Origin of the sequence: Tropicimonas sp. IMCC34043 (assembly GCF_003390845.1) — a bacterium.
GTDB lineage: Bacteria > Pseudomonadota > Alphaproteobacteria > Rhodobacterales > Rhodobacteraceae > Tropicimonas.
The window spans coordinates 57672-114930 of sequence record NZ_QMEK01000007.1 but is presented as its reverse complement, the minus strand read 5'-3'; the positions used below and the strand labels follow the sequence as shown (position 1 = coordinate 114930).

General features: G+C 66.1%; 49 protein-coding genes (2 of these 49 only partly in view). 25 read left to right on the top strand and 24 right to left on the bottom strand.

Annotated elements, in window-relative coordinates:
- The 5 genes from DQG17_RS19295 to DQG17_RS19275 form a co-directional block, all read left to right on the top strand.
- Nucleotides 1-1166, top strand: the 3' portion of a protein-coding gene (locus tag DQG17_RS19295) for an ABC transporter substrate-binding protein (RefSeq protein WP_116134505.1). 88 nt of this gene lie to the left of the window's left edge; the window shows 1166 of its 1254 coding nt (coding positions 89-1254); its start codon lies off the left edge, out of view; its stop codon occupies nucleotides 1164-1166.
- A 63-nt stretch (nucleotides 1167-1229) separates the two neighbouring features.
- A complete protein-coding gene (locus DQG17_RS19290; RefSeq protein ID WP_116134504.1) occupies nucleotides 1230-2303 on the top strand; it encodes a carbohydrate ABC transporter permease in 1074 nt (357 codons plus the stop codon).
- Nucleotides 2303-3184: a carbohydrate ABC transporter permease gene (locus tag DQG17_RS19285; protein WP_116134503.1), complete on the top strand. Its 882-nt coding sequence runs from the start codon at nucleotides 2303-2305 to the stop codon at nucleotides 3182-3184. The genes DQG17_RS19290 and DQG17_RS19285 overlap by 1 nt, the downstream gene beginning before the upstream one ends.
- A 10-nt stretch (nucleotides 3185-3194) precedes the next feature.
- Nucleotides 3195-4190 carry a levansucrase gene (locus tag DQG17_RS19280; protein ID WP_116134502.1) on the top strand — a complete coding sequence of 332 codons (996 nt, stop codon included), beginning with the start codon at nucleotides 3195-3197 and terminating at the stop codon, nucleotides 4188-4190.
- Nucleotides 4191-4194: 4 nt separating this feature from the next.
- Nucleotides 4195-5268, top strand: a complete 1074-nt coding sequence (locus DQG17_RS19275; RefSeq protein WP_116134501.1) for an ABC transporter ATP-binding protein — start codon at nucleotides 4195-4197, stop codon at nucleotides 5266-5268.
- A gap of 40 nt (nucleotides 5269-5308) precedes the next feature.
- On the opposite strand, the gene DQG17_RS19270 is transcribed toward DQG17_RS19275, so the two are convergent.
- The 7 genes from DQG17_RS19270 to DQG17_RS19240 form a co-directional block, all read right to left on the bottom strand.
- On the bottom strand, nucleotides 5309-6238 hold the full coding sequence (locus DQG17_RS19270; protein WP_116134500.1) for an NAD(P)-dependent oxidoreductase: 930 nt from the start codon (nucleotides 6236-6238) through the stop codon (nucleotides 5309-5311).
- Nucleotides 6231-6926: a GntR family transcriptional regulator gene (locus DQG17_RS19265; RefSeq protein ID WP_116134499.1), complete on the bottom strand. Its 696-nt coding sequence runs from the start codon at nucleotides 6924-6926 to the stop codon at nucleotides 6231-6233. Before DQG17_RS19265 ends, DQG17_RS19270 begins: the two co-directional genes overlap by 8 nt.
- Before the next feature lie 8 nt (nucleotides 6927-6934).
- A complete protein-coding gene (locus DQG17_RS19260) occupies nucleotides 6935-7711 on the bottom strand; it encodes an ABC transporter permease (RefSeq protein ID WP_198666210.1) in 777 nt (258 codons plus the stop codon).
- A gap of 4 nt (nucleotides 7712-7715) precedes the next feature.
- Nucleotides 7716-8555: an ABC transporter permease gene (locus DQG17_RS19255; protein ID WP_116134498.1), complete on the bottom strand. Its 840-nt coding sequence runs from the start codon at nucleotides 8553-8555 to the stop codon at nucleotides 7716-7718.
- Nucleotides 8552-9619, bottom strand: a complete 1068-nt coding sequence (locus tag DQG17_RS19250; protein ID WP_116134497.1) for an ABC transporter ATP-binding protein — start codon at nucleotides 9617-9619, stop codon at nucleotides 8552-8554. Before DQG17_RS19250 ends, DQG17_RS19255 begins: the two co-directional genes overlap by 4 nt.
- Before the next feature lie 75 nt (nucleotides 9620-9694).
- A complete protein-coding gene (locus tag DQG17_RS19245) occupies nucleotides 9695-10741 on the bottom strand; it encodes a PotD/PotF family extracellular solute-binding protein (protein WP_116134496.1) in 1047 nt (348 codons plus the stop codon).
- A gap of 54 nt (nucleotides 10742-10795) precedes the next feature.
- A complete protein-coding gene (locus DQG17_RS19240; protein ID WP_116134495.1) occupies nucleotides 10796-11773 on the bottom strand; it encodes an isopenicillin N synthase family oxygenase in 978 nt (325 codons plus the stop codon).
- Nucleotides 11774-11939: 166 nt separating this feature from the next.
- On the opposite strand from DQG17_RS19240, the gene DQG17_RS19235 reads away from it, so the two are divergent.
- Entirely contained in the window at nucleotides 11940-12917 is a 978-nt protein-coding gene (locus tag DQG17_RS19235) for a nucleoside hydrolase (RefSeq protein ID WP_116134494.1), read from the top strand.
- A gap of 179 nt (nucleotides 12918-13096) precedes the next feature.
- Here DQG17_RS19235 and repC read toward each other — a convergent pair whose 3' ends face one another.
- From repC to repA, 3 genes are all read right to left on the bottom strand, one after another.
- A complete protein-coding gene (gene repC / locus DQG17_RS19230; RefSeq protein ID WP_116134493.1) occupies nucleotides 13097-14302 on the bottom strand; it encodes a plasmid replication protein RepC in 1206 nt (401 codons plus the stop codon).
- Nucleotides 14303-14496: 194 nt separating this feature from the next.
- Nucleotides 14497-15480 (bottom strand): plasmid partitioning protein RepB, encoded by a 984-nt coding sequence (repB, locus tag DQG17_RS19225; RefSeq protein ID WP_116134492.1) that lies wholly within the window; start codon nucleotides 15478-15480, stop codon nucleotides 14497-14499.
- A 1-nt stretch (nucleotide 15481) separates the two neighbouring features.
- Nucleotides 15482-16693: a plasmid partitioning protein RepA gene (repA, locus tag DQG17_RS19220; RefSeq protein WP_232829511.1), complete on the bottom strand. Its 1212-nt coding sequence runs from the start codon at nucleotides 16691-16693 to the stop codon at nucleotides 15482-15484.
- A 375-nt stretch (nucleotides 16694-17068) separates the two neighbouring features.
- Between repA and ilvD the strand changes: the two genes are divergently transcribed.
- Together ilvD and DQG17_RS19210 are read left to right on the top strand one after the other, a co-directional pair.
- Nucleotides 17069-18916 carry a dihydroxy-acid dehydratase gene (ilvD, locus tag DQG17_RS19215; RefSeq protein ID WP_116134491.1) on the top strand — a complete coding sequence of 616 codons (1848 nt, stop codon included), beginning with the start codon at nucleotides 17069-17071 and terminating at the stop codon, nucleotides 18914-18916.
- Between the two features lie 770 nt (nucleotides 18917-19686).
- Nucleotides 19687-21462, top strand: coding sequence for an SLC13 family permease (locus DQG17_RS19210; RefSeq protein ID WP_116134490.1), 1776 nt, complete (start codon nucleotides 19687-19689; stop codon nucleotides 21460-21462).
- A gap of 16 nt (nucleotides 21463-21478) precedes the next feature.
- Here DQG17_RS19210 and DQG17_RS19205 read toward each other — a convergent pair whose 3' ends face one another.
- The gene (locus DQG17_RS19205) at nucleotides 21479-21946 is read right to left on the bottom strand and encodes an Rrf2 family transcriptional regulator (RefSeq protein ID WP_116134489.1); all 468 of its coding nucleotides are present in this window, start codon (nucleotides 21944-21946) and stop codon (nucleotides 21479-21481) included.
- A gap of 276 nt (nucleotides 21947-22222) precedes the next feature.
- Here DQG17_RS19205 and DQG17_RS19200 point away from each other — a divergent pair, with 276 nt between their 5' ends.
- Together DQG17_RS19200 and DQG17_RS19195 are read left to right on the top strand one after the other, a co-directional pair.
- Nucleotides 22223-22396 (top strand): CsbD family protein, encoded by a 174-nt coding sequence (locus DQG17_RS19200; RefSeq protein ID WP_116134488.1) that lies wholly within the window; start codon nucleotides 22223-22225, stop codon nucleotides 22394-22396.
- Between the two features lie 140 nt (nucleotides 22397-22536).
- Complete coding sequence (locus DQG17_RS19195; protein WP_116134487.1) at nucleotides 22537-22701, top strand: DUF3309 family protein; 165 nt, start codon at nucleotides 22537-22539, stop codon at nucleotides 22699-22701.
- A gap of 179 nt (nucleotides 22702-22880) precedes the next feature.
- Here the strand turns inward: DQG17_RS19195 and DQG17_RS19190 are convergent, their stop codons facing one another.
- Together DQG17_RS19190 and DQG17_RS19185 are read right to left on the bottom strand one after the other, a co-directional pair.
- On the bottom strand, nucleotides 22881-23228 hold the full coding sequence (locus DQG17_RS19190; RefSeq protein ID WP_116134486.1) for a hypothetical protein: 348 nt from the start codon (nucleotides 23226-23228) through the stop codon (nucleotides 22881-22883).
- Nucleotides 23229-23383: 155 nt separating this feature from the next.
- Nucleotides 23384-23707 (bottom strand): hypothetical protein, encoded by a 324-nt coding sequence (locus tag DQG17_RS19185; RefSeq protein WP_116134485.1) that lies wholly within the window; start codon nucleotides 23705-23707, stop codon nucleotides 23384-23386.
- 917 nt (nucleotides 23708-24624) lie between these two features.
- Between DQG17_RS19185 and DQG17_RS19180 the strand changes: the two genes are divergently transcribed.
- The 8 genes from DQG17_RS19180 (at nucleotide 24625) to DQG17_RS19145 (ending at nucleotide 33257) form a co-directional block, all read left to right on the top strand.
- Entirely contained in the window at nucleotides 24625-24807 is a 183-nt protein-coding gene (locus DQG17_RS19180) for a hypothetical protein (protein ID WP_116134484.1), read from the top strand.
- 4 nt (nucleotides 24808-24811) lie between these two features.
- On the top strand, nucleotides 24812-25507 hold the full coding sequence (locus tag DQG17_RS19175; RefSeq protein ID WP_116134483.1) for a VIT family protein: 696 nt from the start codon (nucleotides 24812-24814) through the stop codon (nucleotides 25505-25507).
- Nucleotides 25508-25982: 475 nt separating this feature from the next.
- Nucleotides 25983-26921 (top strand): serine hydrolase, encoded by a 939-nt coding sequence (locus tag DQG17_RS19170; RefSeq protein ID WP_116134482.1) that lies wholly within the window; start codon nucleotides 25983-25985, stop codon nucleotides 26919-26921.
- A complete protein-coding gene (gene pip, locus DQG17_RS19165; RefSeq protein WP_116134481.1) occupies nucleotides 26918-27970 on the top strand; it encodes a prolyl aminopeptidase in 1053 nt (350 codons plus the stop codon). The genes DQG17_RS19170 and pip overlap by 4 nt, the downstream gene beginning before the upstream one ends.
- Nucleotides 27967-29556 carry a peptide ABC transporter substrate-binding protein gene (locus tag DQG17_RS19160; protein ID WP_116134480.1) on the top strand — a complete coding sequence of 530 codons (1590 nt, stop codon included), beginning with the start codon at nucleotides 27967-27969 and terminating at the stop codon, nucleotides 29554-29556. The genes pip and DQG17_RS19160 overlap by 4 nt, the downstream gene beginning before the upstream one ends.
- Nucleotides 29557-29613: 57 nt before the next feature.
- Nucleotides 29614-30537, top strand: coding sequence for an ABC transporter permease (locus DQG17_RS19155; protein ID WP_116134479.1), 924 nt, complete (start codon nucleotides 29614-29616; stop codon nucleotides 30535-30537).
- Nucleotides 30530-31666 carry an ABC transporter permease gene (locus tag DQG17_RS19150; RefSeq protein ID WP_116134478.1) on the top strand — a complete coding sequence of 379 codons (1137 nt, stop codon included), beginning with the start codon at nucleotides 30530-30532 and terminating at the stop codon, nucleotides 31664-31666. Before DQG17_RS19155 ends, DQG17_RS19150 begins: the two co-directional genes overlap by 8 nt.
- 1 nt (nucleotide 31667) lies before the next feature.
- Nucleotides 31668-33257, top strand: coding sequence for an ABC transporter ATP-binding protein (locus DQG17_RS19145; protein ID WP_116134477.1), 1590 nt, complete (start codon nucleotides 31668-31670; stop codon nucleotides 33255-33257).
- A 19-nt stretch (nucleotides 33258-33276) separates the two neighbouring features.
- Here the strand turns inward: DQG17_RS19145 and phnE (DQG17_RS19140) are convergent, their stop codons facing one another.
- The 4 genes from phnE (DQG17_RS19140) to phnD form a co-directional block, all read right to left on the bottom strand.
- On the bottom strand, nucleotides 33277-34098 hold the full coding sequence (gene phnE, locus DQG17_RS19140) for a phosphonate ABC transporter, permease protein PhnE (RefSeq protein WP_116134476.1): 822 nt from the start codon (nucleotides 34096-34098) through the stop codon (nucleotides 33277-33279).
- Nucleotides 34095-34886, bottom strand: coding sequence for a phosphonate ABC transporter, permease protein PhnE (gene phnE, locus DQG17_RS19135; protein WP_116134475.1), 792 nt, complete (start codon nucleotides 34884-34886; stop codon nucleotides 34095-34097). The genes phnE (DQG17_RS19140) and phnE (DQG17_RS19135) overlap by 4 nt, the downstream gene beginning before the upstream one ends.
- Nucleotides 34883-35668 (bottom strand): phosphonate ABC transporter ATP-binding protein, encoded by a 786-nt coding sequence (gene phnC / locus DQG17_RS19130; protein ID WP_369908086.1) that lies wholly within the window; start codon nucleotides 35666-35668, stop codon nucleotides 34883-34885. Before phnC ends, phnE (DQG17_RS19135) begins: the two co-directional genes overlap by 4 nt.
- A gap of 106 nt (nucleotides 35669-35774) precedes the next feature.
- Nucleotides 35775-36767, bottom strand: a complete 993-nt coding sequence (gene phnD, locus DQG17_RS19125) for a phosphate/phosphite/phosphonate ABC transporter substrate-binding protein (protein WP_116134474.1) — start codon at nucleotides 36765-36767, stop codon at nucleotides 35775-35777.
- A gap of 214 nt (nucleotides 36768-36981) precedes the next feature.
- On the opposite strand from phnD, the gene DQG17_RS19120 reads away from it, so the two are divergent.
- From DQG17_RS19120 to DQG17_RS19110, 3 genes are all read left to right on the top strand, one after another.
- A complete protein-coding gene (locus DQG17_RS19120; protein ID WP_116134473.1) occupies nucleotides 36982-37641 on the top strand; it encodes a response regulator transcription factor in 660 nt (219 codons plus the stop codon).
- A 91-nt stretch (nucleotides 37642-37732) separates the two neighbouring features.
- Entirely contained in the window at nucleotides 37733-40066 is a 2334-nt protein-coding gene (locus DQG17_RS19115; RefSeq protein WP_198666209.1) for a sensor histidine kinase, read from the top strand.
- Nucleotides 40067-40149: 83 nt separating this feature from the next.
- Complete coding sequence (locus tag DQG17_RS19110) at nucleotides 40150-41112, top strand: HAD-IIA family hydrolase (protein ID WP_232829510.1); 963 nt, start codon at nucleotides 40150-40152, stop codon at nucleotides 41110-41112.
- A 3-nt stretch (nucleotides 41113-41115) separates the two neighbouring features.
- Here the strand turns inward: DQG17_RS19110 and DQG17_RS19105 are convergent, their stop codons facing one another.
- Both DQG17_RS19105 and DQG17_RS19100 read right to left on the bottom strand, forming a co-directional pair.
- A complete protein-coding gene (locus tag DQG17_RS19105) occupies nucleotides 41116-41808 on the bottom strand; it encodes a response regulator transcription factor (RefSeq protein WP_116134471.1) in 693 nt (230 codons plus the stop codon).
- Nucleotides 41805-44120, bottom strand: coding sequence for an ATP-binding protein (locus DQG17_RS19100; RefSeq protein ID WP_232829509.1), 2316 nt, complete (start codon nucleotides 44118-44120; stop codon nucleotides 41805-41807). The genes DQG17_RS19105 and DQG17_RS19100 overlap by 4 nt, the downstream gene beginning before the upstream one ends.
- 233 nt (nucleotides 44121-44353) lie before the next feature.
- On the opposite strand from DQG17_RS19100, the gene DQG17_RS19095 reads away from it, so the two are divergent.
- The 4 genes from DQG17_RS19095 to DQG17_RS19080 all read left to right on the top strand — a co-directional run bounded on the left by DQG17_RS19095 (nucleotide 44354) and on the right by DQG17_RS19080 (nucleotide 50613).
- The gene (locus DQG17_RS19095; RefSeq protein WP_116134470.1) at nucleotides 44354-45982 is read left to right on the top strand and encodes a c-type cytochrome; all 1629 of its coding nucleotides are present in this window, start codon (nucleotides 44354-44356) and stop codon (nucleotides 45980-45982) included.
- The gene (locus DQG17_RS19090) at nucleotides 45979-46653 is read left to right on the top strand and encodes a molecular chaperone (protein WP_116134469.1); all 675 of its coding nucleotides are present in this window, start codon (nucleotides 45979-45981) and stop codon (nucleotides 46651-46653) included. Before DQG17_RS19095 ends, DQG17_RS19090 begins: the two co-directional genes overlap by 4 nt.
- A complete protein-coding gene (gene torA / locus DQG17_RS19085) occupies nucleotides 46650-49124 on the top strand; it encodes a trimethylamine-N-oxide reductase TorA (protein WP_116134468.1) in 2475 nt (824 codons plus the stop codon). The genes DQG17_RS19090 and torA overlap by 4 nt, the downstream gene beginning before the upstream one ends.
- Before the next feature lie 514 nt (nucleotides 49125-49638).
- Entirely contained in the window at nucleotides 49639-50613 is a 975-nt protein-coding gene (locus tag DQG17_RS19080; RefSeq protein ID WP_116134467.1) for a sugar-binding transcriptional regulator, read from the top strand.
- Between the two features lie 17 nt (nucleotides 50614-50630).
- Here DQG17_RS19080 and dhaL read toward each other — a convergent pair whose 3' ends face one another.
- The 5 genes from dhaL to DQG17_RS19055 all read right to left on the bottom strand — a co-directional run.
- Entirely contained in the window at nucleotides 50631-52418 is a 1788-nt protein-coding gene (dhaL, locus tag DQG17_RS19075) for a dihydroxyacetone kinase subunit DhaL (protein ID WP_116134466.1), read from the bottom strand.
- A 3-nt stretch (nucleotides 52419-52421) separates the two neighbouring features.
- Nucleotides 52422-53420, bottom strand: coding sequence for an ABC transporter permease (locus DQG17_RS19070; protein WP_116134465.1), 999 nt, complete (start codon nucleotides 53418-53420; stop codon nucleotides 52422-52424).
- Nucleotides 53413-54909, bottom strand: coding sequence for a sugar ABC transporter ATP-binding protein (locus DQG17_RS19065; protein WP_116134464.1), 1497 nt, complete (start codon nucleotides 54907-54909; stop codon nucleotides 53413-53415). Before DQG17_RS19065 ends, DQG17_RS19070 begins: the two co-directional genes overlap by 8 nt.
- A gap of 64 nt (nucleotides 54910-54973) precedes the next feature.
- On the bottom strand, nucleotides 54974-55921 hold the full coding sequence (locus DQG17_RS19060) for a substrate-binding domain-containing protein (protein ID WP_198666208.1): 948 nt from the start codon (nucleotides 55919-55921) through the stop codon (nucleotides 54974-54976).
- 482 nt (nucleotides 55922-56403) lie between these two features.
- Nucleotides 56404-57259, bottom strand: partial view of a D-ribose ABC transporter substrate-binding protein gene (locus DQG17_RS19055; RefSeq protein ID WP_116134462.1) — the 3' portion only. The gene runs 92 nt beyond the window's last position; the window shows 856 of its 948 coding nt (coding positions 93-948); its start codon lies off the right edge, out of view — the gene reads right to left on this strand; the stop codon is at nucleotides 56404-56406.

Here is a 57259-nt window from a genome sequence, read left to right as displayed (position 1 = left end):
GCGCCGGCAACGAGGAAGAGGCGGCGATCCTGAAAGGCGCCATCGAGGATTTCAACGCCAGTCAAAGCGACTGGACCGTGGTCATGCAGTCGTTTCCGCAGATCGCCTATAACGACTCGGTCGTTGCCGGTGCGCTGGGGGGCAGCCTGCCCGACATCCTCGACGTCGATGGCCCGGTGATGCCGAACTGGGCCTGGTCGGGCTATCTGCAGCCGCTCGGGCTCGACGAGGCGCAGGTTGCCGCGTTCCTGCCCTCGACCGTCGGCCGCTGGGACGGCCAGATCTATTCCGTCGGTCTCTGGGACGCCGCGGTCGCGATGATGACGCGCAAGTCGACGCTGGAGAAATACGGCATCCGCATCCCGACGCTCGACCAGCCCTGGACCGGCGACGAGTTCGACGAGGTCCTTGCCACACTGAAGGCCTCGGGCGATTTCGACTATCCGCTCGACGTCGGCATGGCCTGGACCGGGGAATGGTATCCCTATGCCTTCAGCCCGTTCCTGCAGAGCTTTGGCGGCGATATCGTCGATCGCGACGGCTATCAATCTGCCGATGGCGTGCTGAACGGCGACGCCGGGATCGCCTTTGGCGAATGGTGGCAGGCGCTGTTTGCCAATGACATGACACCGGGCACAGGCCAGGATCCGGCCTCGCGCGATACCGGCTTCCTCGACGGCAAATATGCGATCACCTGGAACGGAAACTGGACGGCCGCAACCGTGCTCGACGCCTTCGGCGACGACGTGCTGTTCCTGCCCGCGCCCGATTTCGGCCATGGCCCGAAGATCGGCGCAGGCTCCTGGCAGTTCGGCATCGCGGCCACCTCCGAGCATCCCGACGGCGCGCGCGCCTTCATCGAACACCTGATGCAAGACCGCTATATCACCGCCTTCTCGGATACGCTGGGGCTGGTCCCCGCGACCGCGACGGCCGCCGCCGCCAGCAAGCATTATGGCCCCGATGGCGACATGGCGGTGTTCTATGACCTGTCCGAACAGCAGGCACTGATCCGCCCGGTCTCGCCCGGCTATGTCGTGATGGCGAAGGTCTTCGAAAAGGCGGTCGCAGACATCGCCAACGGTGCCGACGTGATCGACAGCCTCGATGCCGCCGCCGACGAGATCGACGCCGACATCCAGAAGAACGACGGCTACGGCCACTGATCCCTTGCCACACCGGGTCCCGCGCATCGCGGGGCCCGCCGCAATCCAATCGGGGGGCCGGCCATGGCGTCGAAGCTCACACGATCGAACCGTGCCGGATGGGCCTTTGCGCTGCCCGGCTTCGGTCTGATCGCACTCTTCATCATCGTCCCGTTCTTCTTTGCCTTCGGGCTGTCGCTGACCAACCAGCGCCTGATCTCGCCCAATCCGACAGCCTTCGTGGGGCTGGCGAATTACCGCGACCTGCTGGGCCTTGGCGTGATCACGCTCGAACCCGAACGCGACGCGGGCGGCCAGATCCTGCGCGGGGCGGACGGCACGCCGGACTATCCCCGCGTGCGCAACTTCACCCGCAACAACCCCGATCATCCCCGGCTTGACGGGATGCGGGAATGGTTCCGCTGGCAGTCGGGCGACACCCAAAAGGTCGTCGTGGCCAAGGACGTCGTGTTCATGAAGGCGCTGGTCAACACCTTCACCTTCGTGCTGATCGTCGCCCCGTTGCAGGCGGGCCTTGCCCTGCTGCTGGCACTGCTGATCAACCAGCGGCTGCGCGGCATCAACGTCTTCCGAACGATCTATTTCATGCCGGTCGTGGTCTCGATCGTCGTCGTCTCGCTGCTCTGGCGGTTCATCTATTCGGGCGACAACGGGCTTTTGAACAACATCCTCTCGGTGCTCAGCTTCGGCCTGTTCAGGCCGGTCGACTGGCTGGGAAACCCCTCGACCGCCCTTGGCGCCATCATCGCAATGTCGATCTGGCAGGCGGTCGGGTTTCACATGGTGATCTGGCTGTCGGGGCTGCAAACGATCAGCCCGACGCTCTACGAGGCCGCCCGGATCGAGGGGTCGAGCCCCTGGCAGACCTTCCGCCATGTCACCTGGCCGGGACTGCGCAACACCGCGGTGCTGATCCTGATCGTCATCACCATGCAGGCCTTCGCGATCTTCGCACAGGTCGACGTGATGACGAACGGCGGCCCGCGCGACGCCACCCAGACACTGGTCTTCCAGGCGGTCCAGCGCGGCTATGGCAAGCAGGACATTTCCGGCGGATCGGCGATTTCGGTGATCCTGTTCCTGATCGTGCTGTCGATCTCGCTGGTCCAGCGCTGGCTAACCCGGGAGAAGAACTGATGGCTGCGATCAATCCTGCCAACCATGGCCTCAGACGCCTCAGCCGCTATCTGGTGTTGAGCGTCGTGGCGGTCGTCTTCCTGTTTCCGATCGTGTTCATGATCGTCTCGTCGCTGAAACCCGATCATCAGCTTCTGGCCGATACCGGCAGCCTGCGGGCCTTCCTGCCGGTGGGCGACATCAGCCTCGACAATTACCGGGCCGCGTTCCAGCGCGCCCCGATCGGCCGGTTCGTGTTCAATTCGGTGCTGGTGACGGTGATCACGGTATCGCTGTCGCTTCTGCTGTGTTCGCTCGCGGCCTTCGCCTTCACCTATCTGCACTGGTTCGGGCGCGGGCTGCTGTTTTCCGTCGTGCTCGCGACGCTGATCATTCCGTTCGAGACGATTGCCATCCCGCTGCTGCTGATCGTCTCGAAACTGCCCTGGATCGGGGTCGAGGGCGTCACCTATGGCTGGCTCGACAGCTACCGGGTGCAGATCATCCCCTGGATCGCCGACGCGCTGACCGTGTTCCTGTTCGTGCAGTATTTCAAGGATCTGCCGCGCGAGCTGATCGAGGCGGCGCGGGTCGAGGGCGCCACCTGGTGGCAGGTCTACACCCGCGTGGTCATGCCGCTGTCGGGGCCGGTGATCGCCACCGCCGCGATCCTGAAGACCCTGAAGATGTACAACGAGCAATACATCTGGCCGCTGATCACGGTGCAATCGGAATCCTATCGCCCGGTGATGGTGGGGCTGCAGTACTTCTTCCAGCTTCAGATCGCCTGGGGCGAGGTCATGGCCTATCTGACCCTGATCACGGTTCCGGTGCTTGCCTTCTATCTTGCCCTGCAACGGGCCTTCATTGCCTCGATCGCCTCGACCGGCGTCAAGGGCTGAGGACAAAGACATGACACTCTCGCTTCACGACAAATGGATCTGGGACAGCTGGTATGCCCGCGACGGCGACACCTGGCATGGCTATTTCCTGCAGGCCGACAAATCGCTCGGCGACCCGAACCTGCGCCATTTCAACGTCAGCCAGGGCCACGCGGTCAGCCGGGACCTTACCAACTGGACCCACCTTGGCACCTGTTTCGGCCCCGCCGACGGCCCGGCCTGGGACGACTACACCACCTGGACCGGCTCGGTGGTGCAGGACGACGCCGGGCTGTGGCACCTGTTCTATACCGGCACCACCCGCGCCGAGGACGGGCTCTACCAGCGCATCGGCCACGCGACATCGCGCGACCTGCACAGCTGGGTGCGGGTGGGCGACGGGCTCTGCCTCGATCTGGTCGGGGATACGGCCCGTGACTACGAGGTGCCGCATATGGTGGGGTTCTGGCACGACCGGGCGATGCGCGATCCCTGGGTGATGCGCGACCCCGCAGGCGACGGCTGGCTGATGTTTTTCACCGCCCGCCTGCCCGATCTGGCCGAGCCGAACGCAGGCGGCACCATCGGCCTTGCCACCTCGCCCGACCTGACGACCTGGACGCTGCAGCCGCCGGTCTTTGCCGGTGGCGCCTTCGGCCAGATGGAGGTGCCGCAGGTGTTTCAGGCCGGCGGGCGCTGGTTCTGCCTGTTCTGCACCGGGGCAGACCACTGGTCGAGGGCCGAGATCGCCCGCAACGGCCCGCCGCTGTCGGGCAATCACTATCTGGTCGGCGACAGCCCGCGCGGCCCGTTCCGCCTGCCCGAGGCCCCGTTCCTCGACGGCGCAGTGCCGAACCGCCGCTATGCCGCGCGCATCCTGCAGACCGACGCCGGGCTGCGGATCATCGGCTTCATGGACGGCGGCAAGGGCCACTTTGGCGGCTATGTCATGGATCCCGAGCCGGTCTGGCTCGACCCCGACGGCAATCTGACCCTGCAGGCGCCGCAAGGGCGCGCGGAGGACTGACATCATGGCAACCCTGTCCCTCAAGAACCTGAAGAAAAGCTATGGCGAGGCCCATGTCATCAAGGGCGTCGACATCGAGGTCGAGGATGGCGAATTCGTCGTCTTCGTCGGCCCCTCGGGCTGTGGCAAGTCCACCTTGCTGCGCATGATCGCGGGGCTCGAGGATATCTCGGGCGGCGATCTGGAAATCGGCGGCCGCCGGGTCAACGATGTCGCGCCAAAGGAACGCGGCATCGCCATGGTGTTCCAGTCCTATGCGATCTTCCCGCACATGACGGTGCGCGAGAACATCGGCTTCGGGCTGACCATCGCCCGGGTGAAGAAGGACGAATGGAACGAGCGGGTCAACGAGGCGGCGCGCATCCTGCAGATGGAACACCTGCTCGACCGCCGCCCCAGCCAGTTGTCGGGCGGCCAGCGCCAGCGCGTTGCCATCGGCCGCGCCATCGTGCGCAAGCCGCAGGTCTTCCTGTTCGACGAACCGCTCTCGAACCTCGATGCCGCGCTGCGCATGGACATGCGGATGGAGATCGGCAAGCTGCACAAGCAGCTCGATGCGACGATGATCTATGTCACCCACGACCAGGTCGAGGCGATGACGCTGGCCGACAAGATCGTGGTGCTGAAGGACGGCAAGGTCATGCAGATCGGCGCGCCGATGGATCTGTACCACGAACCCGCCAACCTGTTCGTCGCCCGCTTCATCGGCTCGCCTGCCATGAACCTGATCGACGTGACGGTGCGCGAAACCACCGCCAGGGGCCATGTGGTCGAGGCGGCCTCGCTCGATCCGGTCGAGATCCCGACCGCAACCCCGGGCCGCGCCGGCGACAGGCTGGTTCTGGGCATAAGGCCGCAATACCTGACCCCCTCGCATGACGCAGCCACCGGCAAGCTGCATGGCAAGGTCGCCTTCACCGAACGGCTGGGGACCGAGACGATCCTCGACATCGCCCGCGCCGACGGCTCGAAACTGGTGGCGGCGCTGCCCGAGGATGCGCTGTTCTCGACGGACGACGAGATCAGCCTGACCTTCGATCCGGCCCGCGCCCGCCTGTTCCTGCCCGAAGCCGGCTGAGCCCCGACCCTGCGGGTGCGGCGTCGGTCAGCCGATGCCGCTACACAACCTCGCGCACGCGCTGGCCGATCTCGGTCGCCAGTTCGTCGAAATAGGACTCGGTGATCGCCGCGATATGCGGGGTCAGGATGGTGTTGGGCAGATCCCGCAGCCGCGGGTCGGGATCGGGCTCGTTCTCGAACACGTCCAGCGCCGCGCCCGCAATCACCCCGTCGCGAAGGGCGGCAATCAGCGCCTCCTGATCGACGACGGTGCCGCGCGAGACATTGACCAGATAGCCGCGGGGACCGAGTGCGGCCAGCACGCCCGCATCGATCATGCCCTTCGTCTCGTCCCCGCCCGGCACCGCCAGGACAAGGAAATCCGAGCGTGCGGCAAGCGCGGTCAGATCGGGTTCATAGGGCCAGGGCGCATCGGGTTTGGGCCTACGCGAATGATAGACCGGGCGCAGCCCCGCGCCCTGCAGCCGCTCGGCCACCAGCCGGCCGATCCGGCCCAGCCCCGCAATGCCGACGGTCTTGCCCGTCACCCGCATCCGAGGGCCGAAATGCGCCTTGGCCCAGCGGCCCGAGCGCACATGATCGTCGGCCCGCACCATGTCGCGCCCGATGGCAAACACCAGCCCGACGGCCATCTCGGCGGTGTCCGAACTGACCAGCGATCCGGTGTCGAACAGCTCGATGCCACGCCGCGCCAGATACGCGTGATCGATGCGGTCAACCCCCGCCCCGGCCGAAACGACGCGCCGGACCCCGGGCAGCAGATCCAGACGTTCGGCCCCCGCCCCCTGCAGCGCCGAGGTCACGGCGACGGCGATCTTTTGCCGCCGTTCCAGCGGAAGCCCCGCGATCTCCTCCACCGGGATCAGCGTGCCGATGGTTTCCAGCTCCCGCACCACCGTGCCCATCATGCCGCCCAGAAGGGCAATATCGGGACCAGTACTTTCGGCCATACCTTCACGCTCAACCATCGTTCGCCTCTGCCTGTTCTGAATCGAGGAACAGGCTGCGTGTGGTCCGCCAGGCCTGCCCCACCAGTTCTGCGGTTACCTCGGCCGCCGCCGGCCCGCAACCGGCGCGGATTTCGGCGATCATGCGGGCATTGCCGGTGATCATCTCGCCCAGCATTCGGGGCGCCCGGCGATAGGCGCGAAAGCGATAGCGCAGCGCCTGCGTGTCGAGCTGGTCCAGCAGCCGGGTCAGCACCGAGTTTCCGCACCGCGCGTGCAGCAGGGCGGTCATGCGCACGTTGGCCTCGAATCCGGCAAGCGGATCGCGCCCGGCCTTGGCGTGCCGCATCGCGGCAAGCTCGACGCCAAGCGCGCGCGCGATCTCTGCGTGGTCCTCCCGCTCGGCCAGGATTCGGCTGCACGTGGCTTCGAGAGGGATCCGGCAGGTCGATATCTCGTCGAGCAGCGTCACCGACAACTCGGTCACCCGTGTGCCGAGCCGCGGCCGGCGCTCCACCAGGCCGCGGTTCTCGAGGATCTGGAACGCCTCGCGAAGCGGCGAGCGCGACACGCCAAAGCGGGCGCAGATCTCCATCTCGCGCAGGTTCTCGCCCGGCGCGAAGGATTCGCGCACGATCGCCGCCTCCAGCCGGTCGGCAACCTCGACACCAATCGGGCGCAGCACAAGCAGGTCGTCGGAATGGGTCATGCGGCCCCTCAATCGCGCCCGAACAGAAGATCGGCGGCGGTGACCAGAAGCAAGGTCAACAGGATGGAGACAGTGGACACGGCGGCGGCCTCGGGCGTGAAGTTGAAACGCAGATAGTCATAGAGCTGGATCGGCAGCGGCGCCGACCCGGTGCCCTTCAGAATGAAGGAAATACCGAAGGTGTCAAAACTGATGATGAAGGCAAACACCCCGCCGGTCGCCAGCCCCGGCGAAATCAGCGGCAGCGTGATGCGCCGGAACGCCGTGTAGCGCGAGGCGCCAAGCGTGCGTGCCGCCAGTTCGATGGAATCGTCGCGCCCCTGCAGCGCGGTGGTGACGTTCAGAAACACGAAAGGCAGCGTCATCAGCACATGGCCGGTGAACAGCGCAATCTTGTAGCTGGTGCCGATGCCGATCTCGTAGAAGAAGAAGAGCAGCGCGATGGCGGTCAGGATCTCGGGCAGGATCAGCGGCAGCAGGATGCCGATGCGCACCGCCTCGGCCTCGCGGCCGGCGTGGCGCACGAAGTAAAGCGCCGCCATCGTGCCAAGGACCAGCGACACCGATGTCGCCGCCGTCGCCAGCACCGCCGAATAGACGATGGCGTTGATGAACACGTCGTTCTGCAGGAAGGTCCAGAACCAGCGCAGGCTCAGCCCCTGTGGCGGAAAGGTCAGGAAGTTGCCGGCGTTCAGCGAGGCAAGCACCACGATGACGATGGGCGCCAGCAGAAAGCCATAGACCAGCACCCGGAACAGGGTCAGCAGCGGGGTTGCGATGCGCATCGGCTCAGCTCCACTTGATACGGGTAAGGCGGGCAAAGACCAGCACGACAATCCCGGCCGAGACCGCAAGCGTCAGCGCCATGGCCGAGCCGAAGGGCCACTGGAACTGGTCGATCAGCGCATCGACGACCAGCAGCGTCGTGGTCTTGACCCGCATGCCGCCGACAAGCGCGGGCGTGACATAGGACGAGATCGCCAGCACGAAGACCAGGATGCAGCCCGACTGGATCCCCGGCATCGAGATCGGCAGCGTGATGCGCCGGAAGATGGTCAGCCGCCCTGCCCCGAGCGAGCGCGCCGCCTGCTGCACCGCCGGGTCCATCGCCTGCAACGACGACAGCAGCGGCAGCACCATGAACGGCAGGAACACATGGGCGAGCGCCAGCACCACGCCGAAGTTGTTGTACATCAGCGGCAAGGGCCGGGTGATCAGCCCCATCTCGCGCAGGGTCGAGTTGATGACCCCGGAATTGCCCAGAAGGATCGTCCAGCCATAGCTGCGCACGACGATCCCGACCAAAAGCGGCGACAGCACGATGCCATAAAGGATGCCGCGCCACCGCTTCGAGGCGGTCGCGATATGCAGCGCCACCGGATAGGCCAGGATCAGGCACAGCGCCGTCGTCAGCGCCCCGAGCAGCAGGCTCTGCGGCAGCGACAGCGCATAGTAGCTTTCGGAAAAGAACTGGACATAGCCCTGCAGGCTGAAGCCCTCGCCATAGGGCTGTCCGTCCGCCGGCGCGCGAAAGCTCATCACCAGCACGTTGACATAGGGCAGCACGATGAAGAGGAAGATCAAGGCCGCCGAGGGCAGGATCAGGATCGAGGCGCGCAGCCGTCTCATGCCGCCGCCTCCTCGGGCAGCCCGGTGCGCTGCATCGGCCACAGCCGTTCGGCATCGAACTGCAGCCCGACCGCCTCGCCTTCGGCATAGGACCGGCTGGTCGGGCACAGCACGATCAGCGGGCCGCAGTCGGTGTCGACGTGGTATTCCACATGCCCGCCGCTGAAATAGCGCCTCGCGACCCGCCCGCCCAGATGGCCGGCCGAAGGCTCGGTCAGTGCGATCTGCTCGGGCCGCGCCATCACCCGCAACCGTCCACCGGCCCAGGGCACCGGGGCAGCGATCTGCAGGGCATGGCCGCCCGGCAGGACGATCTGCCCCCCCTGCCCCGCCACCGGCAGCTCGAGGATATTGGCATTGCCGACGAACCGCGCCACCCGTTCCGAGGCCGGCCGGTCATAGACGGTCTCGGGCGCCGCCGCCTGCGCGATCTCGCCATCGAACATCACCACGACCCGGTCCGACATGGTCATCGCCTCGCCCTGATCGTGGGTGACATAGATCGTGGTGATCCCGACCCGCTTCTGCAGGTCGCGGATAAAGCCGCGCATCTCGTCGCGCAGCTTGGCGTCGAGGTTCGCCAAAGGCTCGTCCAGCAGCATGATCGCAGGCTCGATCACCAGCGCCCGCGCCAGCGCCACGCGCTGCTGCTGGCCGCCCGACAGCGCCTTGGGATAGCGGTCGGCATAGGCGCCAAGCTGCACCATCTCCATCGCGCGCGCCACCCGCGCCGCGATCTGGTCCTTCGGGACCCGCCGCATCTCGAGCCCGAAGGCCAGGTTCTGCGCCACGCTCATGTGCGGGAACAGGGCATAGGATTGAAACACCATGCCGATGTCGCGGTCCTCGGGCAGCTTGCGCGAGATGTCCCGGTTGTCGAACAGGATCTTGCCGTCGGTCACGTCCTCGAACCCGGCAATGCATTTCAGGGTCGTCGACTTGCCGCAGCCCGAAGGGCCGAGCAGCGACACGAATTCGCCGTGGCCGATCTTCAGGCTGATGCCCTTCAGGGCTGCGGCCTTGCCATAGGATTTTGTCAGGGAAAGCAGGGAGACTTCGGTCATGCGATGGGGCCGGTCCTTGGCTCTGGGGTCCGCCCCGCGCGTGTCGGCGGGGCGGAATGCTGAAGGGGCTGCGCCTCAGGCGCCGAAGATCTCGTTCCAGCGGCGCGAGATTTCCTCGGCATTGGCGTTCATCAGCTTCCAGTCCCAGTCGATGAACTGGTCCATGGCTGCGCCCGACACCGGCACGTCGCGCTGCAGATCCTCGGGCACGACCACGGTCTTGTTGACCGGCGAGACGAAGAATTCGCGCATCAGCAGGTCCTGCCCCACCGGTCCCAGCACGAAGTCGAGATAGGCATAGGCCTCGGCCCGCGCCGGCGTGTTGGCGGCGATGTTGAAGGTCTGGTCCCAGGCCATCAGCCCCTCTTCGGGGATGATGCAGTCGACGGGCAGACCCTGGTTGCGCAGCCGCGCGATCTCGCCAAAGTCGAACGGCGCCACCGCGATCTCGCCCGAGGCCATGGCCGTGCTCATGTTGAAATCGGTCTGATAGACCGGCCCCAGTTCGGCCAGCTTGGCAAAGCCCGTCTCCAGATCGTCGATGCCCGAGCCATAGATCTTCGAGGCCAGCATCAGGAACATCTTCCCGGCCGAGTTCTTGATGTTGTAAAGCCCAAGCCGCCCCTTCAGCTCGGGATCGTCCCAGAAATCCTTCCACGAGGTCGGCGGCGTCGAGACCATGTCGGTGCGATAGCCGATCCCGATGGGCGAGATCAGCCCGACCGCCGCCCAGCCGTCCGAGGGCTTGGTCGCCACGGGGTAGAGATCGGCGTAATTCGGCACCAGCGACAGGTCGAGCTTCTCGAAAAAGCCCTCGTCGCGCAGCACGGTGGCATAGATCTCGTTCGTCATCACGCAGCCATAGGGCGGGTTCTCGGCCCCGGCGGCGCGCATGTTGGTGGTGAACACCCGGCCAAGCCCGATGTCGAGCTGCGGGTCGACGCCCGACTCCTCGGTGAAGGCGGGGATCAGAATGTCGCGCCAGAATTTCTCCCACGAGCCGCCATAGGTGGTGATGACCAGCTTCTGGGCCTGGGCATGGACCGCCGGGACGCCAAGGATGGATGTGCCGCCAAGCGCCACCAGAGCCTGCAGCATGCGGCGTCTGTTCAGTTCGATCATGTGTGCGTTTCCTGTCGAGTTTGGGTGCCGTGTCAGGTGCCTGCGGACGGGCGTTCAGGACGCCTTCTTGTTCCGGTAGTCGTAGTTCTTGTTCAGCCGTTCGAGCAGATAGTCGCCATAGAGAACCGGCTGCATCTGGGCCTCTTCGCCCGCCTCCAACATCGCGGGCGGGCATTCGACCAGCGCGCTCATCGAGGGGTCATAGAAGAACGGCTGCGAATAGCGGCCGCGGCGGCTGAGGTTGCGCACCCGGTGCGGGGTCGAAACGAACCGGCCGTTCGACCACTTCGCCAGGATGTCGCCGACGTTCATCACGAAGGTGCCCTCGATCGGCGGCGCCGGGATCCAGTCGCCATGCTTGTTGCGCACCTCGAGCCCGCCGACATTGTCCTGCTTCAGCAAGGTGACAAAGCCATAGTCGGTGTGGGGCGCCGATCCGAACAGCTCTTCCTCGTCGGGCTGCTCGGGATAGTGCAGCAGCCGCAGGAACAGCGTCGGGTCGGTGAAGTGCTGGGCAAACCAGTCGCGCGGCAGACCCAGCGCCTCGGCCAGACCGCCCGCGATGCGTTCGCCAAGGGCCGTCATCTCGGTCATGTAGGCACGCGCAGTCTCGCCGACCTCGGGCAGGCTTGCCGGGAACTGGTTCGGTCCCTGCAGCGGCTCGCCGGCGTGGGGGCTGTCCTCCCCCACCTCGTGCATGACCATCAGGCTTTCGGATCGGTTGGGCTTTGTGACCTTCGCGACCGAGGATGTAACAATAGTTGAACTCGACATCGGCATATAGCCGCGATGAAACGCGTTGATCTTCAGGGCAAGCTTTTCTTCCAGCGGCAGGTCGTGGAACGCCACGTTCATCTGCCGCATCCGCTCGACCAGATCCTCGGGCACGCCGTGACCGGCGAGATAGGCAAAGCCCGAGGTTTCCAGCGCCGCCTTCAGCGCCGCCACCGACTCCGCTCGCGCGGCGGGGTCGGCACCCTCCGCAAGTCCCGAAAGATCCACTATCGGGATGTTCTCAAATTCGCCTTTCATACCGCGCCTCCTGTTTGGACATTGTATACAAGAGGGGATACCGGGTGCTTTGCGAATGCTGTATCGCAGCAGATGGGGGCGCTAACGGAGGTATTTCTTCGAGTGCCTAAAATTGGGGCGGAATTTCACCCTTTTGCCGCCCAACACCACACGGAAAGACCCACCAATGCCGAAAATACCCGTAATTATCGACACCGACCCCGGTCAGGACGATGCCTTTGCGATTCTTCTTGCCCTAGGGGAACCTTCACTGGAGGTTCTCGGCCTCACCACCGTGGCCGGAAACATGGGGCTTACCCAGACCACCGACAATGCGCGCCGGATCGTCGAACTGGCCGGACGCGGCGATATCCCGGTCCACGCCGGTTCCCCGCGGCCGCTGGTTCGTAAACCGCACCCGGTGCCCGAGATCCACGGCGCGACCGGCATTGACGGCTGGGACTGGGCCCCTGCCCGCTCGGGCGCCGCTGTCGGCCATGCGGTCGATTTCATCATCGACACGGTTCTGCATCACCCCGATCCGGTGACGCTGATCGCGCTTGGCCCGCAGACCAATATCGCGCTGGCGCTGCGGCGTGCGCCCGAGATCGCCAAGTCGATCGCCGGCATCGTCTTCATGGGCGGCGGCTATTTCGAAGGCGGCAACATGACCCCGGCCGCCGAATACAACATCCTGGTCGACCCCGAGGCCGCGCGGATCGTCCTCGGCGCGGGCGTCCCGATCACGGCGGTGCCGATTGACTGTACCCACAGGGCGCCGGCGCCGGTGAACTGGTCCGCCACCTTGGCAGCGCACGGGACCGAGGTCATGCGCGCCTGCGCCGGGATGATGGAGTTCTTCGAACGCTATGGAAACGCCAAGCACGGCACCCCCTCGCGCCCGCTTCACGATGCCATCGCGGTCGGAGCGCTGCTGTGGCCCGAGCTGTTTACCGGCGAACTTTGTCCGGTCGACGTGGAATGCGCGGGCGAGCTGACGACCGGAATGACCGTGGTCGACTGGCTGCGCCAGACCGGGAAGCCCGACAATTGCCTGTGGCTGAACGGCTGCGTCGACCCGGCCGAGCTGTATCGCCGGATGGAGGTGGCGCTTGCCGGTCTGGGTCGGTGTGCCGCGGCCCCGCATGGCTCGGCCGAGATGTGAACCCCAGGCGGCACCGGGCACGCGGTGCCGCCTCCCCTGCCCTTCCGCGGCTAGCCGCAAAAAGTTGACAGCTGTCAACTCGACCGCGCGCAGCGGCAACACCTTCTCAGCACTCTGGCAAACCCCGCCGTCCCCGGGCCGAGATCTGTGCCCGGTGGCCCGAAGCCACCGTCCCGCGATCACGCCGCCGACCTTCGATTGTCTTCCGACCTGGACCCAAGCAGCGCCATGACCATCGGCTCCGGGCGGAACCGCCCCTCAGCGGACCGTCGTGTCAGGTCGCGAAGATACCCGCCGGGCGACAGGATCCGGTCCGCGCGTTGCAGGATGCACGCCGCGACCACCGCCGCGGTGCAAGGCCCCATCTGGCGTTTCGCTGCCTGCCAGGTCTCGGGCGTTATGCCAAGCCAGGGGCAGATCTGGTCCATCTCCGAAACCAGATCGCGCCAATGCTGGATCTCGGTCTGGGCATAGTCGGTCAGGGCCGGACAGGCCTCGGTGACGAGCGCAAGGGGCAGGGGTGGCGCCGTCTCGGCAGCGTCGGTCTTCTTCGCATCGTTCGCGGCAGCATGTATTTTCATGGCACCTTCAGATTCATAGGTATTCTGGTTTGAATCCTGTATGTGCCGCTCATTTCCGCCGTCGTAGCCGCTCGGTTTCGTCGCTTTCAGATGGATTTCCAGCAGCTTGTCCACCATGACCATCAGCGTGACGATGCGGGTTTCAACGGCGTTGAGATCGCGGTCGGTCAGACGGCGCCGAAGTTCCCGCCGGAGGTCGTCCGCTTCGCAGGTCAGGTCCGTCGGCACCGGACAACCGGCATGGCCCGTGAGGTAGTCGAGGATCTTCGCAGCGTCCCGCAATTGCAGCACGATCGCCTCACGCCGCCGGGAAAGCTGCGCCTGGGCGACGCGGTGCATGGCGGCGGCGTGGGCGATTTCGGCCGCACGGACCAGCAGCGGCCGGAGATCGAACCCGAAGGCGACGGACAGCCGCCCGGTAACGGTGCGGGTGGCATAGCGTTTGCCGTTCGGGCTGTCGTGGCGGGCGATCAGGCCGGCGTCGAGCAGGGCGGCCAGATGGCGGCGCAGGGTCGACTCGGCCATTCCGTGGGCGCGTTCGCCAAGGGTGCGGTTCGAGGGGAACACGATCAGCGGGCCGCGGTCCTCCAGCATGTCGCCGGGGTGGAACGACAGCAGGGCGCTGAGGACGGTCAGGCTGCGGCTCGACAGGCCGAAGTGGCTGCGCGCGGTGGTGAGGTCGCGGAACACCTGCCATTTGTTGACGGAGGAAGACGGGGCAGGCGCCTCGGCGAGGGCCTGGGTTGCCAGATAGCCAGCCGTCACCGGCCGCCGCCCGAAGGGCGTCGTTGAAAGTCGCTGCATGGGTCAATCACGGGACAAAACCTTGCCGCCCGCCCAAAGACGCGAGTTGACAGCTGTCAACAAGTCGGACTATCAAGGGAGTGCTAGATCACTTGAGAAGTCCTTCGGATGTCCTCCGGGGGGCTTTTCTTTTTGGGTTCTGCCTGTTTCGTGCCTCCTTGGTTACTGCTCGGTTCCGTCTTCGGCCGTTCTGTTTACCGGCCGTTATTCCCGCGACTTTTCAACCAGTTGCGGTGAATTTCGGTGAAACTGGCGGCGAGCCAGTCGTCGAATCCCTCGGCCTCGGCCAAAGGTATCGTCAATGTCAGGCGCCCCGATTTGCGGACCATGCGGCCGATCTCGGCACCAGCGTCGTCGCGCAGCACGAGCTCTTCCACGATCTTTTTCTCGCGCCGCTTCGGCAGGGTCAGGGCCTTCATGAGCGCCTCGAACCGCTCGTCGCTGGTCGACACATCGGCAAGGTTGGCAAGCGCGATGGCGGTCTCGGCCGGGGTGCCGCTTGCCGTCATCAGATCGGCGAGCGCCAGCCAGCGGTTGCGGCCGATCCCCGGAGCCGCGCCGATCACCGAGATCAGGTCCGGCCCGACCGCATCGGCAATCGACAGCATCCGGCTGATCTGGGTCTTGTCGACATGCAGCGCGTCGCAGATCACCTTGCGGTCATAGCCGGCGTCGCGCATCTGGCGGGCGAAGTTCGCCTTTTCGATAAAGCTCAGATCCTTGCGGGCGGTATTTTCCTGACCCTGGGCCAGTACCAGTTCGCGGTCGTCAAGATCGCGGATCATCGCCTTGACGGGCAGGCCGAGGTCGCGCAGCGCCAGCACCCGGCGCCGGCCATAGACGATCTGGAACCGTCCGTCGTTGTCGGGGTGCGGGCGCACCAGCACCGGGACCTGCTGGCCATGGTCGCGGATCGAGTCCATCAGCGCCTGATGGTCGGCGGCATCTTCGTCGAGCCGGTCGACGACACCGCCGCGATCGATCAGGAACGGGTCGATCTCCGAGATCGAGCGCGACTTGAGATCGGCAATCGATTGCCCGACCGCCCCGATGGCCCCCTTGGTGTAGCGGGTGCGCCCCTGCGGCGCCGCGTCGGCGGCCGGGGAGGACGCGTCAGGCTCGGGCGCCGGGGCCTTTGGCGTGTTCATCAGATCGCGAAGCAGATTCTTGCGTGCCATCTCAGCGACCCTCCGGGCGGCGGCCCCAGGCGGCCTGGATCAGGTCCTCGATCTCTTCATTGACGGCATTGAGGCTTTCCATCGCGCGTTCATAGGTCGAGCGAGTAAACTGAGCCTTTTCAACCTCATAGAGTGTCTGTTTGGTGATCCCGGCATCCGAAATCGCGGTCGATTTCAGCATCGCGTGGTTCAGCACATGTTCCCCGAACATCGAGCGCATGAAGCTGACCATCTGGTTTTGCGGCCCGTCGCCCGGCTCGTATCGTGTTACAAGGTAACGCATCCAGTCATAGGACATGTCGCCCCCGGCATCGGCCACGACGCCGAGCAGGTTCGAGGTCATCAGCAGGAACTGGCACATCGACATGACGTCGAGCATCTGGGGATGGACGGTGACCAGCACCGCGGTCGCCGCAGACAGTGCCGACATGGTCAGGAAGCCAAGCTGCGGCGGGCAGTCGATGATGACGAGGTCATAATTCTGTTCGACCTGGGACAGCACGTCGCCGACCCGGGTGAAGAAGAATTTGTTGTCGCCGCGGGCGAGGATCATCGGCGTCTCGTGCTCGAACTCCATCAGATCGAGGTTGCCGGGCACGATGTCGAGGTTGGTGAAATAGGTGCGCTGGATGATATCGGCCAGCGGCACCGGGTTTTCATAGCGGATCGCGTCATAGAGCGTGCCGCCGTCCAGCAGATCGAATTCGGGCTGAAACCCGTGCAGAGCCGAGAAACTGGCCTGCGGGTCGAGGTCGATCGCGAGCACCCGATAACCGTCGAGCGCGCATTTCTGGGCCAGATGCGCCGAGGTTGTGGTCTTGCCGGAGCCGCCCTTGAAGTTGACGACAGTGATCACCTGCAACTGATCGCCCGGGCGCCGTCCCGGCATGTAGGTGCCGGGCGACTTGGCGCCGGCCTCCAGCACCTCGCGCAGTGCCTGGATGTCGTCGGGCGAATAATACCGGCGGCCGGCGGCGCGGATCTCGGGCGAGGGGCCGCGGCCTTCCAGATGCAGCTTGCGCAGGTAGGAATCCTTGACGCCGAGCAACTGGGCGGCCTCGCCCGAGGTGAAGCGGCGCAGTTCCTTCCTTGCATTCGGGGGAAACAGCTGGGCACGATGGGCCTGAAGCCGTTCAGAAAGCATCTCGGCGTGTTCGCCGACAAGCCTGTCGATCCGGCCGGTGCGCGGAAACATCATTTCTGCCTGGTCCATCGTCTGTTGCTCTGCCCGGGTGGCGGCGTCCGTTCGTTACGGTTTTTGCCGCTCTTGTCACTGATTGCCGTTACTAAGTGCACAAGGACTCTGAGTCTGGCAAGAAATATTTCCCAAATGCAGGGGTTTGGCGGGCGAACGCTACCATCAGGGCATGTCAACAGGGCTGTGCCTGCGCTGCCGGGCCGGTCGATCCGCGATGTCGCGGCCGGCGGGGCAGGGGGGCGCGGCGGTGAAATATGGCCCGATCCGGCCGATTTGCCGGGTTTTTCCCGCTTTCAGGCCCGTTGCTCTTGCCGTTTTCGCGTTTTCGGGGCATTTGCGTGGTTCGAAGTCGATGCCTTGAGCATCCCGACGACAGAACGGGCGAGTGACATGATTCCCTACAGATCCAGAACCTCCACCTCGGGCCGCAACATGGCGGGCGCGCGGGCGCTGTGGCGTGCCACCGGCATGACCGACGGCGATTTCGAGAAACCGATCATCGCGGTCGTCAACTCCTTCACCCAGTTCGTGCCGGGGCACGTGCACCTGAAGGACCTGGGCCAGATGGTTGCGCGCGAGATCGAGGCCGCCGGGGGCGTCGCGAAGGAGTTCAACACCATCGCGGTCGACGACGGCATCGCCATGGGCCACGACGGGATGCTGTATTCGCTGCCCTCGCGCGAGATCATCGCCGACAGCGTCGAATACATGGTCAACGCGCATTGCGCCGATGCGATGGTCTGCATCTCGAATTGCGACAAGATCACACCGGGGATGCTGATGGCCGCGATGCGGCTGAACGTTCCGGCGATCTTCGTCTCGGGCGGGCCGATGGAGGCGGGCAAGGTCGATCTGAAGGGCGAGACCATCGCGGTCGACCTGATCGACGCCATGATCCAGGCGGCGAACCCCGAGCTGTCGGATGCCGAGGTCAACGAATACGAGAACCACGCCTGTCCGACCTGCGGATCGTGTTCCGGCATGTTCACCGCGAATTCGATGAACTGTCTGGCCGAGGCGCTGGGGCTGGGGCTTCCCGGCAACGGCTCGATGCTGGCGACGCATGCCGACCGCAAGGCGCTGTTTCTGGAATCCGGCCGCACCATCGTCGAGATGGCGCGCCGCTATTATGAAGAGGGCGACGCGTCCGTCACCCCGCGCGGCATCGCGACCTTCGAGGCGTTCCAGAATGCCATGTCTCTCGATATCGCCATGGGCGGGTCGACCAACACGGTGCTGCACCTGCTGGCCGTCGCGCAGGAGGCCGGGGTCGATTTCACGCTGGAGGACATGGACAAGCTGAGCCGCAAGGTGCCGTGCCTGTGCAAGGTCGCCCCGGCGGTCAGCAACGTTCACATGGAAGACGTCCACCGCGCCGGCGGCATCTTTGGCATCCTCGGGCGGCTCGATGCGGCGGGGCTGATCAACCGCGACGTGCCGACCGTCCACACGGCGACGCTGGGCGAGGCGATCGCGCATTGGGATATCGCGCAGAGCCGCGACAACGAGGTCCACAAGTTCTACAGCGCCGCGCCGGGCGGCGTGCGCACCACGCAGGCGTTCAGCCAGGCCAACCGCTATCGCGAGCTCGACATCGACCGCGCGGGCGGGGTGATCCGCGGCAAGGAGAATGCCTTCAGCCAGGACGGCGGGCTTGCCGTGCTGTTTGGCAACATCGCGCAGGAAGGCTGCGTGGTGAAGACCGCGGGCGTCGACGACAGCATCCTGAAATTCAGCGGCCCGGCGAAGATCTGCGAAAGCCAGGAAGAGGCAGTCAACCGCATCCTCGGCAAGGAGATCGTGGCGGGCGACGTGGTGGTCATCCGCTATGAAGGTCCGCGCGGCGGGCCGGGGATGCAGGAGATGCTGTATCCGACGAGCTATCTGAAGTCGATGAAGCTCGGCAAGGCCTGCGCGCTGATCACCGACGGGCGGTTCTCGGGCGGGACCTCGGGGCTGTCGATTGGGCATGCCTCGCCCGAGGCGGCCGAGGGCGGCAATATCGGCCTGCTGGTCGAGGGCGACCTGATCGAGATCGACATCCCGAACCGGACCATCAACGTGGCGCTGACGGACGCAGAACTGGCCGCGCGCCGCACCGAGATGGAGGCCAAGGGCAAGGCCGCCTGGAAGCCCGCCAAGCCGCGCAAGCGCAAGGTCAGCCGGGCGCTGAGGGCCTATGCAGCCCTGGTGGCAAACGCGAGCAAGGGCGCGGTCCGGCTCGATCCGGAAGACTAGGGCCTTTGCCGGGCCGGTCGCCCTGGTGCGACGGCTCGGCCGCAGGAACCGCAGACGAGGGGTGCCGGGCCGATGGGTTCTGGCACCCTTTGTTTGTGCGCAAGGGTCCGGCGGGCGGTTCCGGAAGGGCAGGGGGCCTGGGGGTCACTGTGCCATGGCCGTCTGCGCGGCCTTGGCAAGGTGCCGGTGCGGCGTTTCGGGGGCGGTCGATCTGACGCCCGATAAGGCAAGATTATTGGACGCATCCGGGCCGAAACAGGGGCGGCGGTTAGGGGTACACTTTCGGAGGAAAAGCGCCGCGGCGGGATCGGCTTCGAGCGCGAGGGCTGGCTGAGCGATTCCTGACCCGGACCCCGGCATACTAGGCCTGCGACAGGTCCGGGTCACCTCGGCGCGGAAGAAACCCTTGAAGATGTGGCGATTTTGCCGGGGCGCCGTTCGGCCTCCGGTTTCATGCGGGCTTGGGTGCGAGGGACGCTTGCGCCTTGTGGCGGCGGCGTCTGGCGTTGCGCGCCGCAGGCCAACATGCTCGCACCGGCGGCAGGCCGCAAACGGTTTTCGCGGGACTGAATGTGCGCGCATCGCCAAAGACCCCGGCCGACCTGCGTCGCAACCTACGGGGGTCCTTGGGTCCCGAGACGGCGGGCGGACCGGCGTCAGCGGCCCCGGGTTTTGTGGCGACGACAGCGGCAGGCCGCACTTTCTATTATACACGATGGGAATTATCGTATATTTCACGGATGACGCCATTTCGAACCCCGGATCGCTTCATGACCCTCGAACAGATTTTCGTGCTTGTGCTGCTTGGCGCTGTCTTCGTCAGCTTCTTCAAGGAATTCTATCCGCCGGAGGTGACAGCGCTTGGCGCATCGGCGGTGCTGCTGGCGACCGGGATCATCGAGACCGGGGATTTCCTGAAGGTCTTCAGCTCCTCGGCGCCGATCACCATTGCGATGATGTTCATCATCTCGGCGGCGCTCGAGCGCACCGGCGTGCTGGAGATCATCGGCGACATTCTCAAGAAACAGGCGCGCGGGTCCTATCTGAGGGCGAGCCTGATCATGATGTTCGGCACCATCGCCGCCTCGGCCTTCATGAACAACACGCCGGTGGTGATCCTGCTGACGCCGATCATCATCTCGATCTCGGCCTCCGTCGGCGTCGCCCCCTCGCGGCTTTTGATCCCGCTGTCGTTCTCGGCGATCTTTGGCGGCACGCTGACGCTGGTCGGCACCTCGACCAACATTCTGATGAGCAGTGTCGCGCGCGATGCCGGCCAGCCGATGATCACGATGTTCGAGATGACGCTGCCGGGGCTGATCTTTGCCACAGTCGGCATGATCTATATGGTGTTTGCCGGGCGCTACCTGCTGCCCGACCGGGCCTCGCTTGCCTCGATCCTCGGGCAGGACACCAAGCGCAAGTTCCTGGCGCGGCTGCTGATCCCGCATGGATCGAAATACATTGGCAAGACGCTGACGGAACTGCCGTTCAACACCGCGGCCGCGCGGATCCTCGACGTGGTCCGCGGCGAGACGTCGATGCGGCGCACCATGGCCGCGATGACGCTGGAGGCCGGCGACCGGGTGGTGATCAAGACCGACACCGGCGAGATCCTGGGCCTGAAGGAAAACGGCGCCGTCGAGTTCCGCGACATGGACGACAGCGGGTTCGAGCCGGTGACCGCGGACCAGACCATTACCATGGAGGCGAGCGTCGGCCCCTATTCGCATCTGCGCGGCAAGCCGATCCGGGACCTGAAGCTGCGGCGCAAATACGGTGTCTATCTGATGGCGGTGCACCGGCAGGAACAGAACATCTCGCAGGACCTGCAGGACCTGAGCCTGCAATTCGCCGACACCCTGCTGCTGGAAGGTCCGCCCGAAGGCATCCAGCGGATGATGGAGGATGGCGGGATCGTCAACCTGACCACACCGTCCGAACGGCCGATGCGCCGGACCAAGGCGCCGATCGCGATTGCCACGATCCTTGGCGTCATGGGGCTGGCCACGTTCAATGTGCTGCCGATTGCCGGGCTGGCGGTCATCGGGGCGGTGGTGGTGATGATGACCCGCTGCGTCGATCCCGAAGAGGCGTTCGACTCCATCGACTGGCACATCCTGTTCCTGATCTTCGGGATGCTCGGCATGAGCCTGGGGATGGAGGTGACAGGCACCGCCGCGGTGATCGTCAAGACGGTCGTCGGGCTGGTCGGCGGCGTCGGCCCGCTGGCCATTCTGGCGGCGGTCTATGTGCTGACCTCGACCCTGACCGAGATGGTATCGAACAACGCGGTCGCGGTGCTGATCGGACCCATCGTCATCGCGCTGGCCCTCGAACTCGGGTTCGATCCGCGGCCCTTCATCATGGCGGTGATGTTCGCGGCCTCGGCCAGTTTCGCCACCCCGATCGGCTATCAGACCAACACCTTCGTCTATGGCGCGGGCGGCTACAAGTTCCGCGACTTCGTCAAGGTCGGGCTGCCGCTGAACGTGATCTTTGCGGTGGTCGCGGTGCTGGTCATCCCGCTGTTCTTTCCGTTCTGACCGGCGGGCCGGAACATCAGTCGCTGGCGGTCGGCCCGGTCAGACCGAAACGTTCCAGCGGCTGCGCATCCTCCTGCAGATCGGCGAGCGTCAGCGATTCGACCATCAGGATATAGGTGGCATAGAACCCGCCGAACACGGCGCGCACCCGGCAGGCGGCCTCGTCCTCGCAGTCATCGCAGCGTTGATAGGCCCGCCGGGAGAGGCAGGGCAACGGCGCAAGCGGACCGTCGATCAGCCGCAGGATTTCGGCAAGCGAGATGCTGCGGGAGTCCTTGATCAGCTCATAGCCTCCGTTGCGTCCCCGTCGGCTGCCGATCAGGCCGGCGCGCTTGAGATCGAGCAGGATATGTTCGAGGAACCGTTTCGGCGCCCCCGACCGCTCCGCGATCTCCTCGATCGTGGAGGCGGCGCCGCCAACGGATTTTTCATCGGCGAGCACCATCAGCGCTTTCAGCGCATATTTCGTCTTGTTCGTGATCATCCTGGTCCGCTCGCGCCGGAAAGCATGGGAAACATGATCGAGATTATCAGGATCGCACCGGAAAGCGAGCCTGAAGCACGGGTGGGATTGTCAGGTGGAGCCGGTCCGTCGCGACCTGCCGTCCGCGCGGTCCCGGCCGGTGCGGGGTCGATCACGACCTGACCAATCTGCATCCGGCACCAACCTGCATCAGTGCGACCGGAGGGCAAATGCGCTTAGCTGCCGCGTGTCCGCCAGAAGTCTGGCGGCGCGTTTTTCCGCAAAGGGGGAAATACCATGGACAAGGATCGGATTATCGGTTCCGCCAAGATCGCCAAGGGCAAGGCCAAGGTCGCAATCGCCAAGGTGATCGGCAACGAAAAGCTCGAGTCAGAGGGCGAGGCCGACAAGATCGCAGGCCGGATCCAGAACACTGCGGGCGGCGTAAAGGACACGATCCGCGACGCATAGCGGTCAGCGCCGCCCCCGGCCCGGACACCGGCCCGGACACCGGCCCGGACTCTGGCACGGGGACAATCCCCGACCATCCCATCTTCGACCGTCAAGGCCACCCGAAAGACCGGTGGCACCAGCACCTCAAAGGATACGCCATGACGCTTGGCACGATACTGATCATCATTCTCATCATCTTTCTGCTCGGCGGATTCAGCGGGCGCTTCGGAGGCTATGGCTATGGCTTCGGTCACGCCGGGGTCGGCGTGCTTGGCACCGTTCTGCTCGTGGTGGTCATCCTGATGCTGATTGGCCGGATCTGACCGCGACTGCGTGGGGTGCGAGGCCGGTCAGCCGGAGACCTGCGATTCTCTCCCCACGGTGGCGGGCCGACCACGGCCGGAAACGGCGTGGCCAAGCCCTTGCCGCGCGCGAGACCCGGACGGGTCCCGACACGTCCGGTCACTTGAGCGCCGCCCTTGCGGGGCGGTCTGGCGCGGGCTCAGTCCGTCGGGGTCTGCTGGTGTGTCAGACGCAGCCAGGTTTCGCCGTCGCGCAGATAGGTCGAGGTGCAAAGCGCGTTGTAGATCGGCTCGCCATTGCGTTCGGCCGAAACGCTGTAGGCCAGAACCGCGATGTCATCCTTGCAGGAAAAGAACCGCTCGCTCATCTCGACCGAACGCCATCGCTGGGCCACGTCCTTTTCCCGCCAGAGCGTATCGCCCTGCAGGATTCCGGCGGGATAGGGGAACACGAAAACCGCGTTCTTTGCCGTCATGCTTCGGGCGCTGTCGGCGCCGCCGGTCCAGAAGCGTTCTTCGAGGTCCCAAAGGGTGTCTTCGTCGGTCATCTGCTGTTTCTTCCATGGTCCGTGCGGTTGCGGTCTGCGGCTCTGTCGGGCTGCGGCGCATCCGGAGTCCGCTGCGCCGTCATACCGATATGACCATACACCAGTGCCGTTGCGAAGACCCGGAAAAGCTGCGCTGCGCGCGCGGGCATCGCGCGCTATCGCGACGGGCAGGGCGTCGGCGTCGGGGCCAGGGCCGCGTGTCTGGGCAGAAAGGACAGCAACCGCGAGATAACCTTGTCACGCGCCGTCGTGGGCAACGACGCGTCGGCGAACAGGGACATCATGTCGGCCAGTCTTCGCCGCGCCTGACTTTCCTGCATCCTGGCCAGGCCCGCGGCCTCGCCCCAGGGATCGATATCGAGCCTGCAGAGCATCGACAGGACCGTCGCGGTCGTGCCTCTGCCGTCTTCGACGACGGTGGCATCGAGGAAGCGGTCGTAATTCGGGTCCTGGCCGGGATGTGCGGTGGTACGCGCCATGGTACGGATCCTCTCGGGGTGAAACGGTTCCGCCGATCAGACAGATCTCCGCGGAACTCGAGTACCGAAGCTGGAGGACCTTTCCGGACTCCATCGCCTGGTTCTCGACCAATATAGGCACAAAAAATCCGGCATGTGTTAATTCAGATTAGGTCATTGGCTGCAAGAAGAAATTAAATGGAGTTTTTCCCGAATTTGTCTGCACTGTGCCAGGTTCCGTAACGGAATGGAAGAATGCGACCGAAATATGTCTTTTGACGCCTTTACCCGGTCGGCTGACTCTCTCCGCATTTTGCCGGGAATGCCGAATTGCCCGGCGAGGTTTCAGGTATTGGCGCCCGCGCGCGCCCTGATCTTTTTCGGGCGGATATTTTGGGCGTTTTGCAATTCCGTCGTGGCCCTGCGCCAATTACCGATCGCGCAAGGCCGCCCGTAAAAATGGCTGTGCTCCCCGGCGAGGGCAAGGCTGTCGGAAGGCCGGGCAGGATAAAGGCGGATGCCTCGGAGCGACGGTCCGGCTTCGGAAACCCCGCCCCGCCGGGAGACCGGAGTCCTGTTCATGCTTGAAATGCGAAGCCGACCGCAGGGGCCGCAATTTCAGATCGCACCACCGCATCATCCTGAATATATCCGGATCGATGGACCCTGATGCGGCAGACATATCGATTCAAGCCGATTTTGCTCGGACACTGTTTTTTTTTGACGGCCGGATTCCGAAACATGCAGGACGCGGGAAATCTGCGAACGGAGCGAGCCGCGCATTCGCGTCGCCATGGATTTCCTTGCCGGATATTTCGGCGAAAGGCTCGAACGCAGCCGCGGCCGCAGGGCCGGTCGTCGCGGTGGAACGGGCCTGCCCTCGGACCGGCATCCGATGTAGGGTGCGGTGTTCCCTCATCCGCGAAAGGACCCGTTCCATGGCCATCGAGGAACCGCAGGTTGCGCCTGCCCTGGCGCAGGGCGCAGTCAACCGGCTGATGCGCATCGTCACGCCACGCCGGCCGGCTGGCCCGGTGTCGATCCCCCGCGAACGCCCGCCCGGGACGCCATGGGTCCGGCGTCAGACCGAGGCCGTGTTTTCCGTCACCGAAGGAGCCTGAGCCAATGGTCAAGTCGCATGGGGAAATCCACCTCGTCTCGCGGATCGGATGGTTGCGCGCAGGGGTGCTGGGGGCAAACGACGGCATCCTGTCGACGGCGAGCCTGATTGTCGGCGTGGCTTCGGCCTCGTCCGACAAGGGGGCTGTCATGGTGGCGGGCCTCGCCGGGCTGGTGGCCGGGGCGATGTCGATGGCGGCGGGGGAATATGTCTCGGTCAGCAGCCAGGCGGATACCGAAGCCGCCGACATCGCCAAGGAAACCGCGGAGCTCAAGGCCAACCCGGCCGGCGAGTTGGCCGAGCTTGCGCTGATCTATCAGGGCCGCGGCCTGTCGCCCGGTCTGGCCCTGCAGGTGGCCGAGGAGTTGATGGCGGGCGATGCCCTGACCGCGCACACCCGCGACGAGCTTGGCATCACGCCGGAACTGGCCGCCAACCCGATTCAGGCCGGCCTCGTCTCGGCCGCGACCTTCGCCGGTGGCGCGGCACTGCCGCTGCTGGTGGCGGCGGCGGTCCCGGCCTCCTTTATCCTCGTGGGGGTCTCGCTGGCGACGCTGCTGGCGCTGGTCGCGCTTGGGGCGGCGGGTGCTCGGATCGGTGGCGCGGGAATGCTGCGCGGGGCGGTTCGGGTCACGCTGTGGGGGGCGATTGCAATGCTGGCGACGGCACTGGTGGGGTGGCTGTTCGGCACCGTCGTCTGACACGCGCCCCCGTGTTGCGCCGCCTGCACCGGGCTTTGCATTGTGCTGAAAGCATGACGGGCGCGCGTCGCAGCTAGGGGGAGGGCCCAGCCGCGAGGGATTGCTGATTCCGCACACAGGTGGCCTGTCCGGCACCCGCCATGACTTGACCTTACATCCTTTTAACGAAAAGAAAAGCCCCAAATACTACTTATGGTTGAATATATTTGACGAGAACTATGACCATTTGGGTGGTCTTTGGGAGGCGATGTGAAACCTACGATACATTTTTTGATTACCCAGGGGAATTCTGTGCCGCACCGCATAAAGTCGCCGGGTGACAGCGGACCCGTGCCCTGTTCGGGGGGCCCAAAGCGCGGGTTCGCAGCGGCTGACTATCCATTTACTGATAGTAAATAGCATTTTTATAATTTTACCGATTGTCCCTGCCGGTGCTATCGAAGGCTGCAGGCAACGGACGATCAGGAAACCGACGATGTTTTTCACCCAGACCCCGCAATGGGGCCGCCGCGGCCGCGGGCTGCTGTCCCGGATCGGCGCAGAGTTCGGCGACCGGGGGCTTCGCCCCGACACCATGGGGCTGGTCATCGTCGAGGCGGGGCCCGACGGCCGCCCCGAAGGCTTTGACTGGCGCGGCGACTGGCGGTGCTATCCCTGCAGCCTCGTCAAAAGCTTTCACCTCCTCCATGCGCTCGACCAGATCGCGCAGGGGCGGATCGCAATGCACCCCGATCTTGATCGCGCGCTGCGCGACATGATCCTGTGGTCGTCGAACACCGCGACGAACTATGTGATCGACCTGCTGACCGGCACCACCGGCGACACGCTGCTGCCGCCCGAGGCTTTTGCCCGCTGGCGCGAGGCGCGCGAGGGTCTTAACCGCTATGTCCACGATCTTGGCTGGGCCGAGTTCGAGGGCTGCAACATCACCCAGAAGCTGATGGACGACATGCGCTATGGCCGCGAGGCGCAATTTGCCGGGGCGGGCGGGCAGTACCTGAACGTGCTGACCCCGCGTGCCGCCGCGCGCCTGATGTGGGAGTTGTTCGAAGGCGAGGTGCCGCTGGAGGGCGAGGCGCTGCACCGGGCACGCTGTGAATTCCTGCGCGACAGGCGCGATCCCCGCGCCCCGATGCCCGCCTATCAACTGGCCGAGTACCTCGGCGGCGGGATGCCCGAAGGCACAAGGGTCTGGAGCAAGGCCGGGCACAACCTGTGGACCGGAGACCCCGAAAGTTCGTATTTCAAGCATGACATGCTGCGCTGGCTGCGGCCCGACGGGCGGCCGATCATCGTCGTGGTGATGACGCAGGGCGAACAGACCAGCGCCAAGGATCCCGCGATCTTTCCCGACCTCGGCGCGATGCTTTACGAGGAATTCGTCGCCCCCGTTCTGGCCGGGGTGGGTGGATGACGGAAAGGCGCGGCCTGTTCCCCCCCTGCGACCCCTATCGGGAGGGATGGCTCCGGGTCTCGGACCGGCACCGCATCTATTATCAGGAGGCGGGCAATCCGGACGGCAAGCCCGCGCTGATCCTGCACGGCGGCCCGGGCGGCAGCATCGCCGACTACATGCGCCGGCTGCACGACCCCGCGGCCTATCGGATCGTCCTGTTCGATCAGCGCGGATGCGGCCGGTCCGAACCCCATGCCGGGATCGCGGACAACACGACATGGCACCTCGTGGCCGACATCGAGGCGCTGCGCCGCCTGCTTGGGATCGAGCGCTGGCAGGTGATGGGCGGGTCCTGGGGCTCGACGCTCGGCCTCGCCTATGCCGAAAGCCACCCCGAGGCGGTGTCGGAGCTGATCCTGCGCGGCATCTTCCTGATGAGCGAGGAGGAGTTGCGCTGGTTCTATCAGTCCGGTGCCTCGCTGATCCTGCCCGAAGTCTTCGCGGCCTTTGCCGCGCCGATCCCGCCCGCCGAACGCGGCGACATGCTGGCGGCCTATCATCGGCGCCTGTTCGGCCCGGACCCCGAAGAGCGGCTGACCTGCGCCCGCGCCTGGAGCCGGTGGGAGGGGGCAGCGCTGTCGCTGCTGCCCGATCCCGCCCGCGAGGACGATTTCGAGACGCCCGAGGTCGCGGTCGCGCTTGCCCGGCTCGAATGCCACTATTTCGTCAATCGCGGCTTTTTCCCGGAGGCGGACTGGCTGTTGAAACAGGCGCCGCGGCTGTCGGGCATTCCGGTCCGGCTGGTGCAGGGGCGCTATGACCTCGTGACGCCGATGATCGGCGCGCATCGTCTGGCCCGCGCGCTGCCCCATGCGGTGCTGCGCGTCGTGCCCGACGCCGGTCATTCGGGGACCGAACCCGGCATCATCGACGCCGTCGTCCGCGCCACCGAAGATCTTTCGCCGCGTGGCGCGTCGCGCGCCAAGGCCAGCGCCCCGCCGCCCGACCCCCAGGCCCCCCGCATCCCGGACGCAGCGCCGTCCAGAACCCAAAGGACCAAGACATGAGACATCACCATCTAAGGCTTCCGCTGTCCGGCATCGCCCTTGTGGCGGTCCTGACCCTGCCGCTGGCCGGCATGGCCGAAACCGTGCTGAACCGCGGCAACCTCGACGATCCTGAATCCCTCGATCCGCACCGCACCTCGACCCTGGCCGAGGCGAACCTAATGCGCGATCTGTTCAGCGGCCTCATGGGGCTTGACCCCGACGCCAAACTGATCCCCGACGCCGCCGCAAGCTGGCGCGTCAGCGACGATGGTCTGAGCTATACCTTCACGCTGCGCGCCGATGGCAAGTGGTCGGATGGCAGCCCGGTGACGGCCGCGGATTTCGTCTATTCCTGGCGCCGGGTGGTGACGCCCGAGACCGCCGCCGAATACGCCTATATGCTGGCGCCGGTGAAGAACGCCGAGGCGATTACCGCAGGCACGCTGCCGCCCGAGGATCTGGGGATCCGCGCCATCGACGATCTGACGCTCGAGGTCACGCTGAACGGCCCGACGCCCTATTTCCTGCAGATGCTGACGCATCAGTCGACCTATCCGGTGCAGAAGGCGAATGTCGAGGCGTTCGGCGCGGCCTTTACCAAGCCCGGCAATCTGGTGTCGAACGGGGCCTATGTGCTGGGCGACTTCGTCCCGAACGACCACATCACCCTGACCCGCAACCCCGAGTTCTATGATGCCGCGAACGTCAGCATCGACACGGTGAACTATTACCCGACCGCCGACGCCTCGGCCGCGGTCAAGCGGTTCGAAGCCGGCGAGCTTGACGTCAACCGCGACTTCCCGACCGAGCAGACCGCCGACCTGCAGGCGAAGTTCGGCGACCAGCTTCGCGTCGGGCCGACGCTCGGCACCTATTACTATGGCTTCAAGATCGACAAGGCGCCCTGGGACGAGGTCGCGCTGCGGCAGGCGATCTCGATGCTGATCGACCGCGATTTCCTGGCCGAGAAGGTCTGGCAGGACACGATGCTGCCGGCCTATTCCTTCGTGCCGCCCGGCATCGACGGTTATGAAAGTGCCGCTCTCGACTATGCCGGCATGTCCCAGATCGACCGCGAGGAACAGGCCGAGGCGATCCTGACCGGGCTTGGCATCGGCCCCGATCATCCGCTGGCGCTGGAATTGCGGTTCAACACCTCGGACAACAACGCCAACACCGCCGTCGCGGTGCAGGAGATGCTGGCGCCGTTCGGGATCGAGGTCAGCCTCGTCAACCTCGATACCAAGTCGCATTATGGCTATCTGGAACAGAAGGGCGACTATGACCTGGCCCGCGCGGCCTGGTTTGCCGATTATGTCGACCCCGAGAACTTTCTCGCGCTGTGCAAAACCGGCACCGGCAACAACACGACCCTGTATTCCGATGGCGATTTCGATGCGCTGCTCGAAAAGGCGGCGCTCGAGACCGATCCGGCGAAACGGATGGGCGATCTGCACGATGCCGAGGCAATCGGTGTGGCGCGCGATCTCTGCGTCGTGCCGCTGATGTTCTACAGCTATCACAACCTCGTCTCGGATCGCGTCGGCGGCTGGGGCGACAATGTGATGGATGTGCATCCGACCCGCTTCCTCAGCATCAAGTAGCACAGTCCCGGCCCCGGTCCGTTGCCCGGGCCGGGGCCCTTCAGGCCGAGGTTCCCCATGCTCCGCTATGCCTTCTGGCGAATGATGACGGCCGTTCCCACGCTTTTCGTCGTTGTCACGCTGTCGTTTTTCATGATCCGCATCGCGCCGGGCGGTCCGTTCGATCAGGAACGCGCGCTCGACCCGGTGATCCGGGCCAATCTGGAGCGCACCTATCATCTGGATCTGCCGCTGGTGCAGCAATACGGGATCTATCTGAAGAACCTGCTGCACGGCGATCTGGGGCCGAGCTTTACCATGCCCGAATTCAGCGTGGCCGAACTGCTGCATGCCGGCCTGCCGGTGTCGATCCGCATCGGCGGCTTGGCGCTGTTGCTGGCGCTGATCCTCGGCGGCGCCATGGGCGTGATCGCGGCGCTCTATCGCGACGGCTGGGCCGACCGTGCGGTGGTGGGCTTTGCCACCGCGGGCAGCACGATCCCCACCTTCGTGGTGGCGCCGCTGTTTCAGCTGGTGTTCGCGCTGGGGCTCAACTGGCTGCCGGTCGGCGGCTGGAACGACGGTGCCTTCCACAACCTGATCGGCCCGGTGATCTGCCTGATGCTGCCGCAGCTTGCCGTCGTTGCGCGGCTGATGCGAAGTTCGATGATCGAGGCGCTGCACACCCACCACATCCGAACCGCCCGCGCCATGGGCCTGTCGGAGGCTGCCGTGGTCGGGCGCCATGCGCTGCGATCCGCGCTTTTGCCCGTCGTGTCCTATGCCGGACCCGCCGCAGCCGCGCTGATGACGGGATCGGTCGTGGTCGAGACGGTGTTCTCGATCCCGGGCATTGGCCGCTATTTCGTCGATGCGGCGCTCAACCGCGACTACACCGTGGTGATGGGGGCCGTCGTCGTGCTGGCCGTGTTCACCATCCTGTTCAACCTGATCGTCGACATTGCCTATACGCTCGTCGATCCGAGGGTGCGCTATGACTGAAATCCCCGTCTCCGCCCCCGCCCCCGTTCCCGCGGACACAGAGGGGCAGGCGAGGTCGTTCTGGGCCAAGGCCTGGCAGCGGCTGCGCAAGAACAGCCTTGCCATGGGCAGTCTCGTCTATCTCTGCCTCATGGTGCTGGCCTGCACCTTCGGCCCGATGCTGGTCCCCAACAGCTATGACAAGATCTTTCAGGGCTATACCCGCGTCCCGGCGAGCCTGTCGGCCTATCCCCGCCCCGAGATGATCGGCCCCGCGATCGAGGCCGCGGCCGGCCGCGCGCGGCTCGATCTGGTGGACTGGGCGCAGACGGGCGATCGGGTCACGGCGCATCTGCAATCGACGCGCGGCGTCGATCCGCGGGCGGCGCGCTATTTCGACCGCTCGGACATGCTGGAGAACAGCACCCTCGATCCGACCTCGCAGACCGAGGCGGTGCTGACGGCCCGGATCGAACGCCACCATTTCCTGTTCGGCACCGATGCGACCGGCCGCGACCTGCTGGCGCGGACGCTGATCGCGGGGCGGATCTCGCTGTCCATCGGGTTTCTGGCCGGGCTTGTCGCCATGGTGATCGGCGTTCTCTATGGCGCGATCTCGGGGTTTGCCGGCGGCCGGGTCGACCAGATCATGATGCGCATTGTCGATGTGCTCTATTCGCTGCCCTTCATCTTCTTTGTCATCATGCTGGTCGTGTTCTTCGGCCGCAATTTCCTGCTGATGTTCGTGGCCGTCGGGGCGGTGCTGTGGCTCGACATGGCGCGGATCGTGCGGGGGCAGACGCTGTCGCTGCGCCGGCGCGAGTTCGTTGCCGCGGCCGAGGCCTTGGGCGTCAGCTGGTTCCAGATCCTGTTTCGTCATATCGTGCCGAACCTGCTGGGCCCGGTGATCGTTTTCATGACGCTGCTGGTGCCGAACGTGATCATTCTGGAAAGCTTCCTGTCCTATCTCGGCTTCGGGGTGCAGGAGCCGATGTCGAGCTGGGGCATCCTGATCGCGCAGGGCGCGCGTGCCATGCCCTCGGCGATCTGGATGCTGATCTTCCCCTCGCTGTTTCTGACCTCGACGCTGTTTGCGCTGAACTTTCTTGGCGACGGGCTGCGCGATGCACTTGACCCCCGGGACGCCTGACATGACCGCAGACCATCACACACCGCTGCTGAGCGTCGAGGCATTGTCGGTCCATTATGCGACCGACGGGGGCGAGACCTGCGCCGTGCGCGACGTCTCGTTCCGGATCGAACCGGGCGAGACGGTGGCAATCGTCGGCGAATCCGGCTCTGGCAAGAGCCAGTCGATGATCGCCGCCATGGGGCTGTTGCCGCACAACGGCCGTGCCACCGGGCGCATCGCCTTTCGCGGCGACGACCTGTTGCGGCTGAACCCGCAGGCGCTGCGCACGCTGCGCGGGGCCGAGATCTCGATGATCTTTCAGGAACCGATGACCTCGCTCGATCCGCTCTACCGGATCGGCGAGCAGATCATGGAGCCGATCCTGCGCCATCGCCGGGTCGGCCGCCGCGCCGCCCGCGCCCGCGCGCTGGAGATGCTGCGGCAGGTCCATATGCCCGACCCCGAGCGGCAGATGCGGGCCTATCCCCACGAGCTGTCGGGCGGCCAGCGCCAGCGCGTGATGATCGCCATGGCGCTCGCCAACAACCCCTCGCTGCTGATCGCGGACGAGCCGACGACCGCGCTCGACGTCACGATCCAGGCCGAGATCATTGCGCTGATCGCCGAGCTGCAGCGCAAGAACGGCATGGGCGTGATCTTCATCACCCATGACCTCGGGCTGGTGCGCCACATTGCCGACCGGGTCTATGTCATGCACCGCGGCGAGGTGGTCGAAACCGGCACGGTCGGGGCGATATTCGAACGGCCGCAGCATCCCTATACCCGCGCGCTGCTCGATGCCGCGCCTCGGGGCCGCAAGATCCCGGTGGCCGCGGATGCCGAACCGCTGCTGACCGCGCGGGGGCTGCGCGTCAGCTTTTCGACCGGCCGGCGGCGGATCGAGGTGCTGCATGGCCTCGATCTGACCGTCCGGCAGGGCGAGACATTGGGCATCGTCGGCGAAAGCGGGTCGGGGAAATCGACGCTTGCCCGCGCGATCCTGCGCCTGGTCGATGCCGAGGGCGAGATCAGCTTTGAAGGCCAGCGGCTTGACGGGTTGTCGCCGCGGGCGCTGCGGCCGTTCCGGTCACGGATCCAGGTGGTGTTTCAGGACCCGTTCGGCGCGCTCAGCCCGCACATGACGGCGGGACAGATCGTGACCGAGGGGCTGCGCGTCCATCGCCCGGCGCAAAGCGCGCGGGATCGCGACGAACAGGCGGTGCTGGCGCTGCGCGAGGTCGGCCTGCCGCCCGAGACGCGGCACCGCTATATCCACGAATTCTCGGGCGGGCAGCGGCAGCGCATCGCGATTGCCCGCGCGCTGATCCTGAAGCCGCGGCTGCTGATCCTGGACGAACCGACCTCGGCGCTGGACCGGATGGTGCAGAAACAGGTGATCGACCTTCTGCGCGATCTGCAGCAGCGCCACGGCATGTCCTATGTCTTTGTCAGCCACGATCTGGCGGCGGTGCGGGCGGTCGCCGACCGGGTTCTGGTGATGAAGGACGGCACTCTGGTCGAGGAAGGTCCCGTCGATCAGGTTCTGAGCGCGCCAGACGCCGCCTATACCCGGGCGCTGATCGCCGCGGCCTTCATGGACGTGGCGTGACGCCGGTGCGTGCCCTGGATCAGATGATCCGGGCACGCACCCGCGAGGTCACGAATTCCGAGATCCAGACCACGCCGAAGATGGTCAGCAGCACCAGCCCCGCCTGATCCCAGTAGAGGTTGCTGATCGCGGCATCGAGCGCGACGCCGATGCCGCCGGCGCCCACCAGCCCCAGAACCGCGGATTCGCGCACGTTGATGTCCCAGCGCAGCAGCACGATCGACCAGAACGCCGGCTGCACCTGCGGCCAGTAGCCCTTGACCAGAACACTCATCGTTCCGGCCCCGGCGGCGGTCAGCGCCTCGACCGGGCCGGGGTGGGCATCCTCGACCGCCTCGCCGAACAGCCGGCCGACGAACCCGATGGAGCGGAAGGCGATCGACAGCACGCCGGCCAGCGCGCCGGGGCCGAAGATCGCCACGAACAGCAGCGCCCAGATCAGCGAATTGACCGACCGCGAGCTGACGAACAGGAACTGCGCGATCCAGCGCGCGACCGGGCTGCGGGTGACGTTGCGCGCGGCCAGAAACGACAGCGGCAGCGCCATGACGATGGCCAGCACCGTGCCAAGGGCCGCGATGTTGATGGTCTCGATCAGCGCCGGGAAGATGTCGGTCGGAAAGAACGCCCAGTCGAGCGGCCACATCCGCGCGAACAGGTCCATGGTCTGCGCCGGGGCGTCGTACAGGAACTCGGGGATGATCTCGATGGTGCGCAGCGACCAGACCACGGCGGCGACGATGACGACCGTGATGCCGGTGCGCAGCGCCGATTGCAGCGGCGAGTGGCGCTTCCAGTGCTGCGCCGCGGACGGGGCGGCGGACAGGGGGATGTCGCTCATAGCAGGATCTTTCGGATGCGGGCGGTGACGAATTCCAATGTCATGATCGTGGCGATGATGATCAGGATGATGGTCAGCACGACGTCATAGTCGAACCGCTGGCTGGCGGTGAACAGCATCGCGCCGATGCCGCCGCCGCCAACGATGCCGACGATGGTCGAGTTGCGCAGGTTCGAATCGAGCTGATAGGCCGACAACCCGGCAAAGCGCGGCAGCACCTGCGGGAGCACCCCGATCAGCAGCACCGACAGGGTCGAGGCCCCGGTGGCGCGCACCGCCTCGACCTGTTTCGGGCTGATTTCCTCGACGATCTCGGCAAACAGCTTGGCGACAAAGCCGACGGTGGCAACGACCAGCGCCAGCGCGCCCGCCAGCACCCCGAAGCCCACCGCCTTGACGAACAGGATCGCCACGATCAGCGGATGGAACGACCGGCAGATCATGACCAGAACCCGCGCCGGCCCGCCGAGCCAGGCGGGCGCGATATTGCGCGCCGAGATCAGGCCAATGGGCAGCGACAGCGACAGCCCGACCACGGTCGACAGGATCGCGATCTGCAGGCTTTGTTTCATCCCGTCCCAGATCAGCGCCAGCTTCGAGGGATCGGTATTGGGGGGAAACATGCGGTCGAAGAAATGCGCGGCATTGCCGATGCCGGTGACGATGCGCGCCATGCTGACGTCGAGCGCGAGGACGGCATAGACCAGATAGACGATCAGCGCCGACAGGATCGCCTGTTTGCCGCGGTTCGGGGGAAAGGCCTGCCGGTGCAGGGCGGGTCGGCTCATTGCCAGCCCTCGCCGCCATAGATCCGGTTCAGGTGATCGGCCGTGATGTCCTCGGGCGGACCGTCGAAGACGACCTTGCCGCGGTCCATGCCGATGATCCGGTCGGCATAGCGCCGCGCGAGCCCGACGTCGTGCATGTTGATCAGGATCGGGATGTCGCGCTTGCGGCCGATCTCGACCATCAGTTCCATGATCTCGACCGAGGTGCGCGGATCGAGCGAGGATGTAGGCTCGTCCGCCAGCACCAGCGAGGGGTTTTGCATGATCGCGCGGGCAATGCCGACGCGCTGGCGCTGACCGCCCGAAAGCTGGCTGGCGCGGCGGTTGGCGAAGGCGGGGTCGAGCCCGACCGCTTCGAGCAGCTCGAAGGCCCGGGCGATGTCCTCGTCGCTGTAGCGGCGCAGCAGCACCTTGAAAAACGGCATGTAGCCGAGCCTGCCCGACAGCACGTTTTCGATCACGCTCAGCCGTTCGACGAGGTTGTATTCCTGAAACACCATCCCGATCCGGCGCCGGACCCGGCGCAGGTTGCTGCCACGGACGGTGGTGATGTCTTCCCCCTCCAGCAGGATCCGCCCGCCGGTCGGGTCGGTCAGCCGGTTGACGCAGCGGATCAGGGTCGATTTGCCGGTGCCCGAGGGGCCGATGATCGCGACGATGCCGGGCCGGGTGATGTCGAGCGTGATGCCGTCGAGGACCGGCTTGCCGGGCTCATAGGCCTTGACGAGCCGGTCAAAGCGCAGGATCGCCGCGGGCGGCGGCGCCATGGTGTCGGGGGTCATGGGGACCTCGCAGGGATTGGCGGGGGATGGGCGGAAAAAGGGGGGCGGCGCAGGAAATCGGGAAGCTGCGCCGCCCGGATCGGAACGGTGGGACGGGCCGTTCCGGTTACTTCTTTTGCTGGGTTTCGTAGACCGCGCGGTTATAGGGCGTGCCGGCCGCCTCGGCGACGGCGCGGATCGGCGCCCAGTCCTTCAGGTAGGTGATCGGCACGAAACGGTCGTCGCCTTCCAGTTCCACCTGCATCTCGTCGGTGAAGGTGAAGTTGAAGAAGCATTCCTTCACCTTGGCGGCCAGGTCGGGTGCCAGATCGTGGGCATAGGCGAAGGACGAGGTCGGGAAGACCTCGGAGGTATAGAGGATGCGGTAATCGTCGGCGTTGACGTCGCCGCGCGCCGCCATCCGGGTGAAGACGTCCGAGGCGACCGGCGCCATGTCATAGTCGCCCGCCCCGACGCCAAGGACCGACTTGTCGTGGCCGCCCGACATCAGCGGCTCGTAATCCGCGTCCGGGGTCAGCCCCTGATCGGGAAACAGCGCCCGCGGCGCAAGGTTGCCCGAGTTCGACGAGGCCGAGGTATGGGCGACGCGGTGGCCGGCGAGGTCAGACAGCGTCTGATAGGGCGAATCCGCCCGCACGATGGCAATCAGGTGATAGCCCTGCACACCTTCGGCACTGCCCTTGGCGGCAAAGGGCACGGCCCCGGCAAGGTTCACCGCAAAGCCGGTCGGCCCCGAGGAGAAGCCTGCGAAATGCAGCCGGCCCGAGCGCATCGCCTCGATCTGCGCGGTATTCGACTGCACCGGATAATAGACGATATTCTTGCCGAGGCATTCCTTCAGATGTTCGGTGAAGGGCTGGAACAGGTTGGCATAGACCGCCGGGTCCTCGACCGGGGTATAGGACCAGACCAGGGTCGAGGGGTCGCGCCAGTCCTTGGGGTCGCTCGGCGCATCGGCGGTCAGATCGCCATCGGCATCGCAATAGCCATAGTCGAGCTGCCCGGTCTGCGGGCAGTCCTCGGCCCGGGCCGGGGCGGTGGCAAGCAGGCTCCCGGCAAATGCGCACAGGCCGAGCGTGAACAGGAATTGGGTCTTCATCGTATCTCCTCCCGATCGGCCCCGCCTCCTCTGCGGGGCCGCTGAAGCAGGACCATAGCGACATTCGCTGTCATAATTCTGTCACCCCGCTTTGCACCTGCAGCAATGCGCGGGCCGAAGGCCATTTGTCCTCAGCCACTTGCAAAGATGCAAGGCCCGGCTATCGTCGGAGCCCGCGCCGGCGGGGGGCCGGTTGGGGGAGGGGTCAAACGCCATGCGCGTGCTGCTGGTCGAGGACGACGAGGATATTGCCGATGCGATCCTGTCGCGTCTGCGGCGGCGTGGCTGCGATCTGCAGCATCAGGCCGATGGCGCGGCGGGGGCCGAGGCGGCGCTGGACGAGACGCTCGACATCATCGTGCTCGACGTCAATCTGCCGGGGCAGAGCGGGTTCGAGATCATTCGCCAGATGCGCGCGGCGGGCATCAAGACGCCGGTGCTGATCCTGACCGCGCGGTCGCAGATCGGCGACAAGATCAGCCTGTTCGGCCTTGGCGCCGACGATTATCTGGTCAAGCCCTTCGATCTGCGCGAGCTTGAGGCGCGGATCGATGCGCTGGCCCGGCGGCGTCTGGGCGAGGCGCAGCCGGTCGTCGCCTTCGGCGATCTGCGGCTGAACCTGTCGCATCGCTCGGCGACGCTGGGCGGCGCGCCCCTCGAACTCGGCAAGCGGGAGTTCGAGGTGCTGGCGACGCTGGTCGCGGCGGGCGCGCGCGTGGTCAGCAAGGACAGTCTGGTCGTGCGGCTGTTCGGGTTCGAGGATCAGGGGTCGAGCAATGCGGTCGAATTGCTGGTCTCGCGCCTGCGCCGCAAGCTGTCGGGGTCGAGCGTCGGCATCCAGACCCAGCGGGGGGTCGGCTATTACCTCGGCTGAGCCTGAAACCGCAGGGCCGGGCACGGGCTGGCACCTGCGCATCGGGCGCGCCTGGGCCGGCTCGATCCGTATCCGGCTGCTGACCGGCGCGTTGCTGTTCCTGCTGCTCGCGGTCCTCGTGCTGCTGCTGGTCGCCGACCGCTTTGCCCTGCGCGCCGCCGACCGCGCGTTCGACAATGTGCTGGTGGCCTCCGCCTATTCGATTGCCGACACGCTCGAATTCGACGGCGATGCGGTGTCGGTCGACATCCCGTTTTCGGCCTTCGCGATCCTTGGCACCTCGCGGCTGAACCGGGTGTTCTATCGCGTCGTCGATCACCACGGCCGCCTTGTGACCGGCTCGCCGACGCTGGGACTCGAGGTGCCGTTGCCCTCGCGCGGCGGCACGCAGGTGATCGACAGCAGCTATCGCGGGCAGGCGGTGCGGCTGGCGGTTGTCAGCCGGTATCGGGCGGGGCTGGCCTCGTCGGGCTGGGTCACAATCATGGTGGGCGAGACCCGCGAGGCGCGGGTCGATCTGGCCCGCACCCTGACGCGCAACGCGATCATTCCGGTCATCGTGCTGGCGGTCGCGGCCTTCGGGCTGATCGTGATCGCGGTGGCGACCAGCCTGGCGCCCTTGCGCCAGATCGAAAGCTCGATCCGGGCGCGCTCGTCCGAGAACCTGACCCCGCTCGACAACCCGGCCCCGGCCGAGGTGCAGACCCTGTTCGCCGGGTTCAACGATTTCATGCACCGGCTTGCCGCAACGCTCGACGGGTTGAAATCCGTCATCGCGGATGCCGCGCATCAGCTTCGCACGCCGCTCGCCGCGATCCGGTCGCAGGCCGAGGTGGCGCTCGATGAATGCGACGATCCGGGCGTGCGGCGGCGGCTGGAGCGGATCTTGCAGAACGCCAAGTCGGCCGGCTCGCTCGCGAACCGTTTGCTTGGCGACGCCACGGTGCTGCACAGGTTAGAGACCAAGGCCAAGGCGCCGGTCGCCGTCGCCGACCTGGCGGTCGAGATCGCCGAGCGCATGGCGTTGCAGGAGGGCCGCGAGATCACGGTTGACGCAGGCCCCGAGCTCGCCCGGCTGCGGGTTCTGGCCGATCCGCTGTCGTTGCGCGAAATGCTGGTCAACGTGGTCGAAAACGCCCTGACCCATGCCGCCGACGGCCCGGTGCGGATCGCGCTGGCGCGCGCGGCGGGCATGGTGACGATCTGCGTCTCGGACCGCGGCCCGGGCATTCCGCCCGCGCTGCGCGAGGTGGTGTTCGAGCGGTTCTACAGCACGTCGGCCGGGCAGCGGGGAACCGGGCTTGGCCTGTCGATTGCCCGCAAGGTGGCGCGCGCCAGCGGCGGCGACATCACGCTGCAATCGAATGCGAACCGCGGGCTGACCGCCCGGATCAGCCTGCCGGTCCTGCCCGATGGGGCGGGGCTTTCCGGTCAGGTCCTGTCGCTTATTGCCTTGGGCCTGATGCTGGCGCTGCCGTTCGGTGCGGCCCGTCCCGCCGCCGCGCAGGGGGCTGCGGGCGAGCCGACGCTGGTCGTTCCCTTCAACGCCGTCCACGCCGACAGCTTTCATATCCCGGCACTGGCCGAGGGCTTTCGCCTGCTGCCGATGTTTGCCAGCGACGCGACCTCGCGGGTGATCGGCATGGTTGCGGGCGGCAACAAGGCCGATCTTGTGGTGCTCGATGCCCCGGATCTGAGCGTGCTTCTGGCCAACGAGGGCTATCTTCTGGCGCTGCCCGATGTGGTGCGGCGGCGCGACCTTGCCGCCGATGCCCATTGGCGTGGCGAGATCTTCAAGCTCGGGCTCGACCCCGCGCTGATGCTGGTCCGGCCCGGGGCCTTCGGGTCCGAGGCGCCACCGACGACGCGGCGCGAACTGATCTCGACCCTCGAACGCGACCCGGACCGGTTCCGTGGCCGGGTCGGGGTGGTCAATATCGGGATCGACGCGCTGTCCTATGTCTTTGCCACGCAGGATTCCGAACGCTCGCCGCTGTTCTGGCGCATCGCCCGCGCCATCGGGTTGACCGAGGGGCAGGTGTTCGCCCATCCCCGCGATCTGGTCGCGGCCATCGCGGCGGGCCGGATCGACATCGCCTATAACGTGCCATGGTCGGCGATCGACCCGGCACCTTTGCACGCGGCGGGCGTCGCGGTGATCTGCCCCAGCGACTATATCATCGCCTCGCCCTGGACCGTCCTTGTCCCCGGTCAGGCGCGGTTTCCCGATGCGGCGGCAGGCCAGCTTGAGGTCCTGCTCGACCGTCCGTTTCCCGCCCCCGCCGTCAGCTGCGATCTGGGCCAGTCTGCCTATAACCTCAACCTGCAGGAAATCGCGCTTGGCCCCGAGCTGCTGGCATTTCGGGACGGGCTGAAGAAATCGAAATTCCTCGATACCTGGTTCCAGCTTTCGACAGTTCCCTGATGGCCGGTCCCGCGGCGCGCGCTGCCATTGACCCCGTGGCCCGCGCGGACGATACCGCCGGGGACGACAGAAGGAGCGCGCCCGTGAAAGACGCCGACATGACCCGGACCGGGTCGGACAGTGGCCTCGGCCATGCAGCGGCAATCCCGCAGACGACTGGTGCGGCCTTTGCGGCCTATGAGGCGGTGCGCCACCGCCTGCCGCCCGCCGGACGGCCCGGGGCCTGCATCGCGGCCGAGACGCTCGACGACATTGCCGGGCATTTCGACGCCTTCCTGCTCGATGCCTTCGGGGTGCTGAACATCGGCGAAACGGCCATTCCGGGGGTGGCCGACCGGATTGCCGGGCTGCGCGCCCGCGGCAAGCGGGTCATGGTCGTGTCGAATGCCGCGGGCCTGCCGCAGGCGACGCTGGTCGCGAAATATGCCCGCCTCGGCTATGACTTCGCGCCAGAGGACGTGATCAGCAGCCGCGCCGCGTTGCTGGCGGGAATGGCGGGCTGGCCGCGTCTGTCCTGGGGGATCATGGCCAACCCCGAGGTCGGGCTCGCGGATCTCGAAGCGCTCGACGTCACCTATCTTCAGGACGATCCGGCCGCCTATGCGGCGGTCGAGGGGTTTCTGCTGGTCGGCAGCGGGGTCTGGACGGCGCGCCGACAACAGATGCTGGAGGCCGCGTTGATCGCCCGTCCGCGCCCGGTGCTGGTCGGCAATCCCGATATCGTTGCGCCCTGCGAGGCCGGGTTTTCCATCGAGCCGGGGTTTTATGCCCACCGCGTGGCAGAGATACTGGGCGTGGTGCCCGAGTTCTTCGGCAAGCCCTATGGCAATATCTATGATCTGGCGTTCCGCCGCCTTGGCCCGGATGTTCCGCCCGAACGCATCGTGATGGTCGGCGACAGCCTGCACACCGATATCCTTGGCGCGCAGACCGCCGGGATCGGATCGGCGCTGATCGCGGGCTACGGGTTCTTTGCCGGTCACGACGCGCAAGCGGCCATCGCGGGGTCGGGGATCCGCCCGGATTACGTGCTGGCGCGTCCCTGAGGTCTAATCCGCCGGCTCATCCTCGGTCAGGATATAGCCGATGCCATGCACGGTGACGATCCCGCACTTGCTGCCGCGCAGCCGGCGGCGCAGCCGCGAAACGAGGACATCGACCGTGCGGTCGCCATAGACCCATTCGCGGCCGCAGATCGCCATGCTCATCCCGGCCCGGTCGAGCGGCTGGCCAAGCGCGCGGATCAGGCAGACCAGAAGCCGGGTTTCGGCCGGCGACAGCACCTCGGTCCGCCCGGCGACCGACAGCCGCCGGGTCAGGACGTTCAGCCGCAATCTGGAACCGACGGCGACGATTGCCTCGTCGCTCGGCGCCCGCCGCACCGCGACGTGCCGTTCGATACGGGCGCGCAGCACCGCGGGTTCGACCGGCTTGCAGATGTAATCGAGCGCGCCAAGCCCGAGGCCCAGCACCTGATCGTCGGGCGAGCCAAGGCTCGACAGCACGATGAAGGGCGATTTCGCCTCGGCCTGGATCGCCTGCGCCAGCAGCAGCCCATCGGTGTCTGGCAGACGCCGGTCGAGGATGACCAGATCGAAATGCCCGGCGGTCAGCGCCTCGCGCGCCGAGGCGCCATCGCCCGCGCAGGTGAAGCGGTGGCCCAATTGGGTCACCACATCCTCGACCATGAGCTGGATCAGCACATCGTCGTCCACGAGCAGGATTTCGGCGGCTTCGGTCATGTCAGGGGGGCGCCTTCGAGCCGGTCGGCCCAGTCGGCCGGCAAGGTGCAGGCCAGCGCCGCGCCATGGGCCGCGGCCCGCAATGCGGCATCCGCGGCGGGGTCCGAATGCACGCCCTCAAGCCGTTGCAGCGCCGCAGCGATCTCGGCCAGACCGAAAATCTTGGCGCCGCTGACCAGCTTGTGGGCATGTCCGGCAATCGCGGCGTCCGGGCCATCGGGGCTGGCATTGCTCAGCAGGGGGCGGAACGCCGACCAGCTTTCGGTGAAGGCCGCGGCCATCTTGCGCTGAACCGCCGGTGACAGCCCGTCGAGCAGCCCGGCGGGCGGCCGGGTCGCCCCCTGGATGGCGCGGGCCAGCGCTCGGGCATCGAGCGGCTTGTCGAGCAGCGCGGTGAACAGGCCGACATCCTCGGGCGATTGCCGGACCCAGTCGACATTCGCGCTGAGCAGCAGGATCGGCGCGTCGCGCAGCGCGGGATCGCGGCGAAGCTGGCGGGCAAGGTCGGCCCCGGTGCCGTCGGGCAGACGATAATCGAGGATGAACAGGTCATAGCTTTGCGAGGCGGCCAGGCAAAGCGCCTGCGCCTGACCGATGCTGTGGGCATGATCGACCGAAAGGCCGAGGCGTTCGAGCATGGCGATGGTGACCAGCGCATTGATCGGATCGTCATCGACCAGCAGGCAGCTCTGGTCGAGCCGGCGGTCGAGCGGCGCGGAGCGCCGCGGCGGCTCGGTGGCCTCGGTCGCGACGAGGGGCAGGCGGACCTCGATGGTCGCGCCCTCGTCGGCATCGAGGGCCTTGATGCTGCCGCCAAGCGCCAGCGTCATCCGCTGCGCGATGGCAAGGCCAAGCCCGGCGCCGTCCTTCGCTGTCGCGCGCGGCCGCAGTTCGGCGGGGACGCTGCTCAGCAGGGCGCAGATCTCGTCGGACAGGCCCGGCCCGTGATCGGCAATGCAAAAGACCAGCGCGCCTGCGTCGGTCTCAAGGCTGATCGTGACCCCGCGCCCGTCGTCGTGGCGCAGCGCATTCTGCACCAGATTGCTCAGCACCTGCTGGGTCATCGACCAGTCGAGCCGCACCAGAGCCGGCACCTCGGGCGCGATCTCAAGGCGCAGCGGCACGCCCTGCTGGCGGGCAAGGATGCCCTTGACCTGGCGCAGATCGCCAAGGGCCGCCCGCAGATCGACGGTATCGGGGCGCGGCTGCGGCGCCTGATGTTCGAACCGCGAGAAGTTCAGCACATTTTCGAGCGTCGTGTTCAGCGACCGCGCCGAACTGTCCAGCAGTTCGACCAGCTTTTCGCTTTCCTCGGGGTCGGCGCCCTTCAGCAGACCGGCGGCGCCGAGGACACTGTGCAGCGGGCCGCGGATCTCGTGGGCCATGGCGGCCAGAAACAGCGACATCGTGCGTTCGGCGTCGCGCGCGGCGCGCACGGCCTGATGGTGTTCGGTCACGTCGTGCATCAGGATGATCTGCCAGCTTTCGAACTTGTGCGAGGCGTCCTCGACCACGCGAACCCGGATGTCGAAACAGCAGCGGCCCTTGCTGCGGGTCTGCATCCAGATCGCGTCCCACTGGCTGCCGGTGGTCTGCAGGATCTCGTCGACGATGGCCTGCAGCTCGACCCGGTGCGGCTGCAGGGCCAGACGATAGGTCAGCGCGCCCGCCTCGGACAGATCGAGAAAGGCCTGCAGCGCCGCCTGATTGGCGGTGACAAGCTGGCCGCTGTCGGTCGCGATGAAAACGGGAATGCGCAGGCTTTCCAGCGCCGCAAAATACCGGTCGCGTTCGCGGGTCAGCCGCCGCAGGCTTTCGCCCAAGGCCAGATCCCGCGGGCCGGTTGCGGCCCAGGGTGCGAGCATCGCCAGTTCGACCTCGTCGAAGAACTCGTCGATCCGCACGAGGAACGTCTCTGGCGCCTCCAGCATCATCTCGGGGTCCTGACCGGGCAGCGTCAGAAGCGCGGAAAAGTGGTCCAGATAGACCCGGCGATAGAGCTTGAACAGACCGTTGTGCAGCTCCAGCGGCACGCCGGCGTCGTGATGGGTCTGCGCGATCTGGCGCAGCCGGTCAAAGCGCGGGTCCTTGCGGTAATCGTTGTGGCCGTCATGGCCCGCGTGGTGCTGCGGCCCCGAAAGATAGCCCACCAGACACAGGTTCAGGCATTCGGTCGACTCGGTCCAGGCGCCGCGCAGCGAACTGGTCTGGTCGGCATAGCCCTTTTGCCGGGCAAGACCCACGATCTCGTCGACCAGCCGGTCGCATTCTTTGCGCAGGATCCGCGACAATCGTTCGGCGGGCCAGATCATCGGCATGTTCCCTGAAACGTCATTTCCCGCCCGATACTCCCTTACTCCACGGCATCTTTCAAACCCCGAGCGCGGCGGCAACCGGAAACCCGATTCCGGGGAGCCGTCAGGGGTCGGGCCGACTTCACGTCTCGTTTACATTTCATTCACAAGCCTGAAGCCTTTGGCCCGCCGCAAAACGCTATAGTGACGCCCAAATCGGCACCCTGCGGGGGTTCAAGGAGGCACGCGACATGGCGACAAGACGCAATACCCTATTCCGGATTGCGGGGGGCACGGCCCTTCTGGGTGTGCTCGGGTTCGTGGTCCTGACCTCTCCCTGGACCTGGTCGGCGACCCATCCCGGCCGCGATCTGCCCGAGATCGCCGGCGCCGATCTGGCGAACGGACGCAACGTCTATCTGACCGCCGACTGCGGCACCTGCCACATGACACAGGGCCAGGACGACGACACGCTTCTGGGCGGCGGCCGCGCGCTCGACTCGGAATTCGGCATTTTCCACATGCCCAACATCTCGCCCGACGAGACCGCCGGGATCGGCAAATGGACGCTGGCCGAATTCGACCGTGCGATGCGCGAGGGTGTCGGCCCCGGCGGGATGTGGCCGGACGGGCAGAACCTGTATCCGGCCTTCCCCTATACCTCCTACCAGCGCATGTCGGGCGACGATGTCCGCGACCTCTATGCCTATATCATGACGCTGCCGGAGGTGGCCGAGGCTGCGCCGCCCCACGAGCTTAAATTCCCGTTCAACCTGCGCCGCGGCGTCGGGGTCTGGCGGCTGGCGTTCCTGGACGGCAAGCCCCTCGAACCGGGTCCGGTGCCCGACGGCGTCGATGCCGATCAATACCACCGCGGGCAGTATCTGGTCGAAAGCACGGCCCACTGTGCCGAATGCCACTCGCCCCGCAACGCCATGGGCGTCGTCATCGGGTCCGAGCGCTATGCGGGCGGGCCGAGCGCCGATGGCTCGTTCTATGTCCCCAACATCACGCCGGACGAAACCGGGATCGGGTTCTGGGCGCCGGCGGCGATTGCCAATTACCTCCACACCGGGGTCAGCCCGATTGGCCGCGCCTCGGACGGCGACATGGCCGAGATCATCGCGAACACCTCGCAGCTTCCGTTCGCGGACCTGCAGGCGATGGCGGTCTATCTCAAGCATGTGCCGGCCGTCGACAAACCGGCGCCGGGGATGCCCGAGCCGAACATGACCAACAAGCTCGTCATGCTTGAGAACGTGGTGCGGGCGGCGCCGAACCTGCCGACCTCGCCCGAGGCCGAGATCGCGCAAGACGACGACGCCTCGGTGGTCGCGACCAAGAACGTCTGGCTCGATGGCGCGGCGCTTGGCACCGACACCCCGGCGCAGGGCAAGCTGCTTGGCAGCGCGCTTGTAAACGTCGCGGCGCGCGACGGCGACAAGCTGCAGCTGGTGCTGAAGGGCTGGCAGATGGAGGATGCGCCCTCGGTCGTCTATCAGTCCAAGGGACACCGGGTGATGACCGCGGTGCTGGACGATACCGCCGCGGCGGCCGTCGTGCGCGGCGCGCCCGAGACCGATGCCGATACCGGGCAGGTCTGGGTGCCGGCCGAGATCACGCTGTGGTCGGATGCGGCCGATCTGAACACCAACCGGCAGGCGCTGTGGTCCTATGGGCAGGACACCTATCAGAAGGCCTGTGCCGCCTGCCACGTGCTGCCTCAGCAGGAGCATTTCACGGCGAACCAGTGGGTCGGCACGCTCAACTCGATGAAGCGGTTCACCTCGTTCACGGACGACCAGTATCGCCTGATCCTGGCCTATCTGCAGAACCATTCGAAGGACCTCAACGCCGACGGCGAAACGGCGGTGGAATGATGACCCTGACCGTGAACATCGATCCATCCGAGGTGCCAGAGCTTGTCTTCGTGGCGGAATGGCTGGCGCAGCAATTCCTGACCCCGCCCGACGAGGCCCGCGTGCTGGCCGCCAGATCGATGCAGGGCCAGATCGCCCTGCAGTCGATCGGCACATTCCTTGGCCAGTCCCAGGCGACAGACGCGGTCTGCGCGGTTCTGGCCTCGGGCTCGGCGCCCGCGATCACGGTGGCGCTGCAACGCCGCCACGTTGCGCTGTTCGAGGGCATTTTCCGGCGCCGCAGCATCGGGCCCTATGCCAGCCTGTGGGATGGCACCGGCCGGCTTCAGGGTCCGGCGGTCGGGCGCATGAACATCATCCTGCGCGCGCTCGACGTGCATCTCGACGCCCTCTGCACCGAGCCGCCCGACCATGTCGCGGTTCAGCTTGTGGCGCTGGCCGAAGCGCTGCGTCAGGGCCGGCCCGATTGTGTGGCGGGCCTGTACCGCGAAATGTCCGGCTGGACGGACCGCTTCGCGGCCGCGCTGATCGAGGCCGATGGCGCGGGATATTACGGCAATGTGGCGCGGTTGCTGATCGCGCTTCTCGACAGGATCGCACCGGACCGCCCCGCGGCGGGCGATCGTGACATGGCGGCCGCCGCCACATCGTTCGGAAAGGACAGGCTATGACCAGCAATTCGACCATGACCACGCAAGGGCCTTCGCTTTCCAGGCGCAACCTTCTCAAGACATCGGCGGCGGCGGCAGCGCTCGGCTTTTCCGGTCTGTCGCTGCTGGCCCGCGGCGCGCTTGCGCAGAGCGCGCAGAAGGGCATCCTGTCGGGCAGCCACTGGGGGGTGTTCTACGGCAATGTCGAGGATGGCCGCGCGGTCGAATTCGTGCCGTGGGAAGGCGACCCGGCGCCCTCGCCGCAGCTTCCCGGCATTCTCGACTCGGTCTATTCGGAATCCCGCATCCGCTATCCCATGGTGCGCCGCGCCTGGCTTGAGCAAGGCCCGGGCGCCGACCCCGACGGGCGCGGGACGGGCGATTTCGTCCGCGTCAGCTGGGATCAGGCGGTCGAACTGGTCGCGGGCGAGATCACCCGCATCCGCGAAACCTATGGCCAGCAGGCGGTGTTCGCCGGCTCCTATGGCTGGAAAAGCCCGGGGAAGCTGCACAATTGCCAGACCCTCATGCGGCGGATGCTGAACCTGACGGGCAGCTATACCAACAGCACCGGCGATTATTCGACCGGTGCGGCACAGGTGATCCTGCCCTATGTCTCGGGCTCGCTCGAAGTCTATGAGCAATGCACCACCTGGCAGAACCTGGCCGAGAACTGCGAACTGATGGTGTTCTGGGGCTGCAACCCGCTGAACAATTCGCAGATCTCGTGGCAGATCGCCGATCACGGTGCCTGGCCGGGCATCGCGCTGATGAAGGCGGCGGGCACCAAGGTGCTTTGCATCGACCCGGTGCGGACCGAGACCTGCGAGGCGCTGAACGGCGACTGGCTGGCCCCGCGGCCGCAGACCGATGTCGCGATGATGCTGGGGATCGCCTATACGCTTTATGACGAGGGGCTGCACGATCAGGCCTTTCTCGACCGCTACACCACCGGCTTTGACAAGTTCCTGCCCTATCTGCTGGGGCAGACCGATGGCACCCCGAAGACGGCCGACTGGGCCGCGGGGATCAGCGGCATTCCGGCCGAGACGCTGCGCGGTCTGGCGCGGGAATTTGCCGCGAAACGGACCATGCTGGCCCTCGGCTTCTCGACCCAGCGCCAGCACCATGGCGAACAGGTTCACTGGATGCTGATCACGCTGGCCTCGATGCTGGGGCAGATCGGTCTGCCGGGCGGCGGCTATGGCCTCAGCTACCACTATGCCTCGGGCGGTGCGCCGACCCACACGACGCCGATCCTGAAGTCGATCGACGATGCCTCGGGTCAGGTGGCCGAGGGCGCGGCCTGGCTTGCGCAGAGCGGGGCGGTGTCGATCCCGGTGTCGCGGTTCGTCGAAACGCTGCTGAACCCCGGCAAGATCATGCAGTTCAACGGCCGCGAGATCGAGCTGCCGCTGATCAAGATGGCCTATTGGGTCGGCGGCAACCCGTTCTCGCATCACCAGAACCGCAACGAGATGCTGCGCGCCTGGCGCGAGCTGGACACCTTCATCGTGCAGGACGTGCAATGGACGGCCTCGGCGCGCCACGCCGATATCGTGCTGCCCGCGACCACATCCTACGAGCGCAACGACATCGAACAGGTCGGCGACTATGCCATCAGCCATATCGTCCCGATGAAGAAGATCATCGAACCGGTGTTCGAGGCGCGCAGCGATTTCGACATCTTCGGGGCGATCTCGGAAAAGCTCGGGGTTGGCTATGCCTATTCCCAAGGGTTGAGCGAGATGGACTGGATCCGCGGCATCTATGAATCCGCCAAGATCGAATCCCGCGCGAAAGGCATGGAAATGCCGGTGTTCGAGGTGTTCTGGGAGGGCAACAAGCCGCTCGAATTCCCGCTGAGCGAGGCGCAGGCAGAATTCGTGCGTCACGCGTCCTTCCGCGAGGACCCGTTGCTGAACGCGCTTGGCACCGCGTCGGGCAAGTTCGAGCTCTATTCCACGGCAATCGCGAAATACGATTATGACGATTGCCCGCCGCACGCGACCTGGATCGAACCGATCGAACGTCTGGGCGGGCCGGACACCAAATATCCGCTGCATGTGGCCGCGAACCACCCGCAGATGCGGCTGCATTCGCAGCTTTGCGGCACCGTGAACCGCGAAAGCTATGCGGTTGCGGGGCGCGAGCCGTGCTGGATGAACCCGGCCGATGCCGCCGAACGGGGGCTGTCGGATGGCGACGTGGTGCGGGTGTTCAACGACCGTGGCCAGATCCTGACCGGGCTGATCGTGACCGACCAGATCCGGCCCGGTGTGATCCGCATCAACGAGGGCGGCTGGTTCGACCCGGTCAATCCGCGCGAGATCGGCAGCCTTGACGCCTATGGCGACGTCAACACCCTGACCACCGGGGTGGCGACCTCGCGTTTGGCGCAGGGCAACTGCGGCCACACCGCCATGGCCGATGTCGAACGCTACAGCGGGGTTCTGCCGCCGGTGACGGTGTTCAGCCAGCCGGCAGGCTGAGGGCAGCGAAGACAGCGACAGGGACCGGCCCTTTGTGCAGCGTCACAGAGGGCCGGTCTGCGTTGAGGACGGCTGGGGATCTTGGCCGCGCAAACGGCCGCGGCGGGGTCACAGGCGGATCGGAACGGTGCCGCGCGGGCCGCCAGCGGACGCGATTGCCGGCTGGCCGCTGCTGGACGCCATGGTGCTGTGCTCCTCGATGGCCGATCTTGTCACCGTGCATATCGTGCTGGAGGGCTGAGGCCAGCCGGTCGCCCGGTTGGCGGCCCGCGTTGCGGCGCCGGATGAGGCCGCCGGCGGGCGAAATGTTGTGCAATCACAGCATCCGGGCGGGGAAAGCCGTTCGGGCGCGATGATGGGATGACATCAATCGCCGCCAGCGGTTAGGGTCTTGCTGACGCATCGCGAAGCTGACAGGGCGCGGGCAGTGCCGTGCCGTCCGTTGGCATGGCGCCTGTCCGATGGCCGTTTCAGTTCCAGACGGACATCACAGGGTTTCGGAAGACAGTCGCGGATGAAGTATTCTGGGCGGGCAGAGGTCGGGGACGTCGCAGGGGAATTCGTTGCGCTCGACGAACGTGCGCGGGTCGGGTGGTATTATTTCGTTGCCGGGCTGACCCAGAAGGAAATTGCCGACCGGCTGGATATTACCCGGCTGAAGGTCAACAAGATCATCGGCCAGATCCGCGCCGAGGGGCTGGTCAAGATCGAACTCGACCTGCCGCTGATCTCGTGCCGCGTCGCGGCCGAGGCGCTGGCCCAGAAATACGGTCTGATCGACGTGGTCGTGGTGCCCGATGTGGACGACTACCTGCTGCAGAAACGCCTGATCGGCGAGGCGGCGGGCGCGATGGTCAGCCCGATCCTGAAGGATCAGGACCTGGGGATCGGGATCGGATCGGGCCGCACCCTGTCGCATGTGGTGCAACGGCTGTCGACCCGGCCCAGCGAGGGCAGCTGGGTTGTCGGGCTGATCGGCGGCATCGCGCGGGCCACCGGGTCGAATTCCTTCGATGTGGCGACCGAGGCGGCGCAGAAGCTCGGCGTCGAATGCCACTATCTGACCGCGCCGATCTATTGCGCGACGCCCGATGCGCGCGACGCGCTTTTGCTGATCGACGAGCTGACCGATGTGCTTGCGCGCACCGAGATCGCCGATATTGCCATGGTCAGTTGCGGTGCGGTGACCGAGACAAGTTCGCTGACCCAGGTGCGGGTGATCAAGGACAACCTTGACGATATCGTCGCGGCGGGGGCGGTGGGCGAGGTGCTGGGCTGTTTCATCGACGCCGATGGCCGGCCGGTCGATCACTTCATCAACGACACGATCATCGCGCTGCCCCCTGACAAGCTGCGGCTGAAGCCGCATTCGGTGCTGGTGTCGGGGGGGATGTCGAAACTGCTGGTGATCCGGGCAATCCTGCGCGGCGGTTATGTCAACCGCTTTGCCACCAACGAAGGGGTTGCCCTGGCGCTTCTGGAGGACTGAAGCGCCAGGGCCGTGGCCTAGCCGAGGGCCGCGTGGGCCGCGTCGCACATCGCGCCAAGGATCACCGTGGTCGAGGCAGCGCCGGGGTCGATGTGGCCGACCGCTCGTTCGCCAAGCTTCGCGGACCGGCCGCGTCTGCTTTCGATATTGCGGGTGCTTTCCATGCCGGCCTTCGCCCCGGCAACGGCCGCATCGAGGCAGGCCAGCACGTCGCCGCCGGCATCGGCGGCCTTGCGCGCCTCGAGTGCTGCCGGCACCCAGGCATCGACCATGGTCTTGTCGCCGGGTTCCGCCCGGCCGCGTTCGCGCACGCCCTGGCAGGCCGCCTCGATCCAGCGCGCCATCGACGCGGCATCGAGGTTCAGCCGGTCCTTGACCGCGGTGCCCGCGCGCAGGAACGCGGTGGCATAAAGCGGCCCCGACGAGGCGCCGACCGCATCGAGGAAGGCCTTCGCCATCCGCTTGCACGAGGTTTCGATGGTCTCGTCGGCCGGGCTGTCGGCCAGCGCCTTGCGCACCGCCTTCCAGCCGATGTCCATGGTGACGCCGTGATCGCCATCGCCGATGACGCCGTCGAGTTCCGACAGCATATCGACCTCCTCCGCGATCCGCTCGCCCGCGGCATTGACCATGGCGCGGAAGATTGCGGGCGTGATCGCCCCCTCGCGCACGAGCTTCTGCGCGGGCGCGGGTGCGCTGGCCAGTTCCCGGTCGAGCACGCGGGCGGTTTCGATCCGCGCCGCGGCCTTCGCGGATGCGGCCGGCGCCGCGACCGCACCGACGGTCAGCGCCGCGGTACGGCAGGGCCTGTCGAGCAGGTCCTTGAGGTCGTCGTCGAGCTTCAGCAGCGTGATCGAGGCCCCCGCCATCTCGAGCGATGTGGCGTATTCACCGACCCAGGAATGGTGGATGCGCACCGACCGCGCCGCCAGCACCTCGGCCACGCGGCGGTGCAGGATGTAGAGTTCGAGCAGCCCGGTGGCGCCCAGACCGTTCACGAGGATCGCAACCTCGTCGCCCTCGGCCAGCGCGAGTTCTGAGAGGATCGGGTCGAGCAGTTCGTCGGCGACATGATCGGCGGTGCCGACCTTGCCGCGCCGCATCCCCGGCTCGCCATGCAGACCCATGCCGATTTCCATCTCGTCGTCACCGATCTCGAAGTTCGGCTTGCCGGTCTGCGGCAGCGAACAGGCGGTCAGCGCGACGCCCATCGAGCGGGTGCTGGCCAGCGCCTTGCGGGCCGCGGCCTCGACCGCGTCCAGATCGCGGCCGTCCTCGGCCGCCGCCCCCGCGATCTTGAAGACGAAGAAATCGCCCGCGATGCCGCGGCGTTCGGTCATCCGCTCGATCGGCGCCGAGGCGACGTCGTCGCAGACCGCGACCGAGCGGCATTCGATGCCAAGCCCCGCCGCCTCTTCCGCCGCCATGTCGAAGTTCATGACGTCGCCGGTGTAGTTGCCATAGAGATAGACGATGCCGGCGCCACCATCGGCGGCACGGGTGGCGTCGAGGATCTGTTCGGGAGAGGGCGAGGCAAAGACGTTGCCGACAGCGGCCGCATCGGCCAGCCCGCGCCCGACATAGCCGGCAAAGGCCGGTTCGTGCCCCGATCCGCCGCCGATGACGATGCCGACCTTGCCGGTTCTCGGCCCGTCGACCGCGACCACCGCGCGCCCGGTGGCGCCTTCGAGCCGCAGCATGTCGGGGTGCGCGCCGACCATTCCGGCGATGGCCTCGGGGATGATGTCCTCGGGCGCATTCATCAGTTTCTTCGCACGGGCGATCTTGGGTGTGATCTCGTTCATGGGTCAGGACTCCTTGCGCAGCCAACGACGCGAGATCGCATCGAAGGAAATCGCGATGACGACGATCGCGCCGCTGACGATCCCCTGCCAATAGGGAGACACGCCGAACAGCACGATGATGTTTTCGATGATCCCGATGATGGCCGCGCCGCAGATCGCGCCAAGGATCGTACCGACGCCGCCGGTGGTGGCGACGCCGCCGATCACGGCGGCTGCAATCGGGCCCAGCACCCAGGAATTGCCGATCGAGGGCTGCGCGGTGCCAAGCCGCGCCACCAGCAGCACGCCGGCAAGTGCCGACAGCGCCCCCGCCAGCACGAAGACCAGCACGCGGATCCGGTCGACCCGGATCCCCAGCATGCGGGCGGCATCGCGGTTGTTGCCGATGGCATACATATAGCGGCCGAAGGGCGTCTTCAGCGTCAGGAACACGGCGCAGAGCAGCATGACCAGCATGATGACGAAGGGCATCGGAATCCCCCAGACCGTGCCGCGGCCGAGGAACTGGATCTCGGGCGGGATGCCGGTGATGGCAACGCCGCGGGTCAGCACCAGGATGGCGCCGCCATAGATGCCCGCGGTCCCGATGGTCAGCACCAGCGAATGCAGCCGCAGCGCCGTGGTCAGGAACCCGTTGATGAAGCCAAGCGCGGCGCCAAGGCACAGTGCCAGCAGGCACGACAGCCAGGGGTTCATCCCGGCGTTCACCATCAGCATCCCGGTGACGATGCCGCACAGCCCGCCAATCGTGCCAAGCGACAGGTCGAGCTCGCCCAGCAGCATCAGCGAGGCCTGTCCGATCGTGACCAGGGCCACGAAGGCAAGGCCGCGGCCGACGACGCTCATGTTGTAGGGGGTCAGGAAATAGGGCGACAGGATCGAGGAGGCGACGAAGATCACGATCAGAACCGCCAGAACCCCCATCAGCGGGTTGCGCAGCACCGCCTTCAACATGCCGGGGTTCTTGGATTGGGCCGCGTCGGCCTTTTGCAGGTCAGACATTCGCTGCCTCCCTTGAGAAAATGGCCCCTACGAGCGTTTCATTGTCTGTCGTCTCGGTATCGAACTCGCCGGTCATGCGCCCGAAGTGCATCGTGATGATGCGGTTGGCGCATTTGCGAAGTTCGTCCATCTCGGAGGAGACGAGGATGATGCCGACGCCCCGTTCGGCCAGTGATTGCATGATCGCGTAGATCTGCGCCTTGGTGCGCACGTCGATGCCCTTGGTCGGCTCGTCGAAGATCAGGATGCGCGGGTCGGTCGCCATGGCGCGGCCGATGATGGCCTTTTGCTGGTTGCCGCCCGACAGCAGCGAGATCTTCTTTTCCCGCGAGTCGGTGCGGATCTCGTATTCGTCGATGATGCGGTCGACCGCCTCGTTTTCCTTGCGGGCGCGGATGCCAAGCGGCGAATTGGTCAGATCTAGGATCGACAGACCGATATTCTCGCGCAGCGACAGTTGCGGGAAGATGCCGTGGTGTTTGCGTTCCTCGGACAGATACAGCATCCCGCGCCCGACGCTGGCCGAGGTGCTGCCAAGCTCCCAGGGCGCGCCATCCATCGTCACCCGGCCGCCGCGCGCCTTGCGATAGCCAAAGATCGTCTGCATGATCTCGGACCGGCCCGATCCGACCAGCCCGGCAAAGCCGAGGATCTCGCCCGCGTGCAGGTTGAACGACACGTTCTCGAACCGCTCGCCCGACAGCCGTTCGACGGTCAGCAGGGCAGGGGCGTCGGCCCGCGCGGTCGTGGGACGGAAGGCCGAGCCAAGCTCCAGCTTCTCGCCCGACATGGCGCGGATCAGGTTGTCTTCGCTGGTCGTGGCCAGCTTGCCGGCCTCGACCTTCTGGCCGTTGCGCAGCACGGTATAATCGTGGCCGATGTCAAAGACCTCGTCCATCTTGTGCGAGATGAAGACGACGCCGACGCCGCGGTCGTGGAAATCCCGGATGACCCGGAACACCCGCTCGACTTCGATTGGGGTCAGCGACGAGGTCGGCTCGTCGAGGATCAGCACCTTCATGCCGGTGTTGGTCGAGGCGCGTGCGATCTGCAGCAGTTGCTGGTCGGGGACCGAGATGTTGCGCACCAGATCCGAGGGCGCGGCCTCGATCCCGAAGCGGTCGAGATAGCCCTGCGCCTCGATCTCCATCGCCTTGCGCCGGACCAGCCCGCGATGGCCCGATTTCTCGAACGGCATCAGCAGGTTTTCCGTGACCGTCATGTGCGGGAACAGGCTGAGTTCCTGCGGCACATAGGCGATCAGCCCGAACTGCTCGGGGTGTTCGGCGACATCCTTGCCGTCGATCCGGATCGTGCCGCGGGTCGGCCGGTCGGTGCCGGTGACAAGTTTGACGAATGTGGATTTTCCGGCGCCGTTTTCGCCAACCAGGGCATGGGTGCGCCCGAGGTCCACGTCGATGTCGACGTCGTCGAGCGCAGTGACGCCCGGAAAGTCGCGGCCAAGGCCGCGCGCCTCCAGAAAGGCCATGGCTACCTCACAATCAGAAGGAAGGGTAAAGGGCCGGACGGGTCCGGCCCTTTTTCGGCTGCAATCAGAGGCCGAGGTTATCCTTGGTGAGGAAGGCATTGCCGGTGTCGATGAACGACGGCACCGGGGCGCCGGTCGCCTGCTGCCACAGCAGCATCACGGACCAGTAGCCTTGCAGTTCGGGCCGCGAGGCGGACGAGCTGTCGGCGACGCCGTCGCGGATCAGGTCGATCATCTCGTTGAGGTTATCGAGCCCGACGAGGATCACCTCGCCCTGCTTGCCGGCCTCGACGATGGCCTGACCGATGCCCACCGGGCCGGCGGCGTCCGAGGCGACCCAGCCGTCAAGCTCGGGGTTCGCCTGCATGATCGCGGCGGCCTGTTGCTGGGCCACCTGGATGTCGTCGTTGTCGATGCCTTCGGCCACGACCTCGATGCCGGGATATTCGGCAAAGACCTCGCGGTGGCACTCGGCACGGATCGAATGGTTGGGCGCTGTCGGAACGCCCATCATGATCGCAACCTTGCCCTTGCCGTCGAGCAGCTCGACCAGACGGCGCGAGGCGATCTTTGCCTGTTCGCAGAAATCCGACCCGATATAGGGGATCGCCATGCCTTCGGGGGGAACGCTGTCGAACAGGGTCAGGGGAATGCCCTGGGACTTGGCGTCCTCCAGCGAGGCGCGGTTGCCGGCCGGGTCGAGAAGGTCGACGGCGATTCCATCGGGACGGGTCGCGATCGAGCTTTCGAGGATCTGGTTCTGCTGCACGACGTCAGCCGATTGCGGGGCCGAATAGACGATTTCGACATCGGAGCCGGTCTGTGCCTTGATGGCGACGGCGGCCATCTGCGCGCCATCGTTCACCTTGTCGAACCAGGGGTGCACGACTTTGGGGACAATGACGAAACGATAGCTGTCTGCCGTCTTGGTGCCGGGGGCGTCTTGGGCGACGGCGGCAAAGGCGGTTACGCTGCAGGCCAGAGCGGCCAGCGTCAGGGTAAATTTGGACACGGATGGTCCCTCCCAGATTGTTTTCAACACCGCAGATGTGCGGTGTTTCCTCCTCATACTTCGAGGTACGAAGCAGCCTCTCAATACAGATGTAAAATCTAATTTACAATAGTCTCATTCGGTCGCGCGAGGGAAATGACCCGGTCCATGGCGCCGCAGATACCGGGAAACGCCTGGCCGCATGGCGCGTCCGTGCACCTGCAGCGCGCATAGGCGGCGGGACAAGTATTGCCTGTTGTCAGTATCTTGGGAGGGTGCCGCGGAGGCCTGAAGGGATCGCGACGGGCGCCGATGCTGCGCTTGCAGCGTGCCTGCAACCCTGCGGCGAACTGGCGACACGACGTGGCGGAATCGCCGGATCCGCCAGCAGCGCGCCATCGCGCACCCCCGGGGGGCGCAATGGCCGGGGCGCGTCACCGCCGGTGCGGAGGGTTCGGGAGGTGCCGGAAACGGCACCTCCCGAGGGAGGGAGCAGGGGTCGGTTACTCGGACAGCGTGAAGGGCGCCGTGTACTGGTCGACGTTGTCGGCGGTGATCAGCAGGCAGTCGAACAGCTGCTTTTCTTCGGCCACCATCGGCTCGCCCGTGGTGATGTAGTGGTCGGCCTGACGGACCGCCTCGGCCGAGAACACCGCGACCGGCTGCAGCACGGTATAGGCCATTTCGCCGGCCTTGATGGCCGCCACCGCATCGGGCGAGCCGTCGAACCCGCCCACGGTCACCTTGTCGAGCATCCCGGCCTCTTTCAGGGCCGCAATCGCGCCAAGCGCCATTTCGTCATTGCCCGAGATGACGGCGGTGAAGTCCGGCGTCGCCTGAATGATCGACTGCATCTTGTTATAGCCCTGGGTGCGGTCCCAGTTGGCCACTTCCTTGGCCACGCGCACGAGGTCCGGATACTGGCTGATCACGGTTTCATAGCCGTTCGACCGGGTGGCGGCGTTGTTGTCGGCCGGGTTGCCGAAGAATTCGACGTAATTCGCCTGGTCCCCGACACGGTCGACCCATTCAATCGCGCCAAGCGCCGCGCCCTGGGCGTTGTTCGAGACAAGCTGCGCAATCGCAAGACCGCTTTCGTTGATCTCGGCATTCACCAGAAACACCGGGATCCCGGCGTCGATTGCCTTGCGCACCGCCCCGATCGAGCCATCCGCGTTCGCCGGATCGAGGATGATCGCGCGCGCCTTGTTGGTGATCGCGGCGTCGATCAGGTTGCTTTCGACGTTGGTGTCGCCCTTGTGCGCCGCGACATTGGCGGTATAGCCCAGTTCCTCGGCCGTGGCCTTGGCGACCTCGCCTTCGGTGAACCAGTAGGGGTTCGCGGGGTCGGTGACGATG

Coding starts and splice junctions, on each gene's coding strand:
- DQG17_RS19155 (WP_116134479.1), top strand. CDS start 29,614: ATGCTCCGCTATGCCTTCTGGCGAATGATGACGGCCGTTCCCACGCTT.
- DQG17_RS19190 (WP_116134486.1), bottom strand. CDS start 23,228: ATGACCGACGAAGACACCCTTTGGGACCTCGAAGAACGCTTCTGGACC.
- DQG17_RS19090 (WP_116134469.1), top strand. CDS start 45,979: ATGATGACCCTGACCGTGAACATCGATCCATCCGAGGTGCCAGAGCTT.
- DQG17_RS19160 (WP_116134480.1), top strand. CDS start 27,967: ATGAGACATCACCATCTAAGGCTTCCGCTGTCCGGCATCGCCCTTGTG.
- DQG17_RS19175 (WP_116134483.1), top strand. CDS start 24,812: ATGGTCAAGTCGCATGGGGAAATCCACCTCGTCTCGCGGATCGGATGG.
- phnE (WP_116134475.1), bottom strand. CDS start 34,886: ATGAGCCGACCCGCCCTGCACCGGCAGGCCTTTCCCCCGAACCGCGGC.
- repA (WP_232829511.1), bottom strand. CDS start 16,693: ATGGACCAGGCAGAAATGATGTTTCCGCGCACCGGCCGGATCGACAGG.
- phnD (WP_116134474.1), bottom strand. CDS start 36,767: ATGAAGACCCAATTCCTGTTCACGCTCGGCCTGTGCGCATTTGCCGGG.
- DQG17_RS19120 (WP_116134473.1), top strand. CDS start 36,982: ATGCGCGTGCTGCTGGTCGAGGACGACGAGGATATTGCCGATGCGATC.
- DQG17_RS19255 (WP_116134498.1), bottom strand. CDS start 8,555: ATGAGACGGCTGCGCGCCTCGATCCTGATCCTGCCCTCGGCGGCCTTG.
- DQG17_RS19095 (WP_116134470.1), top strand. CDS start 44,354: ATGGCGACAAGACGCAATACCCTATTCCGGATTGCGGGGGGCACGGCC.
- DQG17_RS19270 (WP_116134500.1), bottom strand. CDS start 6,238: ATGGTTGAGCGTGAAGGTATGGCCGAAAGTACTGGTCCCGATATTGCC.
- phnC (WP_369908086.1), bottom strand. CDS start 35,668: ATGACCCCCGACACCATGGCGCCGCCGCCCGCGGCGATCCTGCGCTTT.
- DQG17_RS19185 (WP_116134485.1), bottom strand. CDS start 23,707: ATGGCGCGTACCACCGCACATCCCGGCCAGGACCCGAATTACGACCGC.
- DQG17_RS19150 (WP_116134478.1), top strand. CDS start 30,530: ATGACTGAAATCCCCGTCTCCGCCCCCGCCCCCGTTCCCGCGGACACA.
- DQG17_RS19100 (WP_232829509.1), bottom strand. CDS start 44,120: ATGATCTGGCCCGCCGAACGATTGTCGCGGATCCTGCGCAAAGAATGC.
- dhaL (WP_116134466.1), bottom strand. CDS start 52,418: ATGAACGAGATCACACCCAAGATCGCCCGTGCGAAGAAACTGATGAAT.
- DQG17_RS19070 (WP_116134465.1), bottom strand. CDS start 53,420: ATGTCTGACCTGCAAAAGGCCGACGCGGCCCAATCCAAGAACCCCGGC.
- DQG17_RS19205 (WP_116134489.1), bottom strand. CDS start 21,946: ATGATCACGAACAAGACGAAATATGCGCTGAAAGCGCTGATGGTGCTC.
- DQG17_RS19065 (WP_116134464.1), bottom strand. CDS start 54,909: ATGGCCTTTCTGGAGGCGCGCGGCCTTGGCCGCGACTTTCCGGGCGTC.
- DQG17_RS19275 (WP_116134501.1), top strand. CDS start 4,195: ATGGCAACCCTGTCCCTCAAGAACCTGAAGAAAAGCTATGGCGAGGCC.
- DQG17_RS19080 (WP_116134467.1), top strand. CDS start 49,639: ATGAAGTATTCTGGGCGGGCAGAGGTCGGGGACGTCGCAGGGGAATTC.
- DQG17_RS19245 (WP_116134496.1), bottom strand. CDS start 10,741: ATGATCGAACTGAACAGACGCCGCATGCTGCAGGCTCTGGTGGCGCTT.
- DQG17_RS19170 (WP_116134482.1), top strand. CDS start 25,983: ATGTTTTTCACCCAGACCCCGCAATGGGGCCGCCGCGGCCGCGGGCTG.
- DQG17_RS19145 (WP_116134477.1), top strand. CDS start 31,668: ATGACCGCAGACCATCACACACCGCTGCTGAGCGTCGAGGCATTGTCG.
- DQG17_RS19180 (WP_116134484.1), top strand. CDS start 24,625: ATGGCCATCGAGGAACCGCAGGTTGCGCCTGCCCTGGCGCAGGGCGCA.
- DQG17_RS19250 (WP_116134497.1), bottom strand. CDS start 9,619: ATGACCGAAGTCTCCCTGCTTTCCCTGACAAAATCCTATGGCAAGGCC.
- pip (WP_116134481.1), top strand. CDS start 26,918: ATGACGGAAAGGCGCGGCCTGTTCCCCCCCTGCGACCCCTATCGGGAG.
- DQG17_RS19235 (WP_116134494.1), top strand. CDS start 11,940: ATGCCGAAAATACCCGTAATTATCGACACCGACCCCGGTCAGGACGAT.
- DQG17_RS19240 (WP_116134495.1), bottom strand. CDS start 11,773: ATGAAAGGCGAATTTGAGAACATCCCGATAGTGGATCTTTCGGGACTT.
- DQG17_RS19290 (WP_116134504.1), top strand. CDS start 1,230: ATGGCGTCGAAGCTCACACGATCGAACCGTGCCGGATGGGCCTTTGCG.
- repC (WP_116134493.1), bottom strand. CDS start 14,302: ATGCAGCGACTTTCAACGACGCCCTTCGGGCGGCGGCCGGTGACGGCT.
- DQG17_RS19105 (WP_116134471.1), bottom strand. CDS start 41,808: ATGACCGAAGCCGCCGAAATCCTGCTCGTGGACGACGATGTGCTGATC.
- repB (WP_116134492.1), bottom strand. CDS start 15,480: ATGGCACGCAAGAATCTGCTTCGCGATCTGATGAACACGCCAAAGGCC.
- DQG17_RS19195 (WP_116134487.1), top strand. CDS start 22,537: ATGACGCTTGGCACGATACTGATCATCATTCTCATCATCTTTCTGCTC.
- DQG17_RS19200 (WP_116134488.1), top strand. CDS start 22,223: ATGGACAAGGATCGGATTATCGGTTCCGCCAAGATCGCCAAGGGCAAG.
- DQG17_RS19260 (WP_198666210.1), bottom strand. CDS start 7,711: ATGCGCATCGCAACCCCGCTGCTGACCCTGTTCCGGGTGCTGGTCTAT.
- DQG17_RS19210 (WP_116134490.1), top strand. CDS start 19,687: ATGACCCTCGAACAGATTTTCGTGCTTGTGCTGCTTGGCGCTGTCTTC.
- phnE (WP_116134476.1), bottom strand. CDS start 34,098: ATGAGCGACATCCCCCTGTCCGCCGCCCCGTCCGCGGCGCAGCACTGG.
- DQG17_RS19285 (WP_116134503.1), top strand. CDS start 2,303: ATGGCTGCGATCAATCCTGCCAACCATGGCCTCAGACGCCTCAGCCGC.
- DQG17_RS19265 (WP_116134499.1), bottom strand. CDS start 6,926: ATGACCCATTCCGACGACCTGCTTGTGCTGCGCCCGATTGGTGTCGAG.
- DQG17_RS19280 (WP_116134502.1), top strand. CDS start 3,195: ATGACACTCTCGCTTCACGACAAATGGATCTGGGACAGCTGGTATGCC.
- torA (WP_116134468.1), top strand. CDS start 46,650: ATGACCAGCAATTCGACCATGACCACGCAAGGGCCTTCGCTTTCCAGG.
- ilvD (WP_116134491.1), top strand. CDS start 17,069: ATGATTCCCTACAGATCCAGAACCTCCACCTCGGGCCGCAACATGGCG.